Below are 57,671 nucleotides of genomic sequence, written 5' to 3'. Positions count from 1 at the left end.
TGGTGGACGCTTTACGTCGTGCCTCAGCTGGTCGTATTACTGCAGTGATGCCTTATTTTGGTTACGCTCGTCAGGATCGTCGCGTTCGTTCAGCTCGTGTTCCTATTACGGCTAAAGTTGTTGCCGATTTCTTATCCAGTGTTGGTGTTGACCGTGTACTGACTGTCGACTTACACGCGGAACAAATTCAGGGCTTTTTTGACGTACCTGTCGATAACGTTTTTGGTACTCCGGTATTGTTAGAACACATGCGTCAGCAAAACTTCGACCATCCGGTTGTAGTCTCTCCTGATATTGGTGGTGTTGTACGTGCCCGTGCTTTTGCCAAGCTTATGGACGACACCGATTTAGCCATCATTGATAAGCGCCGTCCGTCAGCCAACGTATCGCAGGTTATGCACATAATAGGTGATGTTAAAGGCCGTGACTGCATTATTGTCGATGACATGATTGATACTGGCGGAACGCTTTGCAAAGCCGCAGAAGCACTGAAGTCTCACGGTGCAAAGCGTGTGTTTGCTTACGCTACTCACCCGGTATTTTCCGGCAATGCGGTGCAAAACATTAAAGACTCTGAAATTGACGAATTTATCGTTACCGACAGTGTTCCGCTGAGCGATGCGATGAAAGCCACGGGTAAAGTTACTCAGTTAACCTTGTCCGGTATGCTTTCAGAAGCACTGCGCCGCGTTAGTAATGAAGAATCTATTTCAGCAATGTTCGATTACTGATTGTTGTAATTATTCCTGCCCAGTGCTAGTATTGCGCGCCCTTAGAAACCGGCCTCGTTGTCGGTTTCTAAGTTTCTGGGTCAGCTCTTGGTCGCGAGTGCTGACAAATAAAAACTTTAAACATTGAGAGGCCAAATCATGGCTGAATTAGATTTTAACATCCAAGCTACCGTCCGCACGGACAAAGGGAAAGGTGCGAGCCGCCGCCTGCGTCATGAGGACAAAGTACCAGCGATTTTATACGGTGGTCAGGGCGAGCCAATCGCATTAGCGTTAGACCACAACAAAGTGAATAACATGGCCGACTACGAAGCCTTTTATTCGCACATTTTGACGCTGGAATTTGATGGTAAGAAACATCAGGCAATTCTGAAAGACATGCAGCGTCACCCGTACAAGCCTAAATTGACTCACCTGGATTTCCAGCGTGTAGAAAAAGGCCACAAGCTGCACACTAACTTACCTCTGCACTTCTTAAATGAAACAACTGCTAAGGGCGTTAAAGAAGAAGGCGGTGTAGTTGTTCACCACGTGAACGACGTGGAAATTACTGTATTACCGAAAGACTTACCAGAATATCTGGAAGTTGATATTGCTGAACTCAGCGTTGGTGACACTATTCACCTAACTGACTTAAAACTGCCTAAAGGCGTTGAGTTAGTTGAACTGACCAAAGGTGAAGACCACGACCAGGCGGTTGTGTCTATTACTGCTCCTCGCGTCGAGAAAGAAGAGACCGAAGAAGATACAGTAGCACCTGGCGACGTTCCTGCTGAAAACAGCAAAGACGCTGACGAAGAATAAGTCAGTCTCCTGTTATGGGAACTGAAGTAAAACTACTTGTGGGCCTGGGAAATCCGGGCCCCGAGTATGAACGAACTCGCCACAACGCTGGTTTCTGGTTAGTCGATGACTTTTGCAGACGCCACGCGATTACGCTCTCCCCTGATGCAAAAAGCAAAGCTCTTATTGGACGCTGGCAACAAGGCGCTCATGACCTGCGTATTGTATTACCACAAAATTTTATGAACCGTAGTGGCTTCTCTGTTGCGGCTCTGGCTAACTTTTATAAAATACCGGCTAACGAAATTTTAGTGGCATACGATGAGCTCGATTTACCACCCGGCGTTGCTAAATTTAAAAAAGGCGGAGGTGCCGGCGGGCATAACGGAATTAAAGACATTATTGCTCAGACAGGCAGCCAGGACTTTATGCGGTTACGCATTGGTATTGGCCACCCGGGCGATAAAACAAAAGTAACTGGCTTTGTCTTAGGCAAAGCTTCAGCAAACGAACAGCGGCTTATTGATGACTGTATCGATGAAGCCAGCCGCAGTATCGACACATTAATGGCGGAAGGCTGGGGAACTGCGTTGCAGCGCCTGCATAGCTACCGCCCTGAACAGAAAGGCTAAACTCTCATGGGATTTCGATGTGGTATCGTTGGTTTACCTAACGTAGGTAAATCCACTCTCTTCAACGCACTGACCAAAGCAGGCATTGAAGCTGCAAACTTTCCATTTTGTACCATCGAACCAAACACTGGCGTTGTGCCTGTTCCTGATCCTCGTCTTGATAAGCTAGCCGCTATTGTTAACCCGGAACGCGTTATTCCAACAACCATGGAGTTTGTGGATATCGCCGGGCTAGTTAAAGGTGCTTCAAAAGGCGAAGGCTTAGGTAACCAGTTTTTAGCAAACATTCGTGAAACTGACGCTATTGGCCATGTTGTTCGCTGTTTTGAAGACGACAACATAGTGCATGTCAGCGGTGGTATCGACCCGGCCGATGACATTGACACCATTAACACCGAGCTGGCATTGGCCGATTTAGACTCAGTTGATAAGTCTCTGTACCGCTTAAGTAAAAAAGCTAAAGGTGGGGATTCACAAGCTAAAGCCGAAATTGCTGTGCTGGAAAAGCTGAAACCGGCATTGGACGAAGGCAAAATGGCTCGTTCTGTTGAGCTAAGCAAAGATGAGCGTGCCACTATTCGTTCATACAACTTGCTGACTTTAAAGCCGACTATGTACATTGCTAATGTCAACGAAGACGGCTTTGAAAATAACCCTCATCTTGACAAAGTTCGTGAAATTGCCGCAACCGAGAATGCGGTAGTCGTTCCGGTATGTGCCGCTATTGAGTCAGAAATTGCCGAGCTGGATGAAGCGGATAAAGAAGAGTTCCTGAGCGAACTGGGTCAGGAAGAACCTGGCCTGAACCGCGTTATTCGTGGCGGTTACGAACTATTAAACCTGCACACCTACTTCACTGCCGGCGTAAAAGAAGTTCGCGCATGGACAGTTAAAGTGGGTTCAACTGCACCGCAGGCAGCCGGACGCATCCACACCGACTTCGAGAAAGGCTTTATTCGTGCCGAAATCGTTGGTTATGACGACTATATAGCTAACAACGGTGAACAAGGCGCAAAAGATGCCGGTAAATGGCGTCTGGAAGGGAAAGAGTACATTGTGAAAGACGGCGATGTCATTCACTTCCGCTTTAACGTTTAAATACCAATTAATGGCTCGCTCTCAGCGAGCCATTTTTTTTCATCCATTACTCTTCAACAATATCGCTATGCATTGGCGCCAGCACGCCCAATAACTGATTCTGCGCTGAAACCGGAACATTCTCCTTTTCCATTGCGGCAATCAAGTGTTCCACTAAAGCATTAAAATCCGCATTGTCGACGCCCATATTACGATGGGAAGTTTTCATATCCTCACCACTGTAATCACAAGGGCCGCCACTTAAATCACACACTTGCTCGCTGATGAGCTTATGTACGCGCATAATATCAACACCATCAAAGTGATGCGCAATACGCTCGTCACCGCCGACCCGATAAAGCATTTCTTCAACAATAGTCTCTATGCCCTGCTGTTCACCCAGTTGCTGATACAAGCTCTGAGCAAAACTCAGTGGCGAAAACAACAAGGCCACCAATAACAAAACGGTTTTCATAGTCTCTCCTTAAAAAGCTGCCTGAACAGACAAATACCAACCAGTTTGGTCGTCCAGTCCCGCAATGGAGCCCAGATCGGTGTAGGCTCCAACGACAGATACATGTTTGTTCGGGAAATACGCAACAAAAAGATCTTTCCAATCCTGCTCTTCCGCAAAGCTTAAGTTATCCGGTTTCTGTCGGTACTCAACGCCTACAGCCCAATAACGATTAATAAAAGCAGCTACGGAAGCTTCAGCCAGCCACTCGCGGCTTTTCTCTTTATCGCCGCCAAAGCCCAGTAACCCCAGTTGATTTGCTTTACTTGAACGTAATGTCAGATTAGCAACCCAGGTACGGTGGAAAGGTCCGTCCAGCCATGCTTTTGCTGCACTGACATACCAGTCGGTGCCGCTGTCATCCTGAGAGCCTACCGCCGCTGGCAACTCATAATCGTTGTTCTTCTTATGTTGTAAACCCAGGCTTATTTGCGGCAAGTCACCATAAATTAAGTCTCCTGCCAAACGTACTTTTGCACCCACAATACTTTGGCTCAGTTCACCGCCAATGGTCGACAGGTCAAAGGTTTGCTCCGCATACGACAGCTCAATACGGTTATTCCAGCTGAAACTGGCGCCCTGAACACTTAAGCGAAAATCATCAACAGACACTTCACTCAAGTTAACCGTCGCGCCAAACTGGCCTTCACCGGCATAACTGCTTAACGTAGCCCAGGGCACAATGCCTCCGCCACCAGAGCCTTCAAGACTACTGGTACCGCCGGTTGCCAGTAATCGTGTTCCCTGATCCGCTGCCGCAGATGGGGCTACAGCTAAAGCACAGGTCAGCAAAAAACCGCCACCATATAAACACTTGTTCATCATTCGTTATCATCCATTGGTTTCATGGTTATTTAAGTAATCTATAAAGCCTGAAATTGGTAAGGGTTTGCTAAAGAAATAGCCTTGCAACTCATCGCAATGCATCGACTGCAACACTCTCCAGCTATCCTCATTTTCCACACCTTCTGCAACGACACGAAGACCTAACTCGTGAGCTAAGTGTATGGTTGAACGAACAATAGATTTGTCCTTAGACTCCTCGCTCAAATGCTGCACAAAGGCCCGGTCTACTTTCAATTCCTCTACTGGTAAACGCCGCAATTGTGCCAATGAGGAGTGACCGGTACCGTAGTCATCAATTGATATTGAAAACCCAAGACGCTTCAATGTTTCCAGCCGGGCAATGGCTTTTTCCGGGTCTTTCATTACCGCACTTTCTGTAATTTCCAGTACCAGTAATTTTGGCAACTCAGGAAAATCAATAATGAGTTGTTCAAACAGCAAGGGTAAGGCGTCGCTCAATAAGTCGACGGTTGACAAATTGATGCTCAATTTTAAAGTTCGCCCCTGCTCATGCCAGCTCTGAAGCAGTTTGGCCGACTCTCTGCACACCCAGTTGGTCAACTCTGTAATGGCTCCGGATTGCTCTGCTAACGGAATAAATTCATCCGGTCCGACAAATCCGAGCTTATCACTTTGCCATCTCAACAATACCTCAGCCCCCACCAATGAACCCGTCTGGCAATTAATTTTAGGTTGCAGTACAAGATGTAGCTCCTTATCCGCTACTGCGTCTTTAAGGGACTCGATAATTTGCAGGCGCCGCATGTATTGTTCGTCCAACCCACTTTTATATTCAACATAAAAGCTCTTCTGGAGTTTGGACTGCTGAACACTGACTTGCGCGCGACGAATAAGTAAGTCGACCTCGTTGCCATGCCCAGGAAAATAAACAACACCGATATTAAAGGCCAGCCGATAATCACTGTCGCCGACTTTAAAAGGCGTATCAAGAAAAGAGTGAAGCTCTTTAATTTTGTTGTCGAGATCGAATTCGGACTTATCAGAAGCGTATAAAACAGCAAATTCGTCGCCACCGATGCGAGCCAATAATTCAGCGTTGCCACAACACCACTTCAGCCGGGCAGATAACTGACGCAGGATGTCATCACCGATTTCCTGCCCCACACTGTCGTTGAGAACTCTGAATTGATGAATATTCAACAATAACAGGCATCCGGAGCTGGTATTGCCATCTAAACGGTACTGTAACTGCTCACGGAAAAACGAACGATTCGGTAAATCGGTTAAATGGTCATGAGATGCCTGATAAGAAATTCTTTTTTCACGTTCGGAAATAGCCTTGCGCATGCTGCCAAAGGTATTCGCCAGCTCTCCGAACTCATCATCGTTCAGCGACAGTTCAGACTCACTGTAGTCACCTTGCTGTAATTTTCTAGCGGCTCCCGATAACTGTTGTAACGGACGGGAAACACCTCTGGCTATAATCGCCGCTAAAAGTATCGCTATAACCAGAGCAACAATTGCAATTAAAGCAATTTGCCAATGCAGCCGCGTGAATTCAGCAGCCGCAGTTTCAAGTGACGTTGTTAATGCCACGTGGACAGCATCATCGGAACCGGCATCCAGCACCACCTCACTCCCCGCCAGTTCCTGATTTAACAACCAGTTATCAAGAGTATGGTCGTCTTTATTCAGCGCTTTCGCAAACGAAGACACTTGCCGTGCAGCCAGACTGGAAGCAATGACTTTTCCTGAGTTCTCCAGCCACAGGGTGATATCAGCATTAGCCAGATTTTTTAATTCTTCTGCTAAACCCGAATCCACTTCAAAACCTAAGGTTGCCCAGGCAATAAGATTTGGAGCATGAACCGGTACTGTAACCAGTTGAAACAGTTCTTCTTCGACAACCGCCAGTTCGCTGTTCGAACCTGCCCCACTATGGTTAATGCGTAGCTGATCAAAAGCATGAGATGATGCAATTTCTTCGCCTTCGGGAGTTTGCAGCACCATCAACTCAGCTTCAATACGTTCACCGTAGTTAACCAAAGCTGACACTATGGTTTCCCGATCTTTTGAAGCCACCGCGCGTTTAAACCCAAAATCATCGGTAAGGACTTCTGCCGCTTGCAGCAATTGAGCGCTACGACTATCCAGAAGCTCCCGGAAGACTCTCTCACTAACGCTAAGCTCACGCTCAATTGAGCGATCTAACTGATTTTCTGTAGCGACCCAAACCGCAGCCAAAGCAACCAACAAAGCGCCAGCTACAAGTCCTGCAAGGATGAAAATTAAACGGGTTCTGAACCGTGTTATCATCAATTCCCTCTGCGATTAAATCGCTGTTCCAGCCGCGAGGGCTCTTTATCTTCCCGCACCGGCGGTGATACTTGCACCTGCCCGGTCAGCTTCCCTGAATCTGAGGTTAATTGCACGTTCTGTGCTTTAGACAGTTCATCCCCCATCCAATAGTGCCACACCCTGATTTCGGCGGGAGCTGAATTTTCTTCCACCTTAAGCTCAACAATACCCTGCTCATTCGTTACCGCAATATCGTATTCGTCACTTACCAGCACATAGGCAACCATTTGGTCGTGGATATTACAACCCAGAGTCACTATGCCTGCTTTATCAAAATTAACGCTTGGCTTTTCTTTATCTGAATAAAGTTTTAACTCAAAATTCTTAGCCTCAGAGAAAGAGTAAACATGATGTCGAATGTTATCACTGTTAGGAAACACAACGTCGGTGCCCGGCTCTACTGCGCTAACCGTGGGCGTAAATTGCTTGTTCACCTGGTCAACTACCGCCGACTGCCCAGTCACTTTGACAGGCGGCTTTTCCCTCTCAATTAACAGTGCAGCATTTGCCAACGGCTGACCATCTGCGGCCAAAATCTCAACCTGCACGGTATCTGCGACCACGCTTTGAACCGCAAATACCGTGAAAAAAACACCAACAAAAAGTCGCTTCACACAAAGTCCCCCACAAAATCACCATTAAGCTCGCGCACATCAGTCAACCGTAACCGAAAAAACGAAACTGCGCTATGATTGAAGTACGTATTAATGATCCACTATGGTTCATTGTTGGTACTTGAAATACATAAGTATCGACAAACAAATTTAGACACTAAGCTATTACTCTTAGCTTGAGGACAGGAGGGATATTTATGAGTCAGGATTATCGCACAGAGAAGGACAGTATGGGCGAGGTCAAAGTCCCCCAAAAAGCACTTTACGCTGCACAAACACAGCGTGCCGTTGATAACTTTTCCATTAGTGGGCTAACCTTACCCACTCAACTGATACAAGCCATAGCAATGGTTAAAGCGAGTGCCGCCGGAGCAAACGCTAAAATTGGTCAGTTAGAAAAGGAACAGGCTGACGCCATTATTAAAGCGGCTAAAGAAATCATTAACGGTCATCACTTAGAGCACTTCCCTATTGATGTGTTCCAGACCGGTTCAGGTACCAGTTCCAATATGAATGTGAACGAGGTTATTGCCAATTTAGCTAAGCAAAGCGGTGTTGAAATTCACCCCAATGACCATGTGAACCAAAGCCAGTCGAGCAACGATGTTATACCTACCGCTATTCAGGTGGCGAGTGTACTGGCTGTAGAAAAACAGTTAACACCAGCTTTAAAAGGCCTTATTGATACTATTCGCAGTAAAGCCATTGAGTTACGCAATGTGGTAAAAACCGGCAGAACCCATTTAATGGATGCCATGCCAATGACCATGGCGCAAGAACTTGAAGCCTGGGCTGGTCAGTTGGACATAACTGCTGAACAGCTTCCACAGTTATTACAGCGCAGCCGAATTCTTCCGCAGGGCGGTACAGCAATAGGCACAGGAATAAATGCCCCTAAAGAATTTGCAGCTGAGTTTGCCGAACAGTTGACTGAGCTTAGCGGCAGTGACTTTAAACACTCAGCGAACCCTTTTACGGGTATTGCCGGACAGGAAATCAATTTACAACTCTCGGCACAACTGAATACGCTGGCGACGACCTTACTCAAAGTCAGTAACGACTTACGCTGGATGAACAGTGGACCACTGGCGGGCTTAGGCGAAATTCAGCTAACCGCATTACAGCCCGGAAGCAGTATTATGCCGGGTAAAGTGAACCCGGTCATTCCGGAAGCTGTAGCTATGGTTGCCGCTCAGGTTAATGGTAACCACACCACAATTACGACAGCTGCCCAGCAAGGCAACTTCCAGCTAAACGTTATGCTGCCAGTTATTGGCTACAACTTACTACAGTCCATTAATATACTCAGTAACAGTTGTGACGCTCTGGCAACTAAAGCTATTGCCGACTTCGAGGTCAATGAAGAGCGGCTGCAACAAGCTTTAGCGAAAAACCCTATTCTGGTAACAGCTCTTAACCCGGTCATTGGCTACAATAAAGCCGCTGAAATTGCCAAAGTAGCGTACAAAGATGGACGAGCCATTATCGATGTCGCTGATGAGATGACCGACCTAGGTCGTGACCGGCTTGAGCAGTTGCTGGACCCGAAAAAACTAACTGAAGGTGGCGTTAGCGAATAACGCCTCTGGTATTTGGAGTACAAAATGAGTCAACAACAGGTTTTAATTACCGGTGCTAACCGGGGAATTGGCTACGAATTTGCCCGGCAGTATGCCGAACAAGGCCACAAAGTTTTCGCCGTTTGCCGCAACAGTTCAAAGCAATTAACTGAGCTGGACGTTGAAATTATTGAGGGCATTGATGTCACCAAAGCCTCCGATTTACTGCGTCTTTCCGAGACCATCGGCGATAAAAAGATTGATATCTTAATTAATAACGCAGGGCTTCTGCATAAAGACGTATTAGGTGAAATTGACGCTGGTAATATACGGGCTCAGTTTGAAGTCAACGCGTTAGCGCCGCTAAGAGTCACCGAAGCGCTACTAAAGAATTTAAAGAAAGGCAGTAAGGTTGCCTTGATTACCAGCCGTATGGGATCCATTGGAGATAATGGTTCAGGAAGCCGCTACGGTTACAGAATGTCAAAGGCGGCATTGAATGCGGCCGGGAAATCCCTTGCGCTGGACTTAAAAGAACATGGAATTCCCGTGGTATTACTCCATCCGGGTTTTGTACAAACCGATATGGTGAATCATGCCGGAGATATTCCTGCAGAAACTGCAGCGGAACGCTTAATGCAACGTATTGAGGAATTAAGCTTAGATACCACCGGACAGTTTTTTCATAGTAACGGAGAAAGCCTGCCTTGGTGATTTGCTGCCTTTTTAAGCAAATCACTGTTTTTTTGCTCAAACGCGCCCGTTAATATCGTTTTTTCTCAAAAATAGGTTGACGGGCTGCGGAGCGATTTGCATAATACGCGCCGCACTCACAGAGAGCGGTAAGTAAAAAGGTATGGCTACGTAGCTCAGCTGGTTAGAGCACAGCACTCATAATGCTGGGGTCGCAAGTTCGAATCTCGCCGTAGCCACCAACCTTTAACTGATCATGATGCGGACGTGGTGGAATTGGTAGACACGCTGGATTTAGGTTCCAGTGCCTCACGGCGTGAGAGTTCAAGTCTCTCCGTCCGCACCAACTCTCAGAGCCAGCTAAAATTGGGGCATAGCCAAGCGGTAAGGCAGCGGGTTTTGATCCCGCGATTCCCAGGTTCGATCCCTGGTGCCCCAGCCATTAGTTGTTTCCAAAAGTGATTGCCATCTTAGTAGGATGGGGCATAGCCAAGCGGTAAGGCAGCGGGTTTTGATCCCGCGATTCCCAGGTTCGATCCCTGGTGCCCCAGCCATACTAACTACTGTTGCGGTGGTGGCGGAATTGGTAGACGCGCTAGCTTCAGGTGCTAGTGTCCGTAAGGACGTGGGGGTTCAAGTCCCCCCCTCCGCACCACTTTATTCGAGTATAATTTTACTCAGATAAAAGTGGAAAACAGAAAGGCCACCATAAGGTGGTTTTTTTGCGCCTGTTATTCGCCCACAGCCTGCTTTAACAACCAACGCTTCACCCACGGCAAAGCCGCTACTTTCAAGGATGCTGCTGTTGCAAACTGCATAACTGGATTACGACTACGCCAGCCTAACTGTATAGCATCCATCATCCGCATCATTTTCGCATTTTCGCCTTTCCGGCTCGTTTCATACTGCCCCAAAGCTACGCCTGGAGTATTTTTCCGTAGTACCTCAACCAAACAGCGAACATCGGCAAACCCCAGGTTAACGCCCTGCCCGGCCATTGGATGAATACTGTGAGCAGCATCGCCTAATAAAACAATAGAGTCTTCTTTGACGTAGTGCGCAGCATGTTTTCTCTGCAGCGCAAAACTGGCACTTTTAAGTACCCGGAAATTACCGATATGGGGAGAAAAGGTCTCACGCAAATAAGCTTCAAAACCCGCCTTGTCTTTCTGCAGAGAATTGATGTCGTCACGTAAACCGTAGTCTATAAGGCAGGCTTGTTGCTCGGTCAGCGGTAGCAAAGCATAAGGCCCCTGAGGGCGAAAAACTTCCCAGGTTTCGGGTTCTATTGGCTTTTCCAGACTGACATTAGCTAATAAGCAACGTTGGTCATAGTCCCAGCCCCGATAATGAAAACCGGCAAGCTGCGCCACTTTAGAATTGGCTCCGTCACAGCCCAACAACAGATCATAGCTGAGCGCATCGCCCTGACTTAAAACCACCGTTTTTGTTCCAGTATTGAGTTTATCGAGCGTTTCGCCTTCTCGTAAATCAACGTTCTTAAGAGAGCGCAGTTTTGTCCATAGCGCCAGCTGCAAAGCATTATTTTCGACCATAACGCCAAGTTTGGATAAGCCCGCTTCATTCGCCTGAAAGCTCAGGTTATGGCCACTTTGCGATGTTACGCTCAGTTTCTGATAATCGAAAACCCGCTGCTGACGCACACAAACGCCAATACCTAAATCCAGTAACCATTCCCAATTGCTGTTATTCACAGACGATATGCGTAAATCCCAGTCAGGGTCTGTACTGCAGTCATCTCCTGGAGGAAAGGGTTCAAGTAAGGTCACATTTGCACCTTGCTGCGCTAATGCTAGTGCGGCCGCAGCACCGACCATTCCGCCGCCATTTATCAATACTGATAGCTGTTTCATCTACCGCGCCCTCACTCCTTACATTCCTGCTAGCCCTTATAAATAACACATCTCATGGTGAATTTCCGTTATCATAGTCAATAAGACGATGTTCAGAGTGTTTTTTATGCAAGCTAGGGAAAGTTCACAAAAAGCGGTCATTATTGCTTCTCTGCTTATTTTAAGTGCCGAAGCCAGTTTTGCAGGTGTAAGTGCCCTGGTTAAATACATCAGTCAGGATCAACCTTTCGAGCAATTGGTCTTTTTCCGCAATCTGATGGCCTTTCTCGTTCTTCTTCCCTGGTTATGGCGAAAAGGTCTTGGCAACTTAAAAACAGAACGTCTGAAGCTGCATCTTATTCGTGGCGCTGCGGGCATAGCTGCTATGTACCTGTTTTTCTACGCCATTGCCACAATTCCACTGGCGCAGGCCACTCTGGTTCTGTTGTTGTCCCCCTTTTTAATTCCGGTTATTGGCTGGCTTTGGCTACGCGACTATGTTGCCAGACAAACCTGGCTGGCTATTGGACTGGGGTTTATTGGTGTCTTTATTTTTCTCGACCCTATAAACAGCGAACTTTCGCCTGTCATCGGCTTAGCCTTTTTAGCCGCCGCATTAGCAGCCTTCACCAAAACTGTTATTCGCCGTATGTCGGACACCGAATCGACAAGTAAAATCGTATTCTACTTTTCCACACTAGCCACCATTGCTTCTGGGCTTCCTCTGTTGTGGTTATGGCAACCTATTCCAACGCAACACTGGTTGGGCGTTATTGTTATGGGCCTGCTGGCAGTTTATGGGCAATTGGCTATGACCAAAGCTTTTTCCATCGCTCCACCGGCAAAGGTTGGGGTGTTTACTTATAGCTCAGTTTTGTTCGCCGCATTACTCGGCTACTGGTTATTTGGAGAGGAACTTGCCTGGCACATGTTGTGGGGCGCGTTAATCATTGTTGTTGCAGGCTATTTTGCCATACGGACACGGCGCAAAAGTTAATCATTTCAAACTTGGCAATCTGCTCCAATACGCGATAAAATAAGCGCCTTATACGAAATCCATCAACCATCGAGTGGTCATGAGTAAGAAGTTATATATCAAAACCTGGGGTTGCCAGATGAACGAGTACGATTCTGCAAAAATGGCAGAATTGCTCCACTCAACCCACGGCTACGATGTTGCCGAAGAAGCCGAAGATGCCGATCTCATTCTGTTGAACACCTGTTCCATCCGCGAAAAGGCGCAGGAGAAGGTTTTTCACCAATTAGGTCGCTGGAAAAATCTGAAAAAGAGCAACCCTAATTTATTAATTGGTGTTGGCGGCTGTGTTGCTTCTCAGGAAGGCAATGAAATTCGCGCCCGCGCGCCTTTTGTCGATATTATCTTTGGTCCTCAGACTCTGCACCGCTTACCAGAAATGGTTAATCAGGTCAGCGAGACTCATGCACCTATGGTTGACGTCTCTTTTCCTGAAATTGAAAAGTTTGACCGTTTAGCCGAGCCTAAAGCAGACGGTGCCAGTGCCTTTGTCTCTATTATGGAAGGCTGCAGCAAGTATTGCTCATTCTGTGTTGTGCCCTACACGCGCGGCGAAGAGGTCAGTCGCCCGGTGGATGATGTCATTTATGAAATTGCACAACTGGCGGAACAAGGCGTTCGTGAAGTGAACCTGTTAGGACAAAACGTTAACGCCTATCGCGGTGAGCATTACGACGGCGAAGTGTGCCGCTTTGCTGAACTGCTGCACCTGGTTGCGGCAATTGATGGTATTGATCGCATTCGCTATACCACATCACATCCGGTTGAATTCACAGACGACATTACCGAAGCCTATAAGACCATTCCGGAGCTGGTCAGTCATTTACACTTACCAGTACAAAGTGGTTCAGACCGGATATTAACCATGATGAAGCGTGGTCACACGGCACTGGAATACAAATCGAAAATTCGTGCCTTGAAAAAAGCGCGTCCTGATATCGCCATGTCATCCGACTTTATCATCGGTTTCCCCGGTGAAAGCGATGCCGATTTTGAAGCAACCATGGATCTTATCCAGAGCATTGACTTCGACATGAGCTTCAGCTTTATTTATAGTGCTCGCCCGGGAACGCCAGCGGCTGATTTACCTGACGACATTAGTGAAGAAACCAAAAAGCAGCGGCTGCAGCTTTTACAGCAACGTTTGAACCAACAGTCTATGGCGCACGCTCGTCGTATGCTGGAAACGGAACAACGCATTCTGGTTACCGGGCCATCGAAAAAGAACCCGATGGAACTTACCGGACGCACTGAAAACAATCGGGTTGTAAATTTCGTTGGTCAACCCCATATGATTGGACAGTTCGTTGATGTACGTATTACCGAAGTTCTTCCTAACTCGCTACGCGGTGAGTTAATTCGGGAAGAAGCCGATATGGGGCTTCGTGTAGATACGGCACCAGAAATTATTTTGCAAAGAGGAAAGTCGAGCGAGCCAGATGAATTAGGCGTTGCTCGAATGCCTCGACAAGCCAGTTAAGTAAAGAGGAAACGATTGAGTCCACAAACACAGACACTTGATTTTGAACTAGAGCCGGCGGATTCACGTCGGCTTTCCAATCTCTGCGGCCCTTTAGACGAAAACCTGAAGCATGTAGAGCGTCGCCTGGGCGTTGAAATAACGCACCGCGGTCATCAATTTCAACTGATAGGCCACGCTGCCAGCGTTGCAGCCGTGCACAAATTGTTGCTCGACCTCTACGTTGAAACCGCAACCGTAAAAGGCAAAGAAGGCCAAATTGAACCCGAACAAGTGCACCTGGCTATTCAACAGGCAAAAGTTCTTGAGCAAAGCAACGATCAAGGCGACCCTGCCGCTGAAAAAATGACTCACATTAAAACCAAACGCGGCTTAATTAAGCCTCGGAATCATAATCAGGCTGGTTATGTTCGCGCCATTCTGGCTCATGATGTGAATTTTGGTATTGGACCGGCCGGTACCGGTAAAACTTATCTGGCGGTAGCTTGTGCAGTAGATGCATTGGAACGTCAGGAAGTGCGCCGTATTCTATTGACTCGACCGGCAGTGGAAGCGGGTGAAAAACTCGGTTTCTTACCGGGAGACTTAGCTCAGAAAGTAGACCCCTATTTGCGCCCTCTTTATGACGCTTTATTCGAAATGCTCGGCTTTGAAAAAGTTGAAAAACTCATTGAACGCAACGTTATTGAAGTGGCTCCGCTGGCTTACATGCGCGGACGTACGCTGAATGACGCCTTCATAATCCTAGATGAAAGCCAGAATACCACTTGTGAACAGATGAAAATGTTCCTGACCCGTATTGGTTTTAATTCACGAGCTGTTATTACCGGCGACATCACTCAGGTTGATTTACCCCGGGGCCAACGCTCAGGATTAAGGCATGCTATTGAGGTGCTGAATAAAGTCACGGACATCAGCTTTACCTTCTTTCAGGCCGGTGATGTCGTACGCCACCCCGTAGTGCAGCGTATCGTTCAAGCCTACGAGGAATTTGATAAAAACTAATGGCTGATTTAACACTGGATTATCAACTGGCTGACGGTATTACTAATGCTCCAGAGGAAAACGCTGTTCATAACTGGGTCTCGGCCACTCTGGATTACCTGAAAAAAGATGATAAAGCGGTTGAGCTAACGGTGCGCATTGCTGCATCAGAAGAAGCTCAGCAGCTTAATAATGAGTTCCGCAATAAAGATTACGCCACCAATGTTTTGTCTTTCCCATTCAATAGCCCGGTAGAATTACCCGTCACTTTGTTAGGTGATTTGGTTATCTGTCAGAGCGTCGTTGAACGTGAAGCTGAAGAGCAACAAAAGTCAGCCATCGACCACTGGACGCATATGGTGATACACGGTACTCTCCACCTATTAGGTTACGATCATATTGAAGACGACGAAGCCGAAGAAATGGAACAAATTGAACGTAACATCTTAGCGAGTCTGGGAATATCAGACCCGTATCAAACCGCAGACAACATGGAGCTTAACACTCAATGAGCGACGACAACCCCCACTCAGCCAACGGCTCATCGGGAAAATCCTGGGCAGCGAGACTGCTGCAAGCATTCGCTGGTGAGCCGAAAAGCAGAGAAGAACTCGTCGATTTGATTCAGGACGCCGAAGACCGCGACCTGATAGACAACGATACCAGAGAAATGATTGAAGGCGTGCTCGACGTCGCTGAACTTAAAGTCCGTGACATTATGATCCCGCGCTCACAAATGGTCACCATTGATATCCACCAAGGTGTAGACGAATTCCTGCCTATCGTTATCGATTCTCAACACAGTCGTTACCCGGTTGTTACTGACAATAAAGATCACGTTGAGGGTATTCTGTTAGCAAAGGATTTGCTCAGCTACGGCTTTAATATGACCGATGAAGCCTTTTCACTGGACAAAGTTATGCGCCCGGCGGTTATTGTTCCGGAGAGTAAGCGCGTTGACGTATTGCTCAAAGAGTTCCGTTCCAACCGCTATCATATGGCGATTGTCGTTGATGAATACGGCGGAGTGTCTGGTCTGGTCACTATTGAAGACATTCTGGAAGAAATAGTTGGCGAAATTGAAGACGAAACTGATGCTCATGGTAACGACGAAAAGACCAATATTCGTCGTCTTAGCCCAAGCCGTTATTCGATAAAAGCTTTAACTACCATTGAAGATTTTAACCAATACTTTGACACCAACTTCAGTGATGAAGAACACGATACCGTTGGTGGCCTGGTCGCACACGGCTTTGGCCATTTACCGCAGGCAGGTGAAGAAGTGACGCTTGGCAACATGACCTTCCGGGTCACTAATGCAGATAAAAGACGTATTCAGCAACTGCAAGTCAGTCTCGACTCTGATACCGACACCTCGCCGGAGTCTGCACAGTAATGATGAAGCATTCAGGAAGCGTTACGCGCTCTTTGCTATTAGTGATTTGCGGCGCTCTCCTGACGCTGTCTTATTCACCTTTTCACTGGCATTGGCTGCCGTTTATCATACTGCCTATAGTGGTAAGACTGATATGGCCCCTCGCCCCTAAACGTGCATTCAGAGCGGGCTTTGTCTTCGGCATGGGTTGGTTCGGTGCTGGTTTAAGCTGGATTTACGTTAGCATCGATCAATATGGTGGTGTTCCGGTTCCGGTTACGCTGCTTTTATTAGTGTTGTTGTTTGCTTATTTAGCGCTGTTTCCTGCAATTGCATTTTGGTGTTGGCAAAGGCTCTCTCACCGAAAGTTTGCCTGGCGCTTCAGTCTGCCTTTCTTCTGGCTTATTGCTGAGCTGCTCAGAGGCTGGCTCTTCACCGGCTTCCCATGGCTGAGCCTGGGTTACAGTCAAACCGATGGCATTTTCGGCGGACTGGCTCCGGTTATAGGTGAAACGGGTATTACAGTAGCACTTTGGTTTACTGCTATTACCATGGTGCTGGCGTTCAGGTTCAAAAAACCAGCGTCGCTTTTAATTCCGCTTATTTTTCTCACTTGCGCTGTCGTATTTCCTAAAATACAACCCACAGAGAGAAAAATGGAGTCCATGTCGGTACTGCTGGTTCAGGGCAACATTCAACAATCTTTAAAATGGCAGGCCGAACAGCAATGGCCAAATATTTTGCGTTATCTGGATTTAACCCGCCCCAAGTTTAATCACGACCTGGTTATTTGGCCGGAATCCGCGATAACCGCGCTTGAGCCTTATGCCAGTGATGTCCTCAATACGGTAGAACAGTCCGCGAGTATGAACGACTCAGCCTTAGTTACCGGCATTATTGATTACGACAGACTCAACGATGATTTTTACAACTCCGTTATTGTACTGGACGACGACAGCTACAATTATGGCAACGCTAACCGTTACCAAAAACACCAACTGCTGCCAATTGGCGAGTTTGTGCCTTTTGAAGACCTTTTACGTCCGCTGGCTCCGCTATTTAATCTACCTATGTCGTCATTTAGCCGGGGGGGATATCAACAGCCTAACCTCAAGGCCAACGGTAGCAATCTGGCCATGGCTATATGCTATGAAATAGCCTTTGCGGGTCAAGTTCGCAGCAATACCTACGACGATACCGATTATCTCGTGACCATAAGCAATGATACCTGGTTTGGTGATTCACACGGTCCCTGGCAACACATGCAAATAGCGCGAATGCGTGCAATGGAGCTTGGTAAGCCTTTGTTACGGGCGACGAATAATGGCGTTACAGCAGCTGTAGACGAACATGGTCAATATATAGAACTGGCTCCACAGTTTACGGCAACGGCGTTATCAGCAGATGTTTACCCGGTTAGTGGTTCAACATTCTTTAATAAAATTGGTAACTGGGGAGCTGTAATTCTGGCTCTGTTTGGCCTGTTACCTGTAATCGCTACAAAACGTACTAAGAAACGCGCTCAGACATAGTCATTAGGCGTGAAAATCAGTACACTATAAAGGCTTAGCAGAACTATTCTGTTGCTGTTCTTTTCCATTTTTTCACAGGGATCTCATTATGGAAAATATATTTGACGCCATTCTTTTTGCTGTGCTTATTGCTGCAGGCGGTCTGGGAGTAACTTCCTGGCTCATGCTGTTCGCCATTGATAAGTCTGAACCTGCCGAAGTCAAACAACGCGCTGTTTTTGAAAACGTTTTTTTTGGTCTGGCCGGCATCGTCGTTGTACTGCTTATGTGGTACGCAATTAGCTAAACCGATATTTAAATTCAAACGGAATCAGCAGGAATTATGCAAGAACAATACAACCCGAGCAAAATCGAATCTGCCATGCAAAAACGCTGGCAGGAACAAGACGTATTTACGGCAAAAGAACAGCCGGGCAAAGACAAGTTCTACTGCCTGTCCATGTTCCCCTACCCCAGCGGCAAACTGCATATGGGGCATGTTCGTAACTATACTTTAGGTGATGTCATTAGCCGTCATCAGCGTATGCTCGGAAAAAATGTTATGCAACCTATGGGCTGGGATGCCTTTGGGCTTCCTGCTGAAAATGCCGCTATACAGAATAAAACGGCACCGGCAAAATGGACTTATCAGAATATCGATTATATGCGCGAGCAGTTAAAAAGCTTAGGTTTTGGCTACGACTGGAACCGTGAACTGGCAACTTGCTCGCCGGATTATTATCGCTGGGAGCAGTGGTTCTTCACTAAGCTTTATGAAAAAGGCCTGGTTTATAAGAAGAATGCGACGGTTAACTGGGATCCGGTAGACCAGACCGTGTTAGCCAATGAGCAAGTCATTGACGGGCGCGGCTGGCGTTCCGGCGCTAAAGTCGAGCAGAAAGAAATTCCTCAGTGGTTTATTAAAATAACCGATTACGCTGAAGAGCTGTTAGACGATTTGGATCAGCTTGATGGTTGGCCAGAACAGGTCAAAGCTATGCAGCGTAACTGGATCGGCCGCTCAGAAGGTGTCGAAATTGACTTTAACGTCGCCTCTTCGGAGCAGACCTTACGCGTTTATACCACCCGTCCGGATACGCTTTACGGCGTTACCTACATGGGCGTTGCGGCACAGCATCCTTTAGCTACGGAAGCCGCCAAAACGAACCCTGAGCTGGCTAAATTCATTGAAGAGTGCAAAAACAGCAAAGTTGCAGAAGCTGATATTGCCACCATGGAAAAGCTGGGCATGGACACCGGTATTAAAGCCGTTCACCCAATGACCGGCGAAGAAATTCCGGTGTGGGTCGCTAACTTTGTTTTAATGGATTACGGTTCCGGCGCTGTTATGGCGGTTCCTGCACATGACCAGCGCGACTGGGAGTTCGCAACGAAATACCAGTTGGAAATTCGGCCTGTAATTGAACCTCTTAGTGGCGATAGTGACATTGAAAAAGCAGCCATTACTGAGAAAGGCACCGTTATTAACTCGGGGCCATATAACGGTATGAGCTCGGCACAGGCCTTTGACGCAATTGCAACCGAACTAAAAGAGAAAAACATTGGTGAGCGTAAAGTAAACTACCGTTTGCGCGACTGGGGGGTATCTCGTCAGCGTTACTGGGGAACCCCAATTCCGATGCTGAATCTGGAAAATGGCGAGTCCGTGCCCGTTCCGGAAGATCAGCTACCGGTTAAACTGCCTGAAGATGTCGTTATGGACGGTGTGAATTCACCGATAAAATCTGACCCTGAATGGCGTAAAACCGAATATAACGGCCAGCCGGCAGAACACGAAACGGATACCTTCGACACCTTTATGGAGTCATCGTGGTACTACGCCCGTTACTGCAGCGCACAAACTGATGATGCCATGCTGGATCCGGAAAAAGCGAACTATTGGCTACCGGTTGATCAGTATATTGGTGGTATTGAGCACGCCATTTTGCATTTGTTGTACGCTCGCTTTTTCCATAAATTATTGCGCGACACCGGCTTAGTGGAGTCTGACGAGCCATTCAAACGTCTGCTGTGTCAGGGCATGGTACTGGCAGACAGCTATTACCGCGAAGATGAAAAAGGCGGCAAACAATGGGTGTCGCCTCTTGATGTTGACATTGAGCGTGATGAAAAAGGCGCCATTGCCGGCGCTAAACATAAACAAGACGGCCAACCGGTTAATATCGGCGGCATGAGCAAAATGTCAAAGTCTAAGAATAACGGCATTGACCCGCAAATCATGGTTGAACGTTATGGCGCGGATACCGTGCGCTTATTTATGATGTTTGCCGCACCACCGGAAATGACGCTGGAGTGGTCAGACTCTGGTGTTGAAGGTGCGCAACGCTTTTTACGCCGTTTGTGGAAACTGACTTACGACTTAAATAACGCCGGTGGCGCTTGCTCAGGTCAGAACTTAAATGCAAACCAAAAGCAGCTGCGCCGCGAGTTACATAAAACCATCGCCAAAGTCAGCGATGACATGGGACGCCGCCAGCACTTTAATACAGCAATAGCAGCCATTATGGAGTTGCTTAACCACTTACAAAAAGCACCGCTGGAAAGCGAGGCCGACCGTCAAGTATTAGCTGAGTCTATCGATGCTATGGTGCGTATGCTTGCGCCTATTACGCCGCATATCTGTGAGCAGTTATGGCAGGAACTGGGCCATCAGGGGCCGCTGTCTTTTGCTGACTGGCCAACCGTTGATGAAAGTGCGTTAGTTGAAGACGAAAAACTGATTGTGGTGCAAATTAATGGCAAGGTTCGGGCTAAATTAACCGTACCAGCCGATGCTTCCGCAGAACAAGTTGAGCAAATTGCTTTTGATGAAGAAGCCGTGCAAAAACATACTGAGGGCAAAGAAGTTCGTAAGAAAATCTACGTGCCCGGAAAAATTCTCAATATTGTTGTCGGATAACCTATGCGCGTAGCCTTTAACCTTTTACTCACCCTGCTGCTGATAGCCACTCTTAACGGATGTGGCTTTCAACTGCGCGGAAACTACCAGCTACCAGAAACGCTGCAGTCTGTTTCTCTGCAAAGCCAGGTTTCAAAAGAATTAAGTGAGCATATGAAGCAGCGCTTTATTCATTCAGGGATCAAGGTCTCTAAAGCGGAACAGCCTGTTGTCGTTCGGCTTCTTTCAGATAAGTTAGAACGAAGAACACTGTCGTTGTTTGAAAGTGGTCAGGTTGCGGAATACGAGCTTCTGTATCAGGTCAATTATCAGTTGTTCAACAATGAAAAGCTGCTACTTGAGCGAACGGTAGAGGTGGCGCGGGACTATCAGGACGACCCTAACTTCGTATTGGCTAAAACCCGCGAACGTGAAATGCTGGTTGATGAAATGAGAGCCGAAGCGTCACGCCTTATTTTGCAACAAATCATCTCCGAAATGTCGGAATAGAACTCTTAGCCAATGCAAACTATCTACCCTGAAAAGCTTGAACCTTACTTGCAACAGAATGGGGTTCCCCCTGTCCTGCTTGTGTTTGGTGACGACCTTTTACTCAGGAATGACGCCCTAGCCAGCATTCGAAAAGGCTTAGCCAGTGATGACCTCGAACGAGTGCATTGGTTACAAAGTAAAGACTTCGACTGGCAGCAACTGTCTGCAGGTGAGCAGTCAATGAGCCTGTTTGGCAATATGCGGCTGATTGAGCTGGAATTACCCGAAAACAAACCCGGTCGGGACGGTTCTGCCGCATTGACCGAGTACGCAAAAAATCAGGCCGAGAGTGAAATTCTGGTTGTTATTGGTGACCGGTTAAAAAAGGAAACCCAGAACAGTCGCTGGTTTAAAGCACTGGCAGAGCGCGGCCCCCTGGTTCGCACCCAAAGCCCGGATAAGTCACAGTTACCCGCCTTTATTCACCAGCGTGCTCAGCGTTACCAACTCACTCTCGCCGCGGGTGTTCCGGAAAAGTTATCAGACTGGTTTGAAGGAAACTTACTTGCTCTGGATCAGGAACTTAGTAAGTGGCAATTGCTGAGCAACGATGGCGTCATTACGGAAGACTTTCTGAAAACCTCCATTGATGATGTCAGCCGCTTTAGCGTGTTTGCCTTGCAGGAAAGTATCCAGCAACAAGATTTTGAAGGTGCGTTGCATCGGCTGGAGCGTTTACTAGACGAAGAAAATGACTTTCACAGGCTTATCTGGATTTTGCAGCGCGAAGTGCAACTGCTAACAGCATTGCAAAAAGCTAAGCAGACACAAACCGATACAAACGCACTTTTCCGTCAATTTATGATTTGGCCTAATCAACAACCGGGTTATCACCAGCGCGCAAATCAATTGAGTCAGCAAACTCTATTGAGTGCACAGCAGTTGATTGAGAGAATAGAAGCGGCGCTTAAGCTTGATAGCGGCGAATCCCCTCTTATACTCACGACTCATCTACTCAGTTTACTTTGCTGTAATAACGCCGACGCCATTAATGACGGACTTTCGGTGTTTAATCACGGCATTGAACCGAACGAAAAATTTATTCAGCTATGATACGAGCAATTTTTGGCGGCACTTTCGACCCTATTCATAACGGGCACCTGGAAACGGCAGCCGCTCTGATAAAAGAGCTCGACATTTCCACTTTAGCGCTGATGCCAAGCGCGGTACCGCCACATCGCCCGCAACCAGATGCCAGCCCTGAGCAGCGGCTGGACATGGTTAAGCTTGCATCTCAACAACATACGGCTTTCACCGTCGAGGACTGGGAGTTAAGACAGGACAGACCGTCCTTTACCGCCAATACATTAAGTGAATTTAAAACCCAGTTTCCTGATGACACCCTACTTTTTGTGATGGGGATGGATTCATTAATGAGTCTTCACCGCTGGCATCAGTGGCACCAGCTTATTGAGAACGCTCACCTTGTCGTGATGCCAAGAGCCGGGGTTCCTTTTAACCCTCAGGATGACGAGTTGAAAGCGTTTATTTCAGCGCACATGACCCGCGATAGAAACGCCTTGAATAAACAACGCCAGGGGCTGCTTTATATTGCAGAAACTCCAATGGTCGATGTTTCCGCCACTGAACTCCGGAAACAACTTCAGCAACGTGAAAAAAACCTGCCACTGCCTTCCAATGTTTATGACTATATAAGACAACATCAGCTGTATTTGTAACTGAACACTTTTACTAATTTCTGTTAAACTTCGGGTTTTAATCCTTAAATCGGAGAAAATCTTTTGCAGGCAGAAGAATTGCGTGAATTTGTCATTGATAAAATCGATGATCTTAAAGGTCGTGACGTTCAAATTTTAGATGTTCATGATAAAACGGACGTTGTTGATTACATGATCATCTGCTCTGGCAGCTCGAAAACGCATGTAAGAAGCATTGCTGAACATGTGGCTACGGAAGCAAAACATGCTGGCACGCCACCTATTGGCGTAGAAGGTGGAGAACAGTCGGAATGGGTTTTAGTTGATCTTGGTGATGTTGTTATACATGTAATGCAGGACAGCATCCGCGACTTCTATCAATTAGAAAAACTCTGGGGCTAATCAGTGCAAATTCAATTACTCGCCGTTGGCACAAAAATGCCCGCGTGGGTTACTGAAGGCTTCAACGAATATAAAAAACGGTTCCCGACGGATTGTAAGTTAGTGCTGCATGAAATAGCGGCTCAAAAGCGAACGCGTAAAGCAGATTTAAACCGCGTTATGCAACAAGAAGGTAAATCGCTGCTGCAAGCAATACCCAAAGGGAACCGAATTGTCACTTTAGAGGTCACAGGTCAGGCCTGGGACACGCCTAAGCTTGCTCAGCAATTAGAGAAGTGGCAAATGGACGGCAGAGATGTCACTCTATTAATCGGCGGGCCTGAGGGCCTTTCTGATGAATGCCTGGCGGCAGCTGAGCAACGCTGGTCTTTGTCTAAATTAACATTGCCCCATCCGGTGGTCAGGTTAATCGTCGCAGAAAGTCTTTACCGGGCATGGAGCCTGAATAACAATCATCCGTACCATAGAGAATAAGAATAATAATGCGTCACCGCACCCACATACGTGATCATGATTCCGAAGCGGCCGTTTTTGGACGACGCGTGCTTGTTGCTATGGTGATTGTTGTGGCGGTTTTTATAGCTCTGGCATCGAACATGTATCACTTGCAGGTAAGTGAACACAATGAGCTTCAAACGCGCTCTAACGATAATCGGATAAAATTACTTCCCCTGGCGCCGAATCGAGGCTTAATTTATGACCGCAACGGTATTTTGTTAGCGGAAAACACACCAATTTACAGTCTTGATGTTACCCCGGAAGAAATCGGCAACCTTGAGCAGACTCTAAGTCAACTTCAACAGTTGCTCGAATTCCCCGACAGCACTATTGAACGCTTTTACCGAAACCTAAAAAACCAACGGCGTTTTAATAATGTTCCCTTACTTGATGAGCTGAATGAAAAGCAACTCGCGGTTTTTGCAGCTCAACAACATAAGTATCCCGGAGTGAGTATCGAAGCTCGTTTAATCCGGAACTATCCGCATAAAGAGTTACTGACTCATGCCGTAGGTTACGTTGCAAAAATCAACCGTCGTGATGTCGAGAAACTACGTGAAAGCGGCGAGTTACCTAATTACGCCGCCAGCCGGACAATCGGAAAGCTCGGCATCGAAAGATACTACGAGAAAGACCTGCATGGCGAGGTCGGTTATCAGAGTGTTGAGGTTAATAATCGCGGACGTGCGGTAAGAACTCTGAGTATTGAAGCTCCCAAGCCCGGGCAGGATATCGTCTTAGAACTCGACCTTGAGTTGCAAAGAAAAGCTGCCGAGTTACTGGGGGAGCAACGCGGTTCTATTATATTAATGGATGCCACCACCGGTGGGATATTGGCTATGGTAAGCACTCCCAGCTACGATCCAAACTGGTTCGTCAATGGTATTTCCGTTAAGCAATATCAGTCGTTACTGAATTCAACCCAGAGCCCACTGCTTAACCGCGTTACTCAGGGAGCATACCCTCCGGCCTCAACGATTAAACCTCAGATAGGTTTACTTGGATTAGAAGATGGCACCATTGAAGAAGATACTCGCATATGGGACCCCGGCTGGTTTGAAATAAAAGGCGTTGACCGACGCTATCGCGACTGGCTGGCCTGGGGACACGGTTGGGTTGACGTAGAAAGAGCCATTACTGAAAGCTGTGATACATTTTATTACGATTTAGCTCTGAAACTCGGCGTCGATAAGATATCCGGTTTTATGACCCAGTTTGGTTTTGGCGAAAGAACAGGAATAGACATTCATGAAGAAGTTCCTGCATTGATGCCTTCTCGTGGGTGGAAAAGAGCTCGTTTTGGTCAGCCCTGGTATGCAGGCGAAACGCTCTCTGTTGGTATAGGTCAGAGTTACTGGACCGCAACCCCCATGCAACTGGCAGTTGCAACGGCAATGGTTGCCAATAAAGGCGAGCACCTTATTCCCAGACTGTTGCGCGGAAAAATACAAGATGGCGCATTTGAAGAGGCTTTAATTGCTCATCGCGAAAAATTAACCTTATCCGACAGCAATAATTGGGACGTTATTACCAGGGGAATGCGTAATGTTAATATGGCGCAAAAAGGCACAGCTCATCGAGCATTTAAAGATGCGCCCTACTCCTCAGCTGGAAAAACCGGAACGGCTCAGGTTAGAAGCCTTGGTCAGGAAGAAGAATATAACGCAGAAGATATTGCCGAACGCTATCGCGATAATGCAATGTACGTAGGTTATGCCCCGGCAGACGATCCTAAAGTTGTTGTGGTGGTTGCAATAGAAAACTCTCTAGGGGGTGGCGGGAGTATCGCGGCGCCGGTCGCAAGAAAAATATTAGACGTCTGGCACACCCGGTTTAACAATGGCAAAAAACAGCAGGAAGAAACTAATGCTGACGACTGAAGAACGCCAAAGAAGCCCGCTATTGAAAAAACTACACATTGACGGGCCCCTGCTTATTCCCCTGATAGTACTCTCGATTGTCAGTTTGTTTGTTATTTATAGTGCTGCGGGTCAGGACTTAGAGGTCGTAGAAAGGCAGTCTATACGTATAGGGCTATCGTTTGTCGTGCTTTTTGTGGTTGCACAAATTCCACCGAGAGCTTTGTCCCGGTTCGCCGTTCCCGCGTTTGCCGGCGGTGTCTTGCTGCTCATTGCGGTACTTGTTTTTGGTGAAATGGGCAAAGGTGCACAGCGCTGGCTAGACATAGGTCCTTTGACAATACAGCCCTCGGAGATTATGAAGCTCGCCATGCCTCTTATGCTGGCCTGGTATATGAATCAGCGCCCTATACCACCATCTATTTACCGGTTATTTGGTGCTTTAGTTCTAGTCATTATTCCCACACTACTTATTGCGCGACAGCCTGATTTGGGTACATCGTTATTAGTGGCATGTGCAGGTATTTTCGTTATTTTTCTGGCCGGCCTTAGCTGGAAACTGGTTACCGCAGCAAGTCTTGCAGTAGCAGCATTTACACCAGTTTTGTGGTTTTATCTAATGCACGACTACCAGCGTCAACGAGTACTGACCTTTTTAAATCCCGAACGCGATCCTTTGGGTTCCGGTTACCACATTATCCAGTCAAAAATCGCCATCGGCTCGGGTGGCATTGACGGTAAAGGCTGGCTTCAGGGAACGCAGTCTCAACTCGAGTTTTTACCTGAGCGTCATACCGACTTTATTTTCTCTGTTTTTAGTGAGGAGTTTGGCCTTACCGGAGTTATCCTTTTGCTTGCGCTATATGGCTTTATTATTTTACGGGGCCTGATTATTGCTCTGCAAACACAGGATATCTTTTGTAAGTTACTGGCCGGTTCACTGACACTCACCTTCTTTGTTTATGTGTTTGTAAATATTGGTATGGTTTCAGGACTATTGCCTGTGGTTGGGGTACCATTGCCCTTAATCAGTTATGGTGGCACGTCGATGGTGACGCTTATGGCAGGCTTCGGCATGCTTATGTCTATCGCGACCCACCATCGCTTAGTTATGAAAAATGGCTAAAACAGGGAAACTTTATGCGCACCTTATTTGGATTAGCGTTGCTAACCGCAACAACCAGCTTGTCGGCATATGCTCAGGAGCAAACACCTGAGGTTGAAAAATTTATCCAGCAGCAGGTAAAAGAACACCAACTTGACGAAGCTCAAGTACGTCAATGGCTGTCAGAAGCAGAAAAAAACGACGATGTACTGGAAGCCATTCAGCGCCCATGGGAAGCCAAACCCTGGTATCAATATCATCCTATTTTCTTAACTGAAAAACGCTTAGACGCCGGCGTTAAATTTTGGAAAAAACACCGGGAAACACTTGAGCGCGCAGAAAAAGAATACGGCGTTCCAGCACAAATTATTGTGGCAATAATTGGTGTCGAAACCTTCTATGGCAATTACATGGGCAAATATTCTGTTCTGGATTCACTCTACACTTTAGGTTTCCATTACCCTCCCCGTTCAAGTTTCTTCCGTTCCGAGCTTAGCGAATTCTTTCAGTTAGCAGCTGAAGAAGGTTGGAACGTAGCCGAAGCAAAAGGCTCCTACGCCGGTGCTATGGGGTTCGGTCAGTTTATTTCTTCCAGCTATCGCCATTACGCAGTGGACTTTGATAACGACGGACACAGAGACATCCTGACGAATCCGGTGGACGCTATCGGCAGTGTGGCTAATTATTTTGCTGAACATAAATGGCAGCAAGGCCAACCGGTGGCGCAACCTCTTGGGAACGAACAAGACTGGAAAACTTTAGTCAGCGACGGTATGAAACCCAACACCACACGTTCTGAAATTAAGCGCAAGGGCTATGAACTTCCGCAACACCAGGCGGTTAATGATGACACCAAAGTTAGAGTATTTGAGTTTGAAACAGAAGAAGCTCATGAATACTGGCTGGGATACGACAACTTCTATGTCATTACCCGATATAATCATAGCCCACTGTACGCGATGGCTGTTTATCAGTTTAGCGAGCAATTGAAAAATGAAGTGGAATAATTTATTAACCTTAATACTGAGCGTATTTTTGCTCAGCAGTTGTTCCAGCGGCCCCTCCGGCCGCTACTCTCAACATAAAGACAGTGCTCCGACTCGTTTACCTAATGAGTCGGAGTTACGCAGCGCCGTTCCTGTTCACGAGCCTCTTAGCCCTCAGGGAAACCGGGACTACCGGGTTCTGGGTAATGACTATGAAGTAATGGACAGTGCTGCTGGCTATGTTGAGGAAGGTTATGCTTCCTGGTATGGCAATAAATTTCACGGTCACCTGACGTCCAATGGCGAATACTATGACATGTACAGCATGTCGGCCGCCCATACCCGGCTTCCCCTGCCAACTTACGTAAAAGTTACTAACTTAAACAATGACCGTACAGTCATTGTGCGGGTGAATGACCGGGGCCCCTTCCATTCTGAGCGTATTATCGACTTGTCATTTGCTGCTGCCTATAAACTCGATATGCTGGATAATGGCACCGCCCCGGTCAGAATTGAAGCCATTAACTTAAACACTCCCATGCGCGCAGAAGAGCAGGCTATATCAACGAATCAGTCCAACTATCATATTCAGTTAGCTGCTTCGTCAAATATCGACCGTTTATCGCAGTTAAAACACAACTTACCGCCCAAGTTCCAGGAAATTGCAACTACTGAACAAACTCATGGTCTACATAAACTCATGCTGGGACCGGTTTCTGAAGATGAAAGCCACGATTTACTCGAACAAATACGATCTTCCGGATATCCCGAGGCTTTTCGCGTAAAGGCAGCGCAAAGTCAGACGGATACTCCTGACGCTGTGCAACAGAACTGATATAATCCGGCTTCCTTAAGCACATGATTCACTTTTTGACCGATAAGATAAAGATAATTCCAATGAAAAAAATTTGTCACCTCTTTACCGTTGTAACCCTATTATTCAGCTCAGCAAGTTTTGCGGCTCAGTCATTGGTTCCCAATGCGCCGTCAGTTAATGCCAAAGCTTATATCCTTATCGATCACACTACCGGCAAGGTATTAGCGGAAAGTAATTCAAGCGAAAGTTTGCCTCCTGCCAGCCTGACCAAAATGATGACCAGCTACATTATTGGTAAAGAGATGTTGGCCGGCCGCATTAGCGAAAAAGATCTTGTTACGGTTAGCGACAATGCCTGGGCCAAAAACTTCCCGGAGTCCTCTAAAATGTTCATAGAGGTTGGTAAAGAGGTCAGTGTTAAAGACTTAAACCGCGGTATTATTATCTCTTCCGGTAACGACGCCTGTGTCGCTATGGCGGAGCATATCGCAGGAAGTGAAGACGCTTTTGCCGACTTAATGAATAACTATGCCGAACAAATTGGCATGAAAGACAGCCATTTTGCTAACAGTCATGGTCTGCCCGATTCAGAGCAGTATGTATCTGCGCGGGACATGGCGACTTTAGCCAGCGCTTTAATAGAAGAAACCCCGGAAGAATATAAGCTATACGCAGAAAAGTCCTTTACCTATAATAATATTAAGCAATATAACCGTAACTCATTGTTATGGGATCGTAGCTTAAATGTTGATGGTATAAAGACCGGTCATACGAATGAAGCAGGTTATAGCCTGGTATCTTCTGCGGTTGAAGACGGAACCCGTTTAATTGCAGTAGTAATAGGAACCGGGAGCGAGCAGGCTCGTAAAGTTGAAAGTAAAAAACTACTTAACTACGGGTTCCGCTATTTCGAAACCGTTAAAGCTTATAGCGCAGGTGAAAGCTTTATCTCTCAGCGTATTTGGGGCGGTGATTTAGACGAAGTTGAACTGGGTATTAGTGAAGATGTGGTAATTACTTTACCTAAAGGCCAGCGTGATAAATTGAATGCTAACTTTGAACTTGATGAACAACTTCAGGCTCCGCTGTCAAAAGGTCAGCACGTAGGAACAGTATATCTTCAGTTTAATGGTGAAGATGTTGCTTCCTTCCCGCTGGTGACGCTACAAAGCGTAGAAGAAGGCGGTTTCTTCAAGAAAATGATGGATTACATCAAACAGCAATTTAGTGAAGAGTAAAGGTTTAGATAGATGCAAAAAACTCGTTTTGACGAACTGGTCGACTTTCCCTGTCACTTTACGTTTAAAGTGATGGGGGTTGCTAGTGACAGCCTTCCTGACCAGGTCGTAGAAGTTTTACAAGAGCATGCTCCGGGCGACTACAGTCCTTCCGTAAAGCCCAGCAGCAAGGGTAACTACCACTCAATTTCTGTTGCTGTGCGTGTTGAAAGCCAGCAGCATATCGAAATACTGTATCGTTCCCTCTCAGATATCGAGGACGTTCGCTACGTTCTGTAGTCATAGGGCTAGCCGTTATTGCTGACAAACGTTATAATGACGGCATGAACGATACCCTAATTATCCGTGAATTGGGCAGGCAGCCATACGAACCCGTATGGCATGCTATGCAGGAATTCACTGACCAACGCGACGAAAACACTGCCGACGAACTGTGGGTGGTCGAGCACGATCCTGTCTTCACTCAAGGACAAGCTGGTAAAGCTGAGCATATTCTCGCTCCGGGAAATATTCCGGTTATCCAGGTCGACAGGGGCGGACAGGTTACCTATCACGGTCCGGGTCAGCTCGTTATCTATTTTCTTCTTAATATTCGCCGTCTTAACTATGGTGTCCGTCAATTGGTTAATCATATTGAAAACACCGTAATTGACACCCTTTCCGATTACGGAATTGATGCCAAAGCGCGTCGCGACGCCCCTGGCGTTTATGTCAATGCAGATAAAATTTGTTCTCTGGGGCTTCGTATTCGTAAAGGCTGCTCTTTTCACGGATTGGCCTTGAACGTCAATATGGATATGGAACCTTTTTCCCGAATAAACCCATGTGGCCTTTCGGGCATAAAAATGATTCAAACTAAGGACCTCAATGGTCCTGATAGCTTTAGTGAAGCGGCTGCTGCAGTGATAAAACACTTTACCAGCTCCCTTTCCTACAGCAACATTCTTCAACAAACGGGACTCGCTCAAGATTATGTCAAAGCCAGTTAGAGTTGAACCTGGTGTCAAAATGCGTGACGCCGATAAAATGGCACTGATACCAGTACAAATTATTCCCACCGAACGCGACCAGATGTTGCGTAAACCGTCGTGGCTGAAGGTGAAGTTGCCTTCTTCAACTGAGCGTATTGATGAAATTAAGCAAGCAATGCGCAGCCATGGTTTGCACTCTGTTTGTGAGGAAGCATCCTGTCCAAATTTACCGGAATGTTTTAATCACGGTACAGCCAGTTTTATGATCCTGGGCGACATTTGTACACGTCGTTGCCCATTCTGTGACGTTGCTCACGGTCGCCCTCTTCCTCCCGATCCGGAAGAAGCTGAAAAGCTGGGCAAAACCATCCGCGACATGAAAGTGAAGTATGTCGTAATTACATCGGTTGACCGTGATGATTTACGCGACGGCGGTGCTCAGCACTTTGCGGACTGTATTCGTAAAATTCGTGAGCACAGTGAGAACAACATTCAGGTAGAAGTGCTGGTACCGGATTTTCGTGGTCGTATGCAGGTTGCGCTCGATATTCTCAAAGGCGAAGCGCCTGACGTATTTAACCACAACCTTGAGACCGTGCCACGCCTGTATAAGGCAGCTCGTCCTGGTGCAAATTACCAGTGGTCTTTAGACTTGCTGCAAAAATACAAAGAAGTTCGGCCGGATATCCGGACTAAGTCGGGACTTATGGTCGGCCTTGGCGAAACCAAAGAAGAAATACTGGAAGTCATGAAAGATCTTCGTGCGCACGATGTCGACATGTTAACTATCGGACAGTATTTGCAGCCTAGCCGCCACCATATTCCGGTAGCACGCTACGTGCACCCCGACGAGTTTGAAGAGCTGCGTGTTGCTGGTGTTGAAATGGGCTTTAGCCACATTGCCAGTGGACCGCTCGTACGCTCGTCTTATCATGCTGATTTACAGGCAGCAGGCGAAACCGTACGTTAATTAAGGAATAGTGACCGTGAGCCTTTTATTGTGGTGTTTACTCATTGCCGGAGTCTTGCCAATTTTGGCTAAGGCACCGGTGGTTTACTTTCAGAACCGCGATAACGGTTATGACAATAAACATCCCAGAGCTCAACAGCAACGGTTACTTGGGCGTGGAGCCCGGGCCGTTGCCGGTCACTATAATGCCTATGAAGCTTTCCCATTATTTGCCGCAGCAGTATTGGCAGCCCTGGCAACTTCTCAGACCACCGATCGAATTGAATTTTTAAGCATTTCTTTTATTGTACTCAGAGTGCTCTATCACATTGCTTATTTAAGCAACTATGACAAACTTCGTTCACTTATTTGGTTTCTGGCAACACTCTGCCCAGTGCTAATTCTGGCGCAAGTCGCTATTAGCGTCTAAATCAAAAGCGTTAGTTTTTTGCTCCAGCAATCTTAAGTAGATTTCTGGCCATAGTTTGGTGTCGTGCTGCTCCATAGCGGTTCTAGTATTAACAGGGCGCCATGCTTGCCTGTCATCTATAGCGTTACAGGTATCCGCTTTAAAAAGGCCGACAGCAGCCTCTTTTGAGCTTCCTAAACGCCATTTCCCTTGCTTCTGCGTCGCAATATCCTGCCATGAACTGAGTTCAGCTTTCCACGGCAGGCTTTTATAAACCGCTTTAACCTGCCGTACCGAATACTCGTTATGAGCTTCTGTCACAATAATATTCAGACTGTCGTGGTCGTAGTAGCCATAACAGAACTTTTGAGCAAGTGCGTCTGACATTTCATATTCATCAGCGAACCCCAACCAATGTCCCAGCTCATGTTGAATAACCGCTTCTGAACTGTCCCGGGTTAAAGTCAATGTCTGACTATCTGCACTGGCAATACCTTGGTCGGCTAATATCACTCGCTTACCAAATTGCTGTTCGGAACGGCAACTGGCTCGTTTTCTTTGCGTATCGGTTACGCAAGATAAGGTTTCGTCCAGAGTAAAACTAATGCACCAATTCCGCGTATCAAAAGGAGCGTTTTGTACCGCAGACAAAAAATTAAGGTAACGTCGCTTTTCGCCAGCGTCAGCTGCAACCACATTAATTTCCATATGACACTGACCATTATTCTTATAGCGTTCAATCAGTTCAAACTTGCTCTGCAACCAAGAGTCACTCGAGTTTACCCAGCGACTCTGCCATTGGTTTATAGAGGTGTTCTGATCGGTTAATTCAGCGCTGGCTACCTGCCTTTGAGCCGCCGGGTCCCCTGCAGCAACGGCCAGCTCAAGCCAGGTCTCGCTCGCCGCCGGGAATTCGTTGATTAGACTTTCTATGGAAGGGAAATAATGCTGCTTTGCCGACCGCTGCCACCAATAATAAGCAGCGGTACGGTTATTAAGTTTCCAGTTATGATTTGCCAGTTGGTGTTGTGCCCGGGCATTACCCTGATGCGCTAGCCAATTGCGTTTTTGTTGTTGGTTATAAACCTGATGAGACCACCCACTTAAAACCAACAGAAACAACACAATTAAGAGTCTGGCTTTCACTTACTTCTCGTTAGCGACTAAGTAACGATTCACGAATACGGGTTAACTCAACCGACGCATAACGGTGTTCAACGAAGCCATACACATTGGTCATTAGAGCCAATTTAAAATAGTTAACAGCCTGCAATTGCTCTCCTTTCATTTGCATGTATTTGCCAAGGTAAAAATAGGCTTCACACAAACGTTCAGTCAGTTTTTCCGACTCGCCTAAGTTACGGGTCATACGTTGTAAAAACTCTTCTTCAGAAAGTTTTCCAGTATAAAGCTGCACAATCTGATAACCCCAGTCGGATTTATCCAGTTTCTCAGCGTTTTGCTCAAGACTTTTTTGTGCCAACGTGGCGTCATTTTCATGTTCGGCGAGAAACAGCCAAATAACACGGTAAGGGTCGTCGGGTTCTTTTTCCAGGTGGTATTCTAAGTCTTCCTGAGACAGTTTCGTTCTGGCGTCGTAATACTCAGCTATACCCCGGTTTAAATAGGCGTAACGATGTTCGGGATTTAACTCAATTGCTGAGTCAAAAGCCTCGTAGGCGTAATCAAACTCTTCCAGCTGCGTATACTGAATACCTAAGAAATTATACGCATCGGCCAGTCTCGGGTTATATTCTAAAGCTCGGGTAAAATCCATTCTGGCAAGAGTTCTTAAGCCGACGGCGTCATATAGTGCCCCACGACGGTAATACAGTTCTCCGCGCTGTTCTTCGGTTAAATCTTCTCTTAACATTTGCGCAATGCGGGCCAACTCAATTTCATAGCGAAACTCTGCCCGCTCAGGCTCAGCGAGTACCACAGTATCAGGTAACTGGTTAAATGAACTTTGCGAGGCACACCCCGTCATGGCGCCTAATAACAACAAAGCTCCAATGAACCTAACACTTCTGCGCTCTTGCATAATTTTATCCTTAAATAAACACTGGCCTCTATTACAGCACATTCAACGCCATTCAGGCAAAAAGCAGACATAAAAAAACCCCGTTTACACGGGGTTTTCAATAAAGCTGAGAAAATCTTTACGATTATTCTTCGCTTTTGTTTTCTTCTTCAGCTGCAGGCTCTGCCGGCGCTTCAGTTGCTGGCTCTTCTTTTTTCTCAGCAGCTTCTTTCATGCTTAAACGTACGCGGCCCTGACGGTCAATTTCCAGTACTTTAACCGGAACAACATCACCAACTTTCAGGTATTCGTTTACGTCGTTAACACGTTCTTCTGCAATTTGAGAAATGTGAACTAAGCCGTCTTTACCTGGCAGAACAGTAACAAAGGCACCGAAGTCTACGATACGCGCTACTTTACCCTGGTAAATTTTGCCAACTTCAACGTTAGCCGTTAGCTGTTTGATTTTTTCAATAGCAGCGTCAGCATCAGCCTGATCACTGGCTGCAACTTTAATAGTACCGTCGTCACCAATCTCAATGTTGGTATTAGTTGACTCAGTCAGCTCGCGAATAACCGCTCCGCCTTTACCGATAACGTCTTTGATCTTGTCCTGATCAATTTTGATAGTAGTAAAGCGAGGTGCATAAGTAGACAGCTCTTCACGGTGACCGCCTATAGCTTCGTCCATCACTTTCAGAATGTGTAAGCGAGCTGATTTAGCCTGCGCTAATGCACTTTCCATGATGTCACGAGTGATACCATCAATTTTAATGTCCATTTGCAGCGCAGTAATACCATCGGTGTTACCGGCTACTTTAAAGTCCATATCACCTAAGTGATCTTCATCACCAAGGATATCGGAAAGAACAACATGCTTGTCGCCTTCTTTAACCAAGCCCATAGCAATACCCGCTACAGAAGACTTGATTGGTACACCCGCATCCATCAACGCCAGTGAAGAACCACAAACGGAGGCCATAGAGCTTGAACCGTTTGATTCAGTAATTTCTGACACCACACGAATGGTGTATGGGAACTCGTCGTGGCTAGGCATAACCGCCTGAATACCGCGCTTAGCCAAACGACCATGACCAATTTCACGACGTTTTGGCGAGCCAACCATACCCGTTTCACCAACACAGTATGGAGGGAAGTTATAATGCAGCATGAAGCGATTCGTGTTCATACCGGTCAGCTCGTCAATCATCTGAGCATCACGGTCAGTACCTAAAGTCGCAGTTACCAACGCCTGAGTCTCACCACGGGTAAACAATGCTGAACCGTGAGTACGCGGTAATACACCAGTCGCCACGCTAATAGCACGAACCATGTCAGGGTCGCGGCCATCAATACGCTTTTCACCAGCAATAATACGGCTACGGACAATATCACTTTCCAGATCGTGGAAGATTTTGCCGGCTTCTTCTAAATCGACATTTTCATCTTCAGCAGTCAGCTTCTCGACCATCTGCTCTTTAACCTGGTCAAGCTTACCTTTACGTTCTGCTTTGTCGGTAGTGCGGTAGGCTTCGCCAATACCTTGCTCTGCCAATTCACGTATTTTAGTCTGCAAACTTTCATCTTTTGCAGGTGCCTGCCAGTCCCACTTCTCTTTGCCTGCTTCTGCAGTAAATTCAGTAATGGCTTTGATAACGTCCTGCATTGCTTCGTGACCATACATAACGGCACCAAGCATTTGGTCTTCAGACAGCAGTTCAGCTTCTGATTCAACCATTAAGACAGCTTTATCAGTACCAGCAACCACAAGGTCCAGCTTCGAGTTTTCTAACTCATCTGCGGTTGGGTTTAATACATATTCATCGTTCACGACACCAACACGAGCTGCACCGATTGGGCCTGCGAAAGGAACACCAGAAATAGACAGTGCTGCTGAAGTACCAATTAAGGCAACAATATCAGGATTAATTTGAGGGTTTACAGAAACAACAGTTGCAACAACTTGCACTTCGTTCATGAAACCATCAGGGAATAATGGGCGAATTGGACGGTCGATTAAACGACAAGTCAGAGTTTCATTTTCGCTTGGACGGCCTTCACGCTTAAAGAAGCCACCTGGAATTTTACCGGCTGCGTAAGTTTTTTCTTGGTAATTTACCGTTAATGGAAAAAAGTTTTGCCCTTCGCGAGCTTCTTTTTTCGCAACCACAGTGACCAGGACTGTTGTGTCATCGATGCTGGCAAGTACAGAAGCAGTCGCCTGACGTGCTATTACGCCAGTTTCTAAAGTGACTGTGTGCTGACCGTACTGAAATTGTTTAGTTATTGGATTCACGTTGCTTTCCTTTACCTTCAAAATATAGAGTATCCGGATTGATACTCGTCTTCTCTCTTTATTTATCTCATCGCATAGTATAGGGGAATTGTGACGAAATTAAGACCCATAAGCCTAAAAAAGAATACAAAAAAAGGGCCTGAAGGCCCTTTTAATTTTATTCTTTTCAGAACGTTTGTCTTAGCGACGGATGCCAAGACGTTCTACGATAGCTACGTAACGTTTTTCGTCTTTACGCTTCAGGTAATCAAGAAGCTTACGACGACGGCTAACCATACGTAGCAGACCACGACGTGAGTGGTGATCTTTCTTATGTTCTTTAAAGTGGTCTTGTAATTCAGCCAGGTTTTTAGTTAAAAGCGCAACTTGCACTTCAGGAGAACCGGTATCGTTCTCGCCTTGGCCAAATTCTTTTAAAATCTCAGCTTTCTGTTCAACAGTTAGTGACATGCTAACTCCTAAGTTTTGTCAAAATGATCGACGCCAATCACTAATTCAGCATCGATATGAAGGCGGCGATTATACTCGTCAGCCGCCGTAAAAACAACTATAAATCCACATGTTCCCGTGCAATAACCCGGCGTGGCCATAATTCCGCATTTTTCACCCGTCCGACCCCAAGAAATAGCGAGTTTTCCGTAGTAACCCGCCATTCTTCGGCTTCCTTCCCATTTTGCTCAGGTAAAGGAACGGGTTGTCCATGCAAAAAGTCGCGAGTTTGCGCTTGAGTCACTGTTACCTCTGGCAATTGTCCCAGTAGCAAATCAGCCGGATGCAATAACGCATCGAGACCTTCATAGCCCTCTTCTGCTAACGTTTCCAGTTGTTCCAGGGTCACCATAGCGGCTTCAGCTATGTCGGCTACTGCGTTACGGTGTAGCATGGATACGTGAGCACCACAGCCTAATAACTGACCCAGGTCATCAACTAAAGTACGAATATAGGTACCTTTGCTGCAACTCACTTGCAGGGTCACTTTATTGTCCTGAATATCCAGCAGTTCGATAGAGTGGACGGTGATTGTGCGCGTTTTTTTCGGTACTTCAATGCCTTGCCGCGCATAATAATATAATGGACGGCCTTCGTGCTTCAGTGCCGAATAAATAGAGGGAGACTGTTCCTGTTCACCAATAAACTGCTTTATTGCATCGGCAACCTTAGCGGCATCAACTGCAACCTGCTTTTCCTCAACCACTTCGCCTTCGGCGTCACTGGTGGTTGTTCTTACCCCCAGCGTAGCTTCAACCCGGTAGGCTTTATCGGCATCCAACAGATATTGCGAGAATTTGGTCGCCTCTCCGAGACAAACTGGCAGAATACCGGTTGCCAGAGGATCCAGCGCACCAGTATGACCGGCTTTTTGTGCATTATACAGGCGCTTAACACGCTGCAGGGCATGGTTTGAACTCATGCCCTGCGGTTTATTCAATAATACTACGCCCGTGAGAGCACGGCCTTTGCGTAGACGAGCTTTAGACATTAATCGTCTCCGCTGTTTTCGCTGCTTTTCTTATCTCGTTCACGAGCTTCCGCAACCAATTTGCCCATACGAATCCCTTCATTTAAAGAAGCGTCGTGCTGAAATTTTAGTTGCGGAACAATGCGTGCTTTGATGCGCTTACCCAATAAAGATCGAATGAAGCCTGAGGCTTCATTCAACACTTTTAACGCCTGCTTAATTTGCTCAGGGTCATCCTGGAAAAAGGTAACAAACACTTTGGCATAAGCTAAGTCACGAGAAACTTCCACGTCGGATACTGTGACCATGCTAACGCGAGGATCTTTTATCTCACGTTGCAGGATCATAGCGATTTCTCGTTGTAGCTGATGCCGTACCCTTTCGGTACGGCTAAACTCTTGAGCCATAAATTCCTGTGTCCTTGATTACAGCGTACGTTCAATCTGAATGGTTTCGAAGACTTCGATTTGGTCGCCTTCTTTGACATCGTTGTAGTTCTTAACACCGATACCACATTCCATGCCGTTACGAACTTCCTGAACGTCATCTTTAAAGCGACGTAAAGATTCCAGCTCACCTTCGTAGATAACAACGTTATCACGCAATACGCGAATTGGAGCAGAACGCTTCACCACACCTTCAGTTACCATACAACCAGCAATGGCACCAATCTTAGGTGATTTGAAGACATCACGAACTTCGGCTAAACCAATAATCTGCTGTTTAAACTCAGGCTGCAGCATACCGCTCATTGCCGCTTTAACTTCGTCAATTAAGTCGTAAATAACACTGTAATAGCGTAAGTCGACACTTTCCTGTTCAACCAGTTTTCTGGCCGCAGCTTCAGCACGAACGTTAAAACCAACAACAATGGCATTTGAGGCACTGGCCAGAGAAATATCGGTTTCGGTGATACCACCAACGCCGCTACCGATGATGTTCACTTTCACTTCATCAGTTGACAGTTTGGTTAAGGCATCAGAAATCGCTTCCAGTGACCCTTGTACATCAGATTTAAGGACGATATTAAGCTCTGCAACATCACCTTCGGCCATGTCCGCAAACATGTTTTCCAGTTTCGCTTTTTGTTGCTTAGCTAATTTCACGTCACGGTATTTACCCTGACGGTAGTTAGCCACTTCACGCGCTTTACGCTCGTCTCTGACAACCGTTGCTTCGTCACCTGCCTGAGGAACACCGGATAGACCCAGTATTTCTACAGGAATAGATGGACCCGCTTCTTTAATTTCTTTACCGGTTTCATCACGCATTGCACGAATACGACCGTATTCAAGACCACAAAGTACAACATCGCCCTGCTTCAACAAACCGCGCTGAACCAATACTGTTGCTACCGGACCACGGCCACGATCCAGGCGTGATTCAACCACAATACCTGAAGCCATACCGGTTTTCTCTGCACGTAAATCCAATACTTCGGATTGCAGCAAAATAGCTTCTAACAGCTCATCAATGCCGTCACCGGTGTGCGCTGACAATGGAATGAACTGCACATCGCCACCCCAGTCTTCAGGAATAACTTCCAACTGCGACAACTCGTTCTTCACACGGTCTGGGTCAGCGCCTTCTTTATCCATTTTGTTGATAGCAACAACCAGAGGAACGCCAGCAGCTTTTGCGTGCTGAACCGCTTCTTTGGTTTGCGGCATAACACCATCATCCGCAGCAACTACCAGAATAACAACGTCTGTTGCGCCTGCACCACGTGCACGCATAGAAGTAAAGGCGGCGTGTCCCGGAGTATCCAGGAAAGTCACCATGCCATGACCCGTTTCAACGTGGTATGCACCGATGTGCTGAGTAATACCACCCGCTTCGCCTGATGCAACTTTGGCTTTACGAATGTAATCCAGCAACGATGTTTTACCATGGTCAACGTGACCCATAACAGTAACGACTGGTGCACGAGGTGCCTCTTCTCCGCCTTCCTGGCGGTCAGAAAGCACTTCTTCTTCCAGCGCATTATCTTTCACCAACGCAGGTTTATGACCCAGCTCTTCAACCACTAAAGCGGCTGTGTCTTGATCAAGAATCTGGTTAATGGTGACCATCTCGCCCATTTTCATCATGGTCTTGATAAGGTCACTGGCTTTAACCGCCATACGGTTAGCAAGTTCACCAACGGTAATGGTCTCACCAATTTTCACATCACGTTCAACTGGCTGAGCTGGTTTATTAAAGCCCTGTTGCAGCGACGAGCCGCGACGAGCACCTTTACGACGCTTCTCGCGGCGTGGGGTATCATCGCTTTCTTCATCTTTACGACGACGCTTTTTACCGCGTTTGCGGCTTTTACGTTCTTCGTCAAAATCTTGTGCGTCTTCAGCTTCTTGCGCAGTAGATGACGTTGTAAAATGCACGTCTTCTTTTTCTTGCTGTTTACGTTTCTGCTCTTCTTCTTCCCAGCGTTTTGCGTTTTCTTCCGCCAGTTTACGAGCTTCTTCCGCTTGCGCTTCCGCTTCTTTTTCCGCTTTTTTACGAGCTTCTTCTTCCTGTTGACGCTTCAGTTTTTCAGCATCGGCTTTCGCTTTGTCTGCCGCTTCACGCTCTTCAGGTGTCATGGCAGCACGTTTTTCAGCTTCTGCTTTTTGACGCTCTTTCTCTTTTTCTTTGCGCAGCTTTTCTTTTTCAGCTTTTTCTTTCTCAGCTTTTTCGCGTTCTGCTTTAGCCTTGGCTTCCGCTTCTTTACGCTGCTGCTCTTCTTCGCGCTGTTTTTCTTCTTCGCGAAGCTTCGCTTCTTCCGCTTCTTTCTCTTGCGCTAAGCGTTCTTGTTCTTCACGTTCCTGTTCTTCGCTTGCTGAACGTTTCACGTAAGTACGCTTTTTACGCACTTCTACCTGAACGGATTTAGAGTCTCTTCCGCCACCAACGCTTAACGTACTTTTTGTTTTGCGCTTTAAAGTCATTTTGCTGGGTTCAGAGCTGCCGCCACCGCCGTGCTGACGATTCAAGTGAGCCAGTAATTTCTGTTTCTCTTCTTCGTTAACAGAATCACCCGCTTTCTTGGTCATGCCCGCTTCAGCGAACTGCTGAACCAGACGATCAACTGTTGTACCGACATCTGTGGCCAGCTTATCGAGCGTTACTTCTTCCATAGTCTGTTGTACCTCCGCTGATCGTTCTACTGTTCTTCATTGAACCAGCAAATATTGCGAGCTTTCATAATTAAATCGCCAGCCTGCTGTTCATTTAATTCTTCAATATCGGCTAAGTCGTCAACACCCTGTTCCGCTAACTCTTCCAGAGTTGTCACGCCTTTGCTGGCTAATACATAAGCCAGGTGACGCTCCATTCCTTCCAAGTTTAACAGTGTGTCATCTGGTTCAGCCGATTCCAGAGATTCTTCGGTAGCCAGAGCTTTCGTGGTTAAATAAGCACGTGCTCTGCTACGCAATTCTTCTACGATATCTTCGTCCATCCCTTCAATATCAAGGAATTCTGCAACCGGGACATAAGCCACTTCTTCAAGTGAAGAGAAGCCTTCATCAACCAGTACATTTGCAAAATCTTCATCGATATCTAAAGTCGACACGAATAAGTTCAATAGACGCTGAGTTTCAGCTTCATTTTTTTCGTTGAACTCATCTTCGGTCATAACATTCAGCGTCCAGCCAGTTAGCTGGCTGGCCAGGCGAACGTTCTGACCACCTTTACCAATAGCTTGAGCCAGGTTATCTGCCGCAACCGCAATATCCATAGTATGTGCATCTTCATCCACAACTATAGACGCTACTTCAGCAGGCGCCATCGCGTTAATGACGTACTGTGCCGGGTTATCATCCCAAAGCACAATATCTACGCGCTCGCCACCAAGCTCACCGGATACCGCCTGAACTCGTGCACCGCGCATACCAACGCAAGCCCCAACAGGGTCTATACGCTTATCGTTACTCTTAACCGCAATTTTAGCACGCGAACCCGGATCTCGGGCAGCACCGCGTAGCTCAATCATCTCTTCGCCTATTTCAGGCACTTCGATACGGAACAATTCCAACAAGAAGTTAGGATTGGTTCTGCTTACAAATAACTGTGCTCCACGAGCTTCTGGACGAACGTCATAGAGCAAACCGCGAATGCGATCACCTGGACGCACCGATTCACGCGGTAACATTTCGTCACGATAAATAATCGCTTCCGCGTTATTACCTAAATCCAGAATAACGTGTTCCCGATTCGCACGCTTAACAATACCGCTGACCATTTCACCCACTTGCTCACGGTATTCATCAACAACCTGAGCTCGTTCGGCTTCACGTACTTTTTGTACGATAACTTGTTTTGCAGTCTGGGTCGTAATACGGTCGAACTGTATCGAATCGATTTGCTCTTCTACGTAGTCACCGGCCTGTACCGATGGATCTTCGTATTGCGCTGCCGACAAGCTTATTTCACGGTAAGGATGTTCTAATCCAGAATCCGTGTCTTCAACGACTAACCAACGACGGAATGTATCAAATTCGCCGGTGGTACGATCGATATCAATACGAACTTCAATATCGCCGTCGTACTTCTTTTTGGTCGCATGAGCCAATGCTGACTCTAACGCTTCAAATATTTTTTCGCGTGGTACTGCTTTTTCGTTTGAAACCGCTTCTGCGACTAACAGTATTTCTTTACTCATGAGTGCTGCCTCGCCAACGCAATCTTTTAATCAAATGCCGGAACCAGGTGAGCGTTTTTCACATCACGCATATTCACCTGAAGAGTATCGTTATCAACGGCAAGGGTCAGTTCTTCACCCTCAACCGCAATCAATTCTGCCTTAAATTTTCTTTTGTTTTTTTGCGCCGCTACTAACTCAAAAGCAACGGTTTCATTTATATAAGGCTGCATTTGTTCGGCATTAAAAAACGGTCTTTCCATTCCCGGAGAGGACACTTCCAGGTTGTATTCAACATTAATAGGGTCTTCAACATCCAGCAGTGAACTGACCTGATAACTCACTTCTGCACAGTTATCCACACTGATACCTTCCGGATGATCGATATATACCCGTAATGTTGAAAACTTACCGGCGCGAATAAACTCTACGCCCCACAATTCAAACTCCAGCGCTTCTACCGCTGGGCGAATTATATCGGTTAACCGTTCTTGCAAATTTGCCAATTACTGCCTCCTGAAACAAAAAAAGGGCGCAAGCGCCCAGTGTTCTGGCTATCCTAAGATAGCTAAGGCCGCATAGCAAAAAGCCCCGAGCTGCTGCGGGGCTTTCTGAACACTGGACCCTTTGTCAGTTATTTTAGCAAAAGCGACGCCTTAATGCGAAACGCTGCTACTAAAATTGGTTGCGGGGGCAGGATTTGAACCTACGACCTTCGGGTTATGAGCCCGACGAGCTACCAGACTGCTCCACCCCGCGTCCGAAACTTGTTGCACATTATACGTATTTTTCGTTTATTTTCAACCTCTGAGGCAACAATCAGAGAGCTAATTTTGGTGCAGAAGGCGGGACTTGAACCCGCACGCCCGTAAGAGCACTACCCCCTCAAGGTAGCGTGTCTACCAATTCCACCACTTCTGCAAAATCTTAGTCAATTGGCGGCACGTCAGATTCAGACTCTGACTTATCATCCGCTGGAGGTAACTCTTGCTCTTCAGCCGGAACTGAAAGGTCTGAGAAGTCATTTGACGACTCATCAGTAGAGGTCGATAAGTTACCCAATACCAGGCTCAGAATGAAAAACACTACCGCTAACCCGGCTGTTGCCCGGGTCAGGAAGTTACCTGAACCTGATGAACCAAAAACAGTGTTCGATGCGCCTGAGCCAAAAGATGCGCCCATGTCTGCGCCTTTGCCTTGTTGCAGCATAATAAAGCCAATTAAGACCAAAGCGACAACGAGAAATGCGATCATCAAAATTTCGTACATAATTTTACCCTTGAGCAGCTTGGCAAATAGCAACAAAATCTGATTCTTTCAGACTTGCGCCACCTATCAGGCCGCCATCAATGTCTTTTTGCGCAAATAATTCGGCAGCGTTGTCAGCTTTAACTGAGCCGCCGTACAATAACGGCATTTTCTCACCAATCGCGCCAAATTGCTCTACCAGTAACGCTCTTAATTTTGCATGAACGTCCTGTGCTTGTTCTGGTGAAGCCGTTTCTCCAGTACCAATTGCCCAAACAGGCTCATAGGCCAAAACAATTTTACCGGCTTGCTCCTTAGGAAGATCAGCTAAAGCCGCTTGCGCTTGCTGTGCTACAACTTCCCAGGTGTTTCCCTCATCGCGTTGTGCTTTATTCTCACCAACACAAATCACCGCTGTCATACCGGCATTAACCGTAGCCAAGGCTTTCTCATTCACCATTTTGTCGGTTTCTGCGAACAGCTGCCGACGTTCTGAATGTCCCACTAACACATAGCTAACACCAAACTCTTGTAGCTGTGCGGTTGAGATTTCGCCGGTAAAGGCACCACCAGTGTGTTCAGATACATTCTGAGCACCAATGGCAATGTCATCGTAATAACATTGATTAGCCAGCTCGCCAATAAGGGTGAACGGAGGACAAATGACTAACTTAACTTGCTGAAGCTGATTAAGTTTTTCCCGCAAAGCCGCCGACATTGTTTTCGTTAGCTCGCGATTTCCGTTCATTTTCCAATTTGCAATCACTAGTGATGCATTAGGCATAGTTTGTCCTCTACTCCAGAGCGCGGGAATAGTAGCGAAACACTCGCCAACTTACAAGCGAGATTTTCACCACTATCCGCTAACTGTTTAATTTGTAGCCGCTTCGACCTCGTTCGCAATTTGCTGAGCAAAGGCTTTTACCTTAGCTTCGTTCTCACCCTCGACCATTACGCGAATTAAAGGTTCAGTGCCAGACTTACGTAATAAGACCCGACCAGTGCCTGCTAAAGCGCTCTCAACTTCACGAACAACGCTTTTCACATTTTCTGATTCCAGCGGCTGTTTATCGCTCTCAAAGCGGACATTAATAAGTACTTGCGGCAGCTTATGAAAGTCGCAGCTCAGTTTCTCCAGAGACTTTTGTTCCTGATACATAGCTGCCAACACCTGCAGGCCAGCTATAATGCCGTCCCCAGTAGTGTGATGCTGACGGTTTATAACATGGCCGGAGTTCTCTCCCCCCAGATACCAGTCACGCTTAACCAGTTCCTCAATAACATAGCGGTCGCCGACTTTCGCCCGAACGAATGGAATACGCCGTTTATCCAGCTCCTTCTCCAAAGCAAAGTTGGTCATCAAAGTACCAACAACCCCGCCCTGAAGCTGTCCCTGATTCTGCGCAGTAACAGCGAGCATATAAAGAATTTCGTCGCCATCAATGGGGCGTCCGTTTTCAGTCACCATCATGATACGATCGCCATCACCGTCAAGCGCTATGCCAAGGTCGGCTTTGGTTTCCAGCACTTTATTCTGCAATGCCGTTAAGTGCGTTGCACCACACTCTTTATTAATATTCAGTCCATTGGGCTGCGTGCCTATTTCGGTCACTTCAGCACCAAGTTCCCGAAGCACATTAGGCGCAATGTGGTAAGTAGCGCCATGGGCGCAGTCAACCACGATGTGAAGCCCTTCCAGCGTCATTTCGTTGGGGAATACGCTTTTACAAAACTCAATATAACGTCCTGCGGCATCATTAATGCGTTTTGCCCGCCCTAACTCTTCGGAAATAACGCAGTCCATAGGCTCGTCTAACAAACGTTCAATTTCCAGCTCAACCGCGTCAGGAAGCTTGTGTCCGTTATCAGCAAAAAACTTAATACCATTATCATAATATGGGTTATGAGAGGCGCTAATCACGATTCCGGCAGCAGCTCTGAATGTGCGTGTAAGATAAGCAATTCCGGGAGTGGGCATAGGACCTAAGAAGTCCACGCCAACACCAGCAGCGGCTAAACCAGCCTCCAGTGCTGACTCAAGCATATAACCAGAAACCCGGGTGTCTTTGCCCACTAATACGCGACTGGTACCCTTAGCGGCTAGTACACGCCCAGCGGCCCAGCCAAGCTTTACGGCAAATTCAGGGGTTATCGGGAATTGCCCGACACGTCCGCGCACGCCATCAGTGCCGAAATATTTACGCTCACTCAAAGGTGTTCTCCTTCTATAGTTGCTGCAACCACTTTCATCGCATCAACTGTCTCCTTAACATCATGAACGCGAATTATACGTGCTCCTTTCATTGCTGCAATGGTTGCAGCCGCTAAACTGCCTGCTAAGCGATCTTTTACTTCACGTCCAGTAACATGACCTATCATGCTTTTTCGCGACATTCCCACCAATAACGGCAACTGCAATTCGTGAAACGCCTGCAAACGTTGCAATAACTGGTAGTTATGTCGCTGCGACTTGCCAAAACCAAAACCAGGATCCAACCAAATCCTCTCGCGTTCGATACCCGCTTTTTCACACGCTATAACACGCTCTTGCAAAAAAGTCTTAACGTCGCAAACAACATCATCATAATTAGGGTTGTGCTGCATACTTCGTGGCTCACCCTGCATGTGCATCAGACACACTTCTGCGTTTGTCGCTGCCAGCGCTTCCAGAGCACCTTTCTCACGCAAGGCATTCACATCATTAATTATATTGGCGCCAACTTCTATCGACTCTGTCATGACTTTGGGTTTGGTTGTGTCCACCGAAATAGCAACATCAAAACGGTCTCTTACCGCCTTTACCAAAGGAACAACTCTGTCCAACTCTTCCTGTTCAGCAACCGAATAAGCACCAGGGCGGGTTGACTCCCCACCAATGTCCACAATGTCAGCGCCGTCTTTGATCAGCTGTGCAATGTGGTCTATTGCATCATTTAGGCGGTTGTACTCACCCCCGTCTGAAAATGAGTCCGGAGTGACATTAACAATTCCCATAACTCGCAACGGCTTTGGATTTTTCGGCATGGCTTAGCTCCGCTAATAACTGTGTCCTACAAAAAAGCCACCTCGCGGTGGCTTTTTAAAAGAATCAACGTTAAGAAGTTGCATCCCCGGGTTTATCAACATTAATGGGGCGGTCCGGACGTTCTTCGGTGTTCTCTGCCTTAGCAGCCCCACCGTCAGAATCGTTACCACCACTGTCTCTGTCATCCCAGTCTTTTGGCTGACGAACATCGCGACGGTTCATCAAGTCATCAATTTGGTCGGCATCAATAGTTTCATAGCGAACTAATGCGTCCTTCATTGAATGCAAAATATCTTCGTTTTCTTCCAGCAGCTTTTTCGCTCGCTGATAATTACGGTCGATAACTGACTTCACTTCTTCATCAATAGCGCGCGCAGTGTCATCTGACATGTGCTTGTGCTGGGTTACCGAGCGACCGAGGAATACTTCATTTTCATCTTCGGCGTACAGCAACGGCCCCATTTTCTCCGACAGTCCCCACTGGGTAACCATTTTACGAGCAATTTCAGTTGCACGTTCAATGTCGTTAGAGGCGCCGGTGGTCACTTTATCGTTACCATAAATAATGGCTTCTGCGAGACGTCCACCGAATAAGCTTGAAATCATACTTTCAAGATGCTGTTTACTGTGGCTGACACGATCCTGCTCTGGCAGATACATGGTCACACCCAGTGCGCGGCCTCGTGGAATAATCGATACTTTGTAGACTGGATCATGTTCTGGCACAAGGCGACCAACAATGGCGTGGCCGGCTTCGTGGTAAGCGGTCATCGCTTTTTCATCATCCGTCATAACCATTGAGCGGCGCTCTGCACCCATCATGATCTTGTCTTTTGCTTTATCAAATTCTTCCATTGAAACGACGCGCTTGTCGCCCCGGGCAGCAAATAGCGCAGCTTCGTTAACTAAGTTCGCTAAGTCCGCACCAGAAAAGCCGGGTGTACCACGAGCAATCACTGACGGTTTAACGTCATCACCCAATGGTACTTTACGCATGTGCACTTTAAGAATCTGCTCACGACCACGAACATCCGGTAAACCAACGATAACCTGACGGTCAAAGCGGCCGGGACGCAATAATGCAGGATCTAAGACATCTGGACGGTTAGTAGCGGCAATAACGATAATGCCTTCATTACCTTCAAAGCCATCCATTTCAACCAGCATTTGGTTCAATGTCTGCTCACGTTCATCGTGGCCACCACCGAGTCCGGCACCACGTTGGCGACCCACGGCATCAAGCTCATCAATAAAGATAATGCATGGCGCAGATTTTTTCGCTTGTTCAAACATGTCACGAACACGGGAAGCACCGACACCAACAAACATCTCAACGAAGTCTGAACCGGAAATGCTGAAGAACGGTACTTTTGCTTCGCCCGAAATAGCTTTTGCCAGCAGGGTTTTACCCGTACCCGGAGGGCCGACCATAAGAACGCCTTTCGGTATTTTGCCACCCAGACGCTGAAACTTAGAAGGGTCTTTCAGATAATCCACAAGCTCTGAGACTTCTTCTTTGGCCTCATCACAACCGGCTACGTCTTTGAAGGTTGTTTTTGATTGCTCTTCATTCATTAGCTTGGCTTTGCTTTTACCAAACGACATAGCCCCACGGCCGCCACCGCCCTGCATCTGACGCATGAAGAATATCCATACACCGATTAACAGTAGCATCGGGAACCACGAAATAAAGATAGATGCCAGAATACTCTGCTCTTCTGGCGGAGTACCTTGTGTTTCTACATCGTTTGCCAACAAATCATCCAGAATTTTTGGATCATATTGAGTTGGTACAACGGTTTTATAAGATTGACCATTGCGAGTCATACCTGAAATAGTGCGTCCATCATCACCAAATTCAGCACGACGAATGTTGCCATTATTAACCTGAGATACAAATTCGCTGTATACCATGGTTGATGATGACGTTCCGCTCGGACTGAAGCTCTGAAAAACGCTCATCAGTACGACAGCTATCACAAGCCACAAGATGAGATTCTTTGCCATATCGCTCAAAGCCTATTACCTCTATTAAAAATCAACTACCCAACAGGGTACTACAGTTTATAGTCTGTCGCTACCAAGTAGACCTCTCTCGAACGTGCTCTTGAGGACTCTGGTTTTCTCGTTTTCACATCATTAAACGCTGCTCGTACATCTTTCAGGAAAGATTCAAAACCTTGCCCCTGAAACACTTTGACGGCAAAACTTCCACCTGGTTTCAAAACCTGATGGCACATGTCCAGCGCCAGCTCAACCAAGTACATAGAACGCGCCTGGTCTACCGTGCCATTACCGCTCATATTAGGTGCCATGTCAGACAGCACCACATCCACATTTTTACCACCAATACGCTCTAATAAAGCCTCCAGTACCGATTCTTCACGAAAATCTCCCTGAAGAAAATCGACTCCGGCGATTGGGTCCATCGCTAAAATATCACAAGCAATGATTTGACCGTCGCCGTTAAAGTAGTCGGCCACGTACTGTGACCACCCACCTGGGGCTGCTCCTAAATCAACGACGGTTTGACCTTTTTTGATCAGTTTGTCCCGTTTTTGTATTTCTTCCAATTTAAAAACAGCGCGGGAGCGTAATCCCTTCTTCTGTGCTTTTTGGACAAACTGATCGTCAAAATGTTCTTTCAGCCAGCGCTGACTACTCACACTGCGTTTTTTTCCCATGATTTAACGAAGTTTCCTTAATTGTCTGGCCTGAATACCTGATCTGGCGTTACAATGTTAAAAAATCAAGCTCTAAAACGGATATTATCGAATGTCATTAAGTAATAAGCAAAAACAGCATTTAAAAGGTTTAGCACATCCGCTTAAACCCGTCGTACTACTTGGGGCTAACGGCCTTACTGAAGGTGTTCTTGCAGAAATTGAGCAAGCACTTGACCACCATGAACTGATTAAAATAAAAGTTCCGGAAGAAGATCGCGAGCTCAGAAAGCAAATTATGGCAACCATTGTACATGAAACCGGTGCCGCTGAAGTGCAAATTATCGGTAAAACACAAGTGATATACCGTGCTGCAGAAGAACCTAAGATTCGTCTTCCTCGCGGGTAATTCTTTGAATCGCAGGCTTAAGAGCTAATGCTTTTGCGACTAACTCTAATGCCTGCGATTTCTCCATCCACTTATCTGTAGTGGAAAAATACGCATCCAGCATCAAAGTCATACATTGTTCATCATCTTGCAGCCCGTAGGCTTTCAATAGCGGCTCTATCTTTTTGTGCGCTTTTAAAAACTCAATTCGCCGTTTGCGTTCTTCCTCTACCACGCTGCTCTTAACGTAATCGCCCTGAGTATAAGCGTAGCTGGGTTCGTGCAAGGTATAACCCGGAGCAAAAAACCAGTTAAGAGAAATTCTTTCTTGCAGTAGTTTCCGAATAATTTCGGCAAAAGGTAATTTGTTACTACGTTTCCAGTTGGCATAATCGTTGGCGTTGCGGCCTAACCACACAGAAACATCTTTATAAGTTGCCTTTTGTGAAATGAGCTTTAAACGTTCGAAGCACTCCGTGACGCTAAGTTCATCAAGGGGTGTATGCTGAAAAGTGTTAAATGATAGTGACTGTTCCTTGTCCATTGTCATCTTCTCTTGTAAATTTAATGTTAGAAAAAAGATAAGAGCAAACTATACAATAGATAGTATAAAAAACAAACAGGAATGTATTTGAAAAGCTAATAAAAAGAAAAAGGCTGGTAAACTTACGTTTCCAGCCTTTTATACACTCATTTTTGATATTACTTATATTGTACTGCAACAACCTCGTATTCAACTTCACCGTTAGGTGTCGTTACTGTCGCAATATCATCAATTTCTTTACCAATAAGCGCACGCGCAATGGGTGAATTCACAGAAATTAAGTTTGATTTAATATCCGCTTCATCATCGCCAACTATTTTATAAGTAACTTCTTCGTCCGTTTTCGTGTTGTAAACGGTGACTGTGGAGCCAAAAATAACTTTGCCGTTATTTGGTACCTTAGTTACATCAATAATCTGTGCGTTGGAAAGCTTGGATTCAATTTCCTGAATACGGCCTTCGCAAAAACCTTGCTGTTCACGCGCTGCATGATATTCCGCATTTTCTTTTAAATCACCATGCTCGCGAGCATCAGCAATAGCTTCAACAATGCGCGGACGCTCTACCGTTTTTAAACGTTTAAGCTCATCACGTAATAATTGCGCGCCATGTTCCGTCATTGGAATCTGGTTCATATTAACGATACCCTTTTATGTAATTCTTGTACCGAGCTCACCCGAGCCCGATCATCCGCTGTATTTGCTTTTACTGTCGCAAACGCAGCATTCAATGTTGTGGTGTAAATAACTTTATTCAATAGTGCTTCGCGGCGAATATAGACCGAGTCTTCAATCGCCTGACGGCCTTCTACTGTATTTATAATATAGCAATATTCGCCGTTTTTAATCGCATCAACAATATTTGGACGGCCTTCTTGCAGTTTATTTACAATACTGCAGTCAATACCTTCTTCGCCAAGCATTTTGGCTGTACCGCGCGTTGCTTCTAAACTAAAGCCTAATGCCAATAAGCCGCGGGCTAAGTCCATCAAGCGTTGCTTGTCACTGTCTTTTACAGAAATGAGTGCTTTACCTTTTTTGGCCAACGCTTCGCCGGCACCCAGGTTGGCTTTCGCATAAGCTTCTTCAAAGCTTTCACCCACACCCATAACTTCACCGGTTGAACGCATTTCAGGTCCGCGAATCGGATCCACGCCCTGAAATTTTGCAAAAGGAATAACCACTTCTTTCACCGAGTAATACGGTGGAATAATTTCTTTTACATAGCCCTGCTCTTGCAGTGACTGGCCAACCATTACCCGCGCTGCCACTTTGGCTAACGGCACACCTGTTGCTTTAGAAACAAAAGGTACGGTTCGAGCAGCTCTTGGGTTTACCTCAATCAGATAAATTTCATCGTCTTTAACCGCAAACTGCGCATTCATCAAGCCATTCACATTCAATTCAAAGGCTAGCTTACGCATTTGTTCACGTAATTGAGCCTGAATAATGTCACTCAATGAGTACGGAGGTAATGAACACGCAGAGTCACCTGAGTGAACACCGGCTTCCTCTATATGCTGCATAATGCCGCCAATTAGCACGTCGGTACCATCGCAGATGGCATCAACGTCCACTTCTATCGCGTTATCAAGAAAACGATCCAGCAGTACCGGTGCGTCGTTTGACACTTTGACCGCGTCAGTCAAATAACGTTGCAGGTCGGCTTCGTCATAAACGATTTCCATCGCACGGCCACCCAACACATAAGATGGGCGCACGACTAAAGGATAGCCGATACGTTTTGCTTCAGTTAATGCTTCGTTAAAGCCTGTGACTGTTGAGTTCTCGGGCTGCTTCAGCCCTAAACGACGCACTGCAGTCTGAAATCTTGAGCGATCTTCAGCTCTGTCAATAGCGTCAGGCGACGTACCGATAATCGGCACGCCATTAGCCTCAAGCTCACGCGCCAGCTTCAACGGAGTCTGACCACCGTATTGAACAATAACCCCTTTAGGCTTTTCAATACGGACAATTTCAAGGACATCTTCGAGAGTAATAGACTCAAAGTATAGACGATCTGAAGTGTCATAATCGGTGGATACGGTTTCCGGATTACAGTTCACCATAATGGTTTCATAACCGTCTTCACGCAGCGCCAGCGAGGCATGCACACAGCAATAATCGAACTCAATGCCCTGCCCTATACGGTTTGGTCCGCCACCAATAACCATAATTTTGTCATTGTCCGTCGGCGCTGCTTCGCATTCTTCATCGTAGCTTGAATACATATAAGCTGTGCCAGAGGCGAATTCAGCCGCACAGGTATCAACACGTTTGTAAACGGGATGAATTTTATACTTATAACGCTTTTTACGAACTTCTGCTTCACTCACATGCAGAACATCGGCTATACGGGAGTCAGCAAAACCACGACGTTTCAGCACCGTCATCACGTCTGCGGTGAGCCCGGCTAAACCAAGTTCATCAACCTCTTTTTCAAGGTCGACAAGCTCTTCAATTTGAATCAGATACCACTCATCTATACGCGTTAGTTCAAAGACTTCGCGTACCGTCATACCTAAGCGGAAAGCGTCGGCGATATACCAAATACGCTCTGCACCCGGTTCTTTTAATTCACGGATAACTTTTGAACGGGCATCTTTAGCTTCTAAGTCCACAATAGGGTCAAAACCTGAGGCTCCAAGCTCCAGACCACGCAATGCTTTTTGCATTGACTCCTGGAAGTTACGGCCAATAGCCATCACCTCACCAACCGACTTCATTTGTGTGGTCAGCCGGTCATTACAGTTAGCAAATTTTTCAAAGTTAAAGCGCGGTATTTTTGTGACCACGTAATCTAATGCAGGCTCGAAAGACGCGGGCGTTTTGCCGCCGGTTATTTCGTTCTCAAGTTCATCAAGCGTGTATCCAACGGCCAGTTTCGCTGCAACCTTAGCAATTGGGAAGCCTGTAGCTTTTGATGCCAAAGCAGATGAACGCGAGACCCGTGGGTTCATCTCGATAATGACCATACGCCCGGTGTCCGGATTAACACCGAACTGTACGTTTGAACCACCAGTTTCCACACCAATTTCGCGCAGAACGGCCATGGCCGCATCACGCATTAGCTGGAATTCTTTGTCTGTCAACGTCTGGGCAGGCGCAACCGTAATTGAGTCACCGGTGTGAATACCCATAGGGTCAAAGTTTTCAATAGTACAAACAATGATGCAGTTATCGCTTTTATCGCGCACAACTTCCATTTCGTACTCTTTCCAGCCCAGTAGCGACTCGTCAATTAACAACTCATTGGTTGGCGACAAGTCCAGACCCCGGCGGCAAATTTCTTCAAACTCTTCGCGGTTATAGGCAATACCGCCGCCACTGCCGCCCATAGTGAAGGATGGTCGGATAATGCAAGGGAAACCCAGTCGGCTAAGCACATCAAAGGCTTCATCAAGACTATGAGCCATTTCAGCATTTGGTGTCTCAAGTCCAATCGCTTTCATCGCTTTGTCGAAGCGATCACGGTTTTCCGCTTTATCAATCGCATCGGCATTAGCGCCAATCATTTCAACCTTGTAGCGTTCCAGCACACCGTGGCGGTCTAAATCCAGCGCACAGTTCAACGCGGTTTGGCCACCCATGGTCGGTAACACCGCATCCGGACGCTCACGCTCAATAATTTTCTCTACTACTTCCCAGTGAATTGGCTCGATATAAGTTGCATCGGCCATTTCCGGGTCAGTCATAATGGTAGCAGGGTTAGAATTTACCAAAATGACTCGGTAACCTTCCTCGCGCAGCGCTTTGCACGCTTGAGCGCCGGAGTAATCAAACTCACAGGCCTGGCCGATAACAATAGGGCCTGCACCCAGAATCAGAATGCTTTTAATGTCGGTACGTTTTGGCATAAAGTCGCTCTATCTGTCCTTTCGCTACGGATGACGGCATCGAATATCATTCGACGAATCAGGCTTTGGCCTGCATCAATTCAATAAATTGGTCAAACAGTTCACTGGCATCGTGCGGCCCAGGGCTTGCTTCAGGGTGCCCCTGAAAACTAAAGGCCGGCTTATCTTTGCGGCGAATACCCTGCAATGTGCCATCGAACAAAGACACGTGAGTCACTTCCAGGTTATCCGGCAGCTGCTTTTCATCAACGGCAAAGCCATGGTTCTGACTGGTAATCATCACCCGTTTCGTTTTTAAATCTTGTACCGGGTGGTTAGCGCCGTGATGACCAAACTTCATTTTCATGGAGTGCGCGCCACTGGCAATAGCCAATAATTGATGACCAAGGCAAATACCAAAAATTGGAATGTCTTTATCCAATAAGGCTTTGATTGCTGTGATCGCGTAATCGCAAGGCTCAGGGTCGCCCGGACCATTCGATAGGAAAACCCCATCGGGTTTTAATGCCAGTACATCCTCGGCCGACGTTTGAGCCGGTACGACTGTAATCTTACAGTTTCGGTCTGCCAGCAAACGCAGAATGTTGTGTTTACAACCATAGTCGTAAGCGACTACATGGTATTTATTCTGCTCTGGTTTGGTGTGGCCTTCGCCAAGCTGCCAGCTGCCGCCCTGCCAGTCGTAAGGCTTATCGCAGCAAACTTCTTTCGCAAGGTCCATTCCTTTTAAGCCCGGAAACTTCTGAGCCAGTTCCTGCGCTTTATTTTCATCCAGCTCGCCAACCATAATGCAGCCATTTTGCGCACCTTTCTCGCGCAGAATGCGAGTTAAACGACGCGTATCAATATCTGCAATGCCCACCACATTGTGACGTTGCAAGTAAGCGCTTAGCGTTTCCTCACTACGGAAATTGCTGGCTTTCATTGCCAAATCTCTAATGATAAGTCCTTTCGCCCAAACCTGATCAGACTCTGCGTCTTCAGAGTTAATACCGGTATTGCCTATATGGGGATAAGTGAGAGTAACGATTTGTTCTGTATAAGATGGGTCAGTAAGAATTTCCTGGTAACCTGTCATGGCCGTGTTGAAGACCACTTCGCCGACTGCAGAGCCTTCGGCTCCGATAGCGGTTCCGCGAAACACGGTCCCGTCAGCAAGCACCAGAATCGCTCGTTTAGCGGATTGACTCGCTAGAATACTCAAGGGCAACCTCCGTACATAAAAAAACGGGTAAATCAATAATTTGACTTCCCCGTCTTGCGTCCTGAACCGCGCGTTTTGCCAAATCACGCCAGCCTTCGGACTGATTCAGGCAAATTCTCGCCATTCTACGAAATATTACGAAAATCGTCCAGCAGTATTTATTGCTTGAGCATGCGTTGCAGTATGTCCTGCAAATTTAAGGTGTCCTGCAGGCTATAAAAACCGGGCGCTTGTTCTTCAAGCCATTTGGCGGCACGTAAGGCTCCGTCGGCAAAAGTTTTTCGATTGCTGACACGATGTCCAATCTCAATTCGTTCACCCGCGACCGCCAGCGTAACCTGATGTTCACCGATAATATCCGCTGCCCGCATTACAGAAAAACCTATACCCTCTTCGCTGCGCAGTCCATCAGCGCGAATACCATCGTTAACCTGATCCCAGCTTTGCTGTCGGCCTTTCGCTGCAGCCTGTCCCAAACTCAGTGCGGTTCCCGACGGGCCGTCTTTTTTGTGTCGGTGATGCGCCTCAAAAATTTCAATGTCGGCATTAGGTAATGCTGCACTGCTTATACCAACCAGCTGTTCCAGCAAAGCGATGCCGATGCTGGTATTACTAGCATACAATACCGGTACAGTCTCGGCTGCCTGTGCCAGCCGTTCTTTCTGTTCTTCGTTTAACCCCGTAGTGCAAACAACAATAGGTAATTGATATTGTTCAGCAAGCTTCAGGTTTTCAGTGAGTGCTTCAGGCAAAGAAAAATCAATAAGGACATCAACCTGCTCGGGCTGCAATTCGTCGGCGCTAATAAAATGAACGGGCTCGTTCTCTGTCGCACTGTCGCCGTAACTGTTACTGCTTTTTCTGACAATGGCTGCACCCAGCTTAGCTTCGTTATCGTCCGCCAAAGCCTTAATAACCGCTTGTCCCATTCTGCCTGAGGCTCCGAATACGCCCACATTGATCATTATTTTGACTCCGTCGCTAAATGAGTTTGATCCTGCAACAGGTTTTCACTACGCGCAACAACTCTAGAAACCATCATATCGCCGGTCACATTAGTCAGGGTTCGGGCCATATCAATGATGCGGTCAATAGCAGCGATAAACGCAATGCCTTCTAAAGGCAACCCAATAACATTAAGGGTAACAGTTAACATTACCAGAGCAGTACCCGGTACGCCCGCAGTTCCCACCGAAGCCAGCGTTGCTGTTAGCATGATCAAACCATAATCCATCCACTCTAACGGTATTCCGTAGAGCTGCGCAATAAAAATAGAAGCAACAGCCGGATAAATACCACCGCAACCGTCCATATTAATGGTGGCGCCTAAAGGCAAAACGAAGCTGGCGTAATCCTTCGAAACCCCCAAACGTTCGGTGACAGCCCGGTGCGCTGCCGGTAATGAGCCAAACGAACTGCACGTGGTAAAGGCGACTATCTGTGCGTCAAATATCGCTTTGAAAAACTGCCAGGGGCTCATACCGCCAGCAGTGCGAATTAAACCGCCGTAAACCACCACAATATGGATAAGACAAGCCAAATAAATAACACCAACAAACTTCGCCAGGGGCAGTAAGGTACTAAAACCGTATTCACCAATAACCCAGGACATTAAACCAAGCACACCAACAGGCGTTAACTGCAACACCATGCGGGTAATTTCATACATGACTTCGGCGCCTGATTTTATCGTCTTGCGCAAAGGCTCGCCCTTGTCTTTTAAGCGTTGAATAGCAATACCAACCAAAGCAGCAAAAACAACGATTTGCAGCACATTACCTTCGGTTAAAGCAGCAAAAGGATTACTCGGCACAAAATTGAGGAAAACCTGGGCTATACCGGGAATTTGCTTTTCGTTTTGCTCCGTTGCGGTCAACGTAGCTGCAGGGCTCATGTCAATTAAACTGGCCAGAGTTAAGCCAATAGCACTGGCAATCACCGCGGTCAGCATAAATAAACCTATGGTTTTAGCACCCAAGCGGCCTAATTTTTTTCCA

Annotated in this window: 55 protein-coding genes and 7 tRNA genes (2 of these 62 cut by a window edge); 34 read left to right on the top strand and 28 right to left on the bottom strand. The window is 46.8% G+C overall.

Features of this window, described 5'->3' with window-relative positions:
* From RJ32_RS14740 to ychF, 4 genes are all read left to right on the top strand, one after another.
* Positions 1 to 731: the 3' portion of a ribose-phosphate pyrophosphokinase gene (locus RJ32_RS14740; protein WP_016341307.1), read on the top strand. Its footprint begins 217 nt before the window's first position; the window shows 731 of its 948 coding nt (coding positions 218-948); the start codon falls outside the window, past its left edge; it ends in the stop codon at positions 729 to 731.
* Between the two features lie 138 nt (positions 732 to 869).
* Positions 870 to 1,535: a 50S ribosomal protein L25/general stress protein Ctc gene (locus tag RJ32_RS06170; protein WP_034820239.1), complete on the top strand. Its 666-nt coding sequence runs from the start codon at positions 870 to 872 to the stop codon at positions 1,533 to 1,535.
* Positions 1,536 to 1,549: 14 nt separating this feature from the next.
* The gene (pth, locus tag RJ32_RS14735) at positions 1,550 to 2,146 is read left to right on the top strand and encodes an aminoacyl-tRNA hydrolase (RefSeq protein WP_034820237.1); all 597 of its coding nucleotides are present in this window, start codon (positions 1,550 to 1,552) and stop codon (positions 2,144 to 2,146) included.
* A 6-nt stretch (positions 2,147 to 2,152) separates the two neighbouring features.
* Complete coding sequence (gene ychF, locus RJ32_RS14730; protein ID WP_034820234.1) at positions 2,153 to 3,244, top strand: redox-regulated ATPase YchF; 1,092 nt, start codon at positions 2,153 to 2,155, stop codon at positions 3,242 to 3,244.
* Between the two features lie 46 nt (positions 3,245 to 3,290).
* Here ychF and RJ32_RS06155 read toward each other — a convergent pair whose 3' ends face one another.
* From RJ32_RS06155 to RJ32_RS06140, 4 genes are read right to left on the bottom strand one after another with little or no spacing between them, the layout of a single operon-like run.
* A complete protein-coding gene (locus RJ32_RS06155; protein ID WP_034820232.1) occupies positions 3,291 to 3,698 on the bottom strand; it encodes a group 1 truncated hemoglobin in 408 nt (135 codons plus the stop codon).
* A gap of 9 nt (positions 3,699 to 3,707) precedes the next feature.
* Positions 3,708 to 4,562 carry a DUF3034 family protein gene (locus RJ32_RS06150; protein WP_034820230.1) on the bottom strand — a complete coding sequence of 285 codons (855 nt, stop codon included), beginning with the start codon at positions 4,560 to 4,562 and terminating at the stop codon, positions 3,708 to 3,710.
* 6 nt (positions 4,563 to 4,568) lie between these two features.
* Positions 4,569 to 6,860, bottom strand: coding sequence for an EAL domain-containing protein (locus RJ32_RS06145; protein WP_034820228.1), 2,292 nt, complete (start codon positions 6,858 to 6,860; stop codon positions 4,569 to 4,571).
* The gene (locus RJ32_RS06140; RefSeq protein WP_034820226.1) at positions 6,860 to 7,516 is read right to left on the bottom strand and encodes a methylamine utilization protein; all 657 of its coding nucleotides are present in this window, start codon (positions 7,514 to 7,516) and stop codon (positions 6,860 to 6,862) included. The genes RJ32_RS06145 and RJ32_RS06140 overlap by 1 nt, the downstream gene beginning before the upstream one ends.
* A 197-nt stretch (positions 7,517 to 7,713) precedes the next feature.
* Here RJ32_RS06140 and RJ32_RS06135 point away from each other — a divergent pair, with 197 nt between their 5' ends.
* The 7 genes from RJ32_RS06135 to RJ32_RS06105 all read left to right on the top strand — a co-directional run bounded on the left by RJ32_RS06135 (position 7,714) and on the right by RJ32_RS06105 (position 10,423).
* Positions 7,714 to 9,096, top strand: coding sequence for a lyase family protein (locus tag RJ32_RS06135; protein ID WP_034820224.1), 1,383 nt, complete (start codon positions 7,714 to 7,716; stop codon positions 9,094 to 9,096).
* Positions 9,097 to 9,120: 24 nt separating this feature from the next.
* Entirely contained in the window at positions 9,121 to 9,789 is a 669-nt protein-coding gene (locus tag RJ32_RS06130) for an SDR family oxidoreductase (RefSeq protein WP_034820222.1), read from the top strand.
* A 144-nt stretch (positions 9,790 to 9,933) separates the two neighbouring features.
* Positions 9,934 to 10,010: transfer RNA gene (locus RJ32_RS06125), tRNA-Met, on the top strand.
* 19 nt (positions 10,011 to 10,029) lie between these two features.
* Positions 10,030 to 10,114: transfer RNA gene (locus tag RJ32_RS06120), tRNA-Leu, on the top strand.
* Positions 10,115 to 10,135: 21 nt separating this feature from the next.
* Positions 10,136 to 10,210, top strand: a tRNA-Gln gene (locus RJ32_RS06115).
* A 37-nt stretch (positions 10,211 to 10,247) separates the two neighbouring features.
* A tRNA-Gln gene (locus tag RJ32_RS06110) sits at positions 10,248 to 10,322 on the top strand.
* A 14-nt stretch (positions 10,323 to 10,336) separates the two neighbouring features.
* Positions 10,337 to 10,423: transfer RNA gene (locus tag RJ32_RS06105), tRNA-Leu, on the top strand.
* Positions 10,424 to 10,499: 76 nt separating this feature from the next.
* Here RJ32_RS06105 and RJ32_RS06100 read toward each other — a convergent pair.
* Positions 10,500 to 11,642, bottom strand: coding sequence for an FAD-dependent oxidoreductase (locus RJ32_RS06100; protein WP_034820220.1), 1,143 nt, complete (start codon positions 11,640 to 11,642; stop codon positions 10,500 to 10,502).
* Between the two features lie 106 nt (positions 11,643 to 11,748).
* Between RJ32_RS06100 and RJ32_RS06095 the strand changes: the two genes are divergently transcribed.
* The 22 genes from RJ32_RS06095 to RJ32_RS05990 all read left to right on the top strand — a co-directional run bounded on the left by RJ32_RS06095 (position 11,749) and on the right by RJ32_RS05990 (position 32,371).
* Positions 11,749 to 12,618 carry a DMT family transporter gene (locus RJ32_RS06095; RefSeq protein WP_034820218.1) on the top strand — a complete coding sequence of 290 codons (870 nt, stop codon included), beginning with the start codon at positions 11,749 to 11,751 and terminating at the stop codon, positions 12,616 to 12,618.
* Between the two features lie 79 nt (positions 12,619 to 12,697).
* Complete coding sequence (gene miaB, locus RJ32_RS06090) at positions 12,698 to 14,137, top strand: tRNA (N6-isopentenyl adenosine(37)-C2)-methylthiotransferase MiaB (protein WP_034820215.1); 1,440 nt, start codon at positions 12,698 to 12,700, stop codon at positions 14,135 to 14,137.
* A 15-nt stretch (positions 14,138 to 14,152) separates the two neighbouring features.
* Complete coding sequence (locus tag RJ32_RS06085) at positions 14,153 to 15,142, top strand: PhoH family protein (protein ID WP_034820212.1); 990 nt, start codon at positions 14,153 to 14,155, stop codon at positions 15,140 to 15,142.
* Entirely contained in the window at positions 15,142 to 15,633 is a 492-nt protein-coding gene (gene ybeY, locus RJ32_RS06080; protein WP_034820209.1) for an rRNA maturation RNase YbeY, read from the top strand. The genes RJ32_RS06085 and ybeY overlap by 1 nt, the downstream gene beginning before the upstream one ends.
* Positions 15,630 to 16,517 carry a CNNM family magnesium/cobalt transport protein CorC gene (gene corC, locus RJ32_RS06075; protein WP_034820206.1) on the top strand — a complete coding sequence of 296 codons (888 nt, stop codon included), beginning with the start codon at positions 15,630 to 15,632 and terminating at the stop codon, positions 16,515 to 16,517. Before ybeY ends, corC begins: the two co-directional genes overlap by 4 nt.
* Complete coding sequence (gene lnt / locus RJ32_RS06070) at positions 16,517 to 18,028, top strand: apolipoprotein N-acyltransferase (RefSeq protein WP_034820203.1); 1,512 nt, start codon at positions 16,517 to 16,519, stop codon at positions 18,026 to 18,028. Before corC ends, lnt begins: the two co-directional genes overlap by 1 nt.
* An 88-nt stretch (positions 18,029 to 18,116) precedes the next feature.
* Positions 18,117 to 18,314 (top strand): hypothetical protein, encoded by a 198-nt coding sequence (locus tag RJ32_RS06065; RefSeq protein WP_034820200.1) that lies wholly within the window; start codon positions 18,117 to 18,119, stop codon positions 18,312 to 18,314.
* Between the two features lie 36 nt (positions 18,315 to 18,350).
* Positions 18,351 to 20,927, top strand: a complete 2,577-nt coding sequence (gene leuS / locus RJ32_RS06060) for a leucine--tRNA ligase (protein WP_034820197.1) — start codon at positions 18,351 to 18,353, stop codon at positions 20,925 to 20,927.
* A gap of 3 nt (positions 20,928 to 20,930) precedes the next feature.
* A complete protein-coding gene (lptE, locus tag RJ32_RS06055) occupies positions 20,931 to 21,416 on the top strand; it encodes an LPS assembly lipoprotein LptE (RefSeq protein WP_034820194.1) in 486 nt (161 codons plus the stop codon).
* Positions 21,417 to 21,428: 12 nt separating this feature from the next.
* Entirely contained in the window at positions 21,429 to 22,511 is a 1,083-nt protein-coding gene (gene holA, locus RJ32_RS06050) for a DNA polymerase III subunit delta (RefSeq protein ID WP_034820191.1), read from the top strand.
* Positions 22,508 to 23,137, top strand: coding sequence for a nicotinate-nucleotide adenylyltransferase (gene nadD / locus RJ32_RS06045; protein ID WP_034820188.1), 630 nt, complete (start codon positions 22,508 to 22,510; stop codon positions 23,135 to 23,137). Before holA ends, nadD begins: the two co-directional genes overlap by 4 nt.
* A gap of 63 nt (positions 23,138 to 23,200) precedes the next feature.
* Complete coding sequence (rsfS, locus tag RJ32_RS06040; RefSeq protein ID WP_011234202.1) at positions 23,201 to 23,518, top strand: ribosome silencing factor; 318 nt, start codon at positions 23,201 to 23,203, stop codon at positions 23,516 to 23,518.
* 3 nt (positions 23,519 to 23,521) lie between these two features.
* Positions 23,522 to 23,992, top strand: coding sequence for a 23S rRNA (pseudouridine(1915)-N(3))-methyltransferase RlmH (gene rlmH, locus RJ32_RS06035; RefSeq protein WP_034820185.1), 471 nt, complete (start codon positions 23,522 to 23,524; stop codon positions 23,990 to 23,992).
* A gap of 8 nt (positions 23,993 to 24,000) precedes the next feature.
* Positions 24,001 to 25,896 (top strand): penicillin-binding protein 2, encoded by a 1,896-nt coding sequence (gene mrdA / locus RJ32_RS06030; RefSeq protein ID WP_034820182.1) that lies wholly within the window; start codon positions 24,001 to 24,003, stop codon positions 25,894 to 25,896.
* Positions 25,883 to 27,001: a rod shape-determining protein RodA gene (gene rodA, locus RJ32_RS06025; protein WP_034820179.1), complete on the top strand. Its 1,119-nt coding sequence runs from the start codon at positions 25,883 to 25,885 to the stop codon at positions 26,999 to 27,001. Before mrdA ends, rodA begins: the two co-directional genes overlap by 14 nt.
* 14 nt (positions 27,002 to 27,015) lie before the next feature.
* Positions 27,016 to 27,987, top strand: a complete 972-nt coding sequence (gene mltB, locus RJ32_RS06020) for a lytic murein transglycosylase B (RefSeq protein WP_034820177.1) — start codon at positions 27,016 to 27,018, stop codon at positions 27,985 to 27,987.
* The gene (locus tag RJ32_RS06015; protein ID WP_034820174.1) at positions 27,974 to 28,801 is read left to right on the top strand and encodes a septal ring lytic transglycosylase RlpA family protein; all 828 of its coding nucleotides are present in this window, start codon (positions 27,974 to 27,976) and stop codon (positions 28,799 to 28,801) included. The genes mltB and RJ32_RS06015 overlap by 14 nt, the downstream gene beginning before the upstream one ends.
* 62 nt (positions 28,802 to 28,863) lie before the next feature.
* On the top strand, positions 28,864 to 30,021 hold the full coding sequence (locus RJ32_RS06010) for a D-alanyl-D-alanine carboxypeptidase family protein (protein WP_034820171.1): 1,158 nt from the start codon (positions 28,864 to 28,866) through the stop codon (positions 30,019 to 30,021).
* 12 nt (positions 30,022 to 30,033) lie between these two features.
* Complete coding sequence (gene ybeD / locus RJ32_RS06005; RefSeq protein ID WP_011234209.1) at positions 30,034 to 30,300, top strand: DUF493 family protein YbeD; 267 nt, start codon at positions 30,034 to 30,036, stop codon at positions 30,298 to 30,300.
* A 44-nt stretch (positions 30,301 to 30,344) separates the two neighbouring features.
* Positions 30,345 to 31,010, top strand: a complete 666-nt coding sequence (gene lipB / locus RJ32_RS06000) for a lipoyl(octanoyl) transferase LipB (RefSeq protein WP_034820167.1) — start codon at positions 30,345 to 30,347, stop codon at positions 31,008 to 31,010.
* Complete coding sequence (gene lipA, locus RJ32_RS05995) at positions 30,994 to 31,962, top strand: lipoyl synthase (RefSeq protein ID WP_034820165.1); 969 nt, start codon at positions 30,994 to 30,996, stop codon at positions 31,960 to 31,962. The genes lipB and lipA overlap by 17 nt, the downstream gene beginning before the upstream one ends.
* A gap of 16 nt (positions 31,963 to 31,978) precedes the next feature.
* On the top strand, positions 31,979 to 32,371 hold the full coding sequence (locus RJ32_RS05990; protein ID WP_034820163.1) for an MAPEG family protein: 393 nt from the start codon (positions 31,979 to 31,981) through the stop codon (positions 32,369 to 32,371).
* Here RJ32_RS05990 and RJ32_RS05985 read toward each other — a convergent pair.
* The 17 genes from RJ32_RS05985 to rlmE form a co-directional block, all read right to left on the bottom strand.
* Positions 32,339 to 33,496, bottom strand: coding sequence for a peptidase (locus RJ32_RS05985; RefSeq protein WP_034820162.1), 1,158 nt, complete (start codon positions 33,494 to 33,496; stop codon positions 32,339 to 32,341). The genes RJ32_RS05990 and RJ32_RS05985 overlap by 33 nt on opposite strands.
* Before the next feature lie 10 nt (positions 33,497 to 33,506).
* Positions 33,507 to 34,391 (bottom strand): lipoprotein NlpI, encoded by an 885-nt coding sequence (nlpI, locus tag RJ32_RS05980; RefSeq protein WP_034820161.1) that lies wholly within the window; start codon positions 34,389 to 34,391, stop codon positions 33,507 to 33,509.
* 124 nt (positions 34,392 to 34,515) lie between these two features.
* Entirely contained in the window at positions 34,516 to 36,666 is a 2,151-nt protein-coding gene (gene pnp, locus RJ32_RS05975) for a polyribonucleotide nucleotidyltransferase (RefSeq protein WP_034820159.1), read from the bottom strand.
* 180 nt (positions 36,667 to 36,846) lie between these two features.
* Complete coding sequence (gene rpsO, locus RJ32_RS05970; RefSeq protein WP_011234216.1) at positions 36,847 to 37,116, bottom strand: 30S ribosomal protein S15; 270 nt, start codon at positions 37,114 to 37,116, stop codon at positions 36,847 to 36,849.
* Positions 37,117 to 37,213: 97 nt separating this feature from the next.
* On the bottom strand, positions 37,214 to 38,146 hold the full coding sequence (gene truB, locus RJ32_RS05965) for a tRNA pseudouridine(55) synthase TruB (RefSeq protein ID WP_034820157.1): 933 nt from the start codon (positions 38,144 to 38,146) through the stop codon (positions 37,214 to 37,216).
* Positions 38,146 to 38,532, bottom strand: a complete 387-nt coding sequence (rbfA, locus tag RJ32_RS05960) for a 30S ribosome-binding factor RbfA (RefSeq protein WP_034820154.1) — start codon at positions 38,530 to 38,532, stop codon at positions 38,146 to 38,148. Before rbfA ends, truB begins: the two co-directional genes overlap by 1 nt.
* An 18-nt stretch (positions 38,533 to 38,550) precedes the next feature.
* On the bottom strand, positions 38,551 to 41,241 hold the full coding sequence (infB, locus tag RJ32_RS05955) for a translation initiation factor IF-2 (protein ID WP_034820151.1): 2,691 nt from the start codon (positions 41,239 to 41,241) through the stop codon (positions 38,551 to 38,553).
* Positions 41,242 to 41,267: 26 nt separating this feature from the next.
* Entirely contained in the window at positions 41,268 to 42,767 is a 1,500-nt protein-coding gene (nusA, locus tag RJ32_RS05950) for a transcription termination factor NusA (protein WP_011234220.1), read from the bottom strand.
* Positions 42,768 to 42,793: 26 nt separating this feature from the next.
* Positions 42,794 to 43,252 (bottom strand): ribosome maturation factor RimP, encoded by a 459-nt coding sequence (gene rimP, locus RJ32_RS05945; RefSeq protein WP_034820147.1) that lies wholly within the window; start codon positions 43,250 to 43,252, stop codon positions 42,794 to 42,796.
* Positions 43,253 to 43,428: 176 nt separating this feature from the next.
* Positions 43,429 to 43,505: transfer RNA gene (locus tag RJ32_RS05940), tRNA-Met, on the bottom strand.
* A gap of 75 nt (positions 43,506 to 43,580) precedes the next feature.
* Positions 43,581 to 43,667: transfer RNA gene (locus tag RJ32_RS05935), tRNA-Leu, on the bottom strand.
* A gap of 6 nt (positions 43,668 to 43,673) precedes the next feature.
* The gene (secG, locus tag RJ32_RS05930) at positions 43,674 to 44,015 is read right to left on the bottom strand and encodes a preprotein translocase subunit SecG (RefSeq protein ID WP_034820144.1); all 342 of its coding nucleotides are present in this window, start codon (positions 44,013 to 44,015) and stop codon (positions 43,674 to 43,676) included.
* Between the two features lie 4 nt (positions 44,016 to 44,019).
* Complete coding sequence (gene tpiA / locus RJ32_RS05925; protein WP_011234223.1) at positions 44,020 to 44,778, bottom strand: triose-phosphate isomerase; 759 nt, start codon at positions 44,776 to 44,778, stop codon at positions 44,020 to 44,022.
* An 87-nt stretch (positions 44,779 to 44,865) separates the two neighbouring features.
* A complete protein-coding gene (glmM, locus tag RJ32_RS05920) occupies positions 44,866 to 46,206 on the bottom strand; it encodes a phosphoglucosamine mutase (RefSeq protein WP_011234224.1) in 1,341 nt (446 codons plus the stop codon).
* The gene (gene folP / locus RJ32_RS05915; protein ID WP_034820142.1) at positions 46,203 to 47,018 is read right to left on the bottom strand and encodes a dihydropteroate synthase; all 816 of its coding nucleotides are present in this window, start codon (positions 47,016 to 47,018) and stop codon (positions 46,203 to 46,205) included. The genes glmM and folP overlap by 4 nt, the downstream gene beginning before the upstream one ends.
* A gap of 70 nt (positions 47,019 to 47,088) precedes the next feature.
* Positions 47,089 to 49,035: an ATP-dependent zinc metalloprotease FtsH gene (gene ftsH / locus RJ32_RS05910; RefSeq protein WP_011234226.1), complete on the bottom strand. Its 1,947-nt coding sequence runs from the start codon at positions 49,033 to 49,035 to the stop codon at positions 47,089 to 47,091.
* A 41-nt stretch (positions 49,036 to 49,076) separates the two neighbouring features.
* The gene (gene rlmE, locus RJ32_RS05905; protein ID WP_011234227.1) at positions 49,077 to 49,703 is read right to left on the bottom strand and encodes a 23S rRNA (uridine(2552)-2'-O)-methyltransferase RlmE; all 627 of its coding nucleotides are present in this window, start codon (positions 49,701 to 49,703) and stop codon (positions 49,077 to 49,079) included.
* A gap of 91 nt (positions 49,704 to 49,794) precedes the next feature.
* Between rlmE and yhbY the strand changes: the two genes are divergently transcribed.
* Positions 49,795 to 50,091: a ribosome assembly RNA-binding protein YhbY gene (yhbY, locus tag RJ32_RS05900; RefSeq protein ID WP_011234228.1), complete on the top strand. Its 297-nt coding sequence runs from the start codon at positions 49,795 to 49,797 to the stop codon at positions 50,089 to 50,091.
* On the opposite strand, the gene RJ32_RS05895 is transcribed toward yhbY, so the two are convergent.
* The 6 genes from RJ32_RS05895 to RJ32_RS05870 form a co-directional block, all read right to left on the bottom strand.
* On the bottom strand, positions 50,066 to 50,614 hold the full coding sequence (locus tag RJ32_RS05895) for a hypothetical protein (RefSeq protein ID WP_011234229.1): 549 nt from the start codon (positions 50,612 to 50,614) through the stop codon (positions 50,066 to 50,068). The genes yhbY and RJ32_RS05895 overlap by 26 nt on opposite strands.
* Positions 50,615 to 50,772: 158 nt before the next feature.
* Positions 50,773 to 51,249, bottom strand: coding sequence for a transcription elongation factor GreA (greA, locus tag RJ32_RS05890; RefSeq protein WP_011234230.1), 477 nt, complete (start codon positions 51,247 to 51,249; stop codon positions 50,773 to 50,775).
* Positions 51,246 to 54,470, bottom strand: coding sequence for a carbamoyl-phosphate synthase large subunit (carB, locus tag RJ32_RS05885; protein WP_034820138.1), 3,225 nt, complete (start codon positions 54,468 to 54,470; stop codon positions 51,246 to 51,248). The genes greA and carB overlap by 4 nt, the downstream gene beginning before the upstream one ends.
* Before the next feature lie 58 nt (positions 54,471 to 54,528).
* Positions 54,529 to 55,674 (bottom strand): glutamine-hydrolyzing carbamoyl-phosphate synthase small subunit, encoded by a 1,146-nt coding sequence (carA, locus tag RJ32_RS05880; protein WP_034820125.1) that lies wholly within the window; start codon positions 55,672 to 55,674, stop codon positions 54,529 to 54,531.
* Between the two features lie 158 nt (positions 55,675 to 55,832).
* Positions 55,833 to 56,639, bottom strand: a complete 807-nt coding sequence (gene dapB / locus RJ32_RS05875) for a 4-hydroxy-tetrahydrodipicolinate reductase (protein ID WP_034820122.1) — start codon at positions 56,637 to 56,639, stop codon at positions 55,833 to 55,835.
* Positions 56,639 to 57,671: the 3' portion of a dicarboxylate/amino acid:cation symporter gene (locus tag RJ32_RS05870; protein WP_034820119.1), read on the bottom strand. It continues 200 nt past the right edge of the window; only the last 1,033 of its 1,233 coding nucleotides appear in the window; its start codon lies beyond the right edge, outside the window; its stop codon occupies positions 56,639 to 56,641. The genes dapB and RJ32_RS05870 overlap by 1 nt, the downstream gene beginning before the upstream one ends.

The sequence above is a fragment of the Idiomarina sp. 28-8 genome (assembly GCF_000320945.2).
Taxonomy (GTDB): Bacteria; Pseudomonadota; Gammaproteobacteria; order Enterobacterales; family Alteromonadaceae; genus Idiomarina; species Idiomarina loihiensis.
The sequence above is the reverse complement of the archived record's forward strand: the minus strand, read 5'-3'. Positions and strand labels throughout refer to the sequence as shown.

Excerpts from the sequence above, each read along its gene's own strand:
- RJ32_RS06170 (WP_034820239.1), top strand. The coding sequence starts at position 870 with ATGGCTGAATTAGATTTTAACATCCAAGCTACCGTCCGCACGGACAAA.
- pth (WP_034820237.1), top strand. The coding sequence starts at position 1,550 with ATGGGAACTGAAGTAAAACTACTTGTGGGCCTGGGAAATCCGGGCCCC.
- ychF (WP_034820234.1), top strand. The coding sequence starts at position 2,153 with ATGGGATTTCGATGTGGTATCGTTGGTTTACCTAACGTAGGTAAATCC.
- RJ32_RS06155 (WP_034820232.1), bottom strand. The coding sequence starts at position 3,698 with ATGAAAACCGTTTTGTTATTGGTGGCCTTGTTGTTTTCGCCACTGAGT.
- RJ32_RS06150 (WP_034820230.1), bottom strand. The coding sequence starts at position 4,562 with ATGATGAACAAGTGTTTATATGGTGGCGGTTTTTTGCTGACCTGTGCT.
- RJ32_RS06145 (WP_034820228.1), bottom strand. The coding sequence starts at position 6,860 with ATGATAACACGGTTCAGAACCCGTTTAATTTTCATCCTTGCAGGACTT.
- RJ32_RS06135 (WP_034820224.1), top strand. The coding sequence starts at position 7,714 with ATGAGTCAGGATTATCGCACAGAGAAGGACAGTATGGGCGAGGTCAAA.
- RJ32_RS06130 (WP_034820222.1), top strand. The coding sequence starts at position 9,121 with ATGAGTCAACAACAGGTTTTAATTACCGGTGCTAACCGGGGAATTGGC.
- RJ32_RS06100 (WP_034820220.1), bottom strand. The coding sequence starts at position 11,642 with ATGAAACAGCTATCAGTATTGATAAATGGCGGCGGAATGGTCGGTGCT.
- RJ32_RS06095 (WP_034820218.1), top strand. The coding sequence starts at position 11,749 with ATGCAAGCTAGGGAAAGTTCACAAAAAGCGGTCATTATTGCTTCTCTG.
- miaB (WP_034820215.1), top strand. The coding sequence starts at position 12,698 with ATGAGTAAGAAGTTATATATCAAAACCTGGGGTTGCCAGATGAACGAG.
- ybeY (WP_034820209.1), top strand. The coding sequence starts at position 15,142 with ATGGCTGATTTAACACTGGATTATCAACTGGCTGACGGTATTACTAAT.
- corC (WP_034820206.1), top strand. The coding sequence starts at position 15,630 with ATGAGCGACGACAACCCCCACTCAGCCAACGGCTCATCGGGAAAATCC.
- lnt (WP_034820203.1), top strand. The coding sequence starts at position 16,517 with ATGATGAAGCATTCAGGAAGCGTTACGCGCTCTTTGCTATTAGTGATT.
- RJ32_RS06065 (WP_034820200.1), top strand. The coding sequence starts at position 18,117 with ATGGAAAATATATTTGACGCCATTCTTTTTGCTGTGCTTATTGCTGCA.
- leuS (WP_034820197.1), top strand. The coding sequence starts at position 18,351 with ATGCAAGAACAATACAACCCGAGCAAAATCGAATCTGCCATGCAAAAA.
- lptE (WP_034820194.1), top strand. The coding sequence starts at position 20,931 with ATGCGCGTAGCCTTTAACCTTTTACTCACCCTGCTGCTGATAGCCACT.
- holA (WP_034820191.1), top strand. The coding sequence starts at position 21,429 with ATGCAAACTATCTACCCTGAAAAGCTTGAACCTTACTTGCAACAGAAT.
- nadD (WP_034820188.1), top strand. The coding sequence starts at position 22,508 with ATGATACGAGCAATTTTTGGCGGCACTTTCGACCCTATTCATAACGGG.
- mrdA (WP_034820182.1), top strand. The coding sequence starts at position 24,001 with ATGCGTCACCGCACCCACATACGTGATCATGATTCCGAAGCGGCCGTT.
- rodA (WP_034820179.1), top strand. The coding sequence starts at position 25,883 with ATGCTGACGACTGAAGAACGCCAAAGAAGCCCGCTATTGAAAAAACTA.
- mltB (WP_034820177.1), top strand. The coding sequence starts at position 27,016 with ATGCGCACCTTATTTGGATTAGCGTTGCTAACCGCAACAACCAGCTTG.
- RJ32_RS06015 (WP_034820174.1), top strand. The coding sequence starts at position 27,974 with ATGAAGTGGAATAATTTATTAACCTTAATACTGAGCGTATTTTTGCTC.
- RJ32_RS06010 (WP_034820171.1), top strand. The coding sequence starts at position 28,864 with ATGAAAAAAATTTGTCACCTCTTTACCGTTGTAACCCTATTATTCAGC.
- ybeD (WP_011234209.1), top strand. The coding sequence starts at position 30,034 with ATGCAAAAAACTCGTTTTGACGAACTGGTCGACTTTCCCTGTCACTTT.
- lipB (WP_034820167.1), top strand. The coding sequence starts at position 30,345 with ATGAACGATACCCTAATTATCCGTGAATTGGGCAGGCAGCCATACGAA.
- lipA (WP_034820165.1), top strand. The coding sequence starts at position 30,994 with ATGTCAAAGCCAGTTAGAGTTGAACCTGGTGTCAAAATGCGTGACGCC.
- nlpI (WP_034820161.1), bottom strand. The coding sequence starts at position 34,391 with ATGCAAGAGCGCAGAAGTGTTAGGTTCATTGGAGCTTTGTTGTTATTA.
- rpsO (WP_011234216.1), bottom strand. The coding sequence starts at position 37,116 with ATGTCACTAACTGTTGAACAGAAAGCTGAGATTTTAAAAGAATTTGGC.
- truB (WP_034820157.1), bottom strand. The coding sequence starts at position 38,146 with ATGTCTAAAGCTCGTCTACGCAAAGGCCGTGCTCTCACGGGCGTAGTA.
- rbfA (WP_034820154.1), bottom strand. The coding sequence starts at position 38,532 with ATGGCTCAAGAGTTTAGCCGTACCGAAAGGGTACGGCATCAGCTACAA.
- infB (WP_034820151.1), bottom strand. The coding sequence starts at position 41,241 with ATGGAAGAAGTAACGCTCGATAAGCTGGCCACAGATGTCGGTACAACA.
- nusA (WP_011234220.1), bottom strand. The coding sequence starts at position 42,767 with ATGAGTAAAGAAATACTGTTAGTCGCAGAAGCGGTTTCAAACGAAAAA.
- secG (WP_034820144.1), bottom strand. The coding sequence starts at position 44,015 with ATGTACGAAATTTTGATGATCGCATTTCTCGTTGTCGCTTTGGTCTTA.
- tpiA (WP_011234223.1), bottom strand. The coding sequence starts at position 44,778 with ATGCCTAATGCATCACTAGTGATTGCAAATTGGAAAATGAACGGAAAT.
- folP (WP_034820142.1), bottom strand. The coding sequence starts at position 47,018 with ATGCCGAAAAATCCAAAGCCGTTGCGAGTTATGGGAATTGTTAATGTC.
- rlmE (WP_011234227.1), bottom strand. The coding sequence starts at position 49,703 with ATGGGAAAAAAACGCAGTGTGAGTAGTCAGCGCTGGCTGAAAGAACAT.
- yhbY (WP_011234228.1), top strand. The coding sequence starts at position 49,795 with ATGTCATTAAGTAATAAGCAAAAACAGCATTTAAAAGGTTTAGCACAT.
- RJ32_RS05895 (WP_011234229.1), bottom strand. The coding sequence starts at position 50,614 with ATGGACAAGGAACAGTCACTATCATTTAACACTTTTCAGCATACACCC.
- greA (WP_011234230.1), bottom strand. The coding sequence starts at position 51,249 with ATGAACCAGATTCCAATGACGGAACATGGCGCGCAATTATTACGTGAT.
- carB (WP_034820138.1), bottom strand. The coding sequence starts at position 54,470 with ATGCCAAAACGTACCGACATTAAAAGCATTCTGATTCTGGGTGCAGGC.
- dapB (WP_034820122.1), bottom strand. The coding sequence starts at position 56,639 with ATGATCAATGTGGGCGTATTCGGAGCCTCAGGCAGAATGGGACAAGCG.